This is a genomic window from Archangium lansingense (genome assembly GCF_026626635.1).
Taxonomy (GTDB): Bacteria; Myxococcota; Myxococcia; order Myxococcales; family Myxococcaceae; genus Archangium; species Archangium lansingense.
This window is the reverse complement of the sequence record NZ_JAPNKA010000001.1, coordinates 7878727-7936397: the sequence shown is the minus strand read 5'-3', so window position 1 is coordinate 7936397 and position 57671 is coordinate 7878727. Positions and strand designations below refer to the sequence as shown.

At 67.7% G+C, this 57671-nt stretch carries 30 protein-coding genes and 1 pseudogene (2 of these 31 only partly in view); 19 read left to right on the top strand and 12 right to left on the bottom strand.

Annotated elements, in window-relative coordinates:
* Window positions 1-80 carry the final stretch of an ELWxxDGT repeat protein gene (locus OV287_RS31580; RefSeq protein ID WP_267537767.1) on the top strand. 1876 nt of this gene lie to the left of the window's left edge, so the window shows 80 of its 1956 coding nt (coding positions 1877-1956); its start codon lies off the left edge, out of view; its stop codon occupies window positions 78-80.
* A gap of 323 nt (window positions 81-403) precedes the next feature.
* Here OV287_RS31580 and OV287_RS31575 read toward each other — a convergent pair whose 3' ends face one another.
* The 3 genes from OV287_RS31575 to OV287_RS31565 all read right to left on the bottom strand — a co-directional run bounded on the left by OV287_RS31575 (window position 404) and on the right by OV287_RS31565 (window position 4071).
* Window positions 404-1006: a head protein gene (locus tag OV287_RS31575; protein ID WP_267537766.1), complete on the bottom strand. Its 603-nt coding sequence runs from the start codon at window positions 1004-1006 to the stop codon at window positions 404-406.
* A complete protein-coding gene (locus OV287_RS31570; RefSeq protein WP_267537765.1) occupies window positions 1003-1566 on the bottom strand; it encodes a hypothetical protein in 564 nt (187 codons plus the stop codon). The genes OV287_RS31575 and OV287_RS31570 overlap by 4 nt, the downstream gene beginning before the upstream one ends.
* Window positions 1567-1920: 354 nt before the next feature.
* A complete protein-coding gene (locus OV287_RS31565) occupies window positions 1921-4071 on the bottom strand; it encodes a lytic transglycosylase domain-containing protein (RefSeq protein ID WP_267537764.1) in 2151 nt (716 codons plus the stop codon).
* 398 nt (window positions 4072-4469) lie between these two features.
* Here OV287_RS31565 and OV287_RS31560 point away from each other — a divergent pair, with 398 nt between their 5' ends.
* Window positions 4470-4703, top strand: a complete 234-nt coding sequence (locus tag OV287_RS31560; RefSeq protein WP_203412396.1) for a hypothetical protein — start codon at window positions 4470-4472, stop codon at window positions 4701-4703.
* 54 nt (window positions 4704-4757) lie between these two features.
* Here the strand turns inward: OV287_RS31560 and OV287_RS31555 are convergent, their stop codons facing one another.
* Together OV287_RS31555 and OV287_RS31550 are read right to left on the bottom strand one after the other, a co-directional pair.
* The gene (locus OV287_RS31555; RefSeq protein WP_267537763.1) at window positions 4758-6269 is read right to left on the bottom strand and encodes a CAP domain-containing protein; all 1512 of its coding nucleotides are present in this window, start codon (window positions 6267-6269) and stop codon (window positions 4758-4760) included.
* Window positions 6270-6271: 2 nt separating this feature from the next.
* Window positions 6272-6565 carry a DciA family protein gene (locus tag OV287_RS31550; protein ID WP_267537762.1) on the bottom strand — a complete coding sequence of 98 codons (294 nt, stop codon included), beginning with the start codon at window positions 6563-6565 and terminating at the stop codon, window positions 6272-6274.
* 200 nt (window positions 6566-6765) lie between these two features.
* Here OV287_RS31550 and OV287_RS31545 point away from each other — a divergent pair, with 200 nt between their 5' ends.
* Window positions 6766-9360: a dickkopf-related protein gene (locus tag OV287_RS31545; protein WP_267537761.1), complete on the top strand. Its 2595-nt coding sequence runs from the start codon at window positions 6766-6768 to the stop codon at window positions 9358-9360.
* Window positions 9361-9512: 152 nt separating this feature from the next.
* Window positions 9513-10391 (top strand): GGDEF domain-containing protein, encoded by an 879-nt coding sequence (locus tag OV287_RS31540; protein ID WP_267537760.1) that lies wholly within the window; start codon window positions 9513-9515, stop codon window positions 10389-10391.
* 5 nt (window positions 10392-10396) lie between these two features.
* Here the strand turns inward: OV287_RS31540 and OV287_RS31535 are convergent, their stop codons facing one another.
* The 3 genes from OV287_RS31535 to OV287_RS31525 all read right to left on the bottom strand — a co-directional run bounded on the left by OV287_RS31535 (window position 10397) and on the right by OV287_RS31525 (window position 14694).
* Window positions 10397-11629, bottom strand: a complete 1233-nt coding sequence (locus OV287_RS31535; RefSeq protein WP_267537759.1) for an ABC transporter permease — start codon at window positions 11627-11629, stop codon at window positions 10397-10399.
* A 6-nt stretch (window positions 11630-11635) separates the two neighbouring features.
* Entirely contained in the window at window positions 11636-12862 is a 1227-nt protein-coding gene (locus tag OV287_RS31530) for an ABC transporter permease (RefSeq protein WP_267537758.1), read from the bottom strand.
* A gap of 104 nt (window positions 12863-12966) precedes the next feature.
* Window positions 12967-14694: a DUF6798 domain-containing protein gene (locus tag OV287_RS31525; RefSeq protein ID WP_267537757.1), complete on the bottom strand. Its 1728-nt coding sequence runs from the start codon at window positions 14692-14694 to the stop codon at window positions 12967-12969.
* 176 nt (window positions 14695-14870) lie between these two features.
* Here OV287_RS31525 and OV287_RS31520 point away from each other — a divergent pair, with 176 nt between their 5' ends.
* On the top strand, window positions 14871-16214 hold the full coding sequence (locus tag OV287_RS31520; protein ID WP_267537756.1) for an MFS transporter: 1344 nt from the start codon (window positions 14871-14873) through the stop codon (window positions 16212-16214).
* 150 nt (window positions 16215-16364) lie between these two features.
* On the opposite strand, the gene OV287_RS31515 is transcribed toward OV287_RS31520, so the two are convergent.
* Window positions 16365-17231, bottom strand: coding sequence for a dolichyl-phosphate beta-glucosyltransferase (locus tag OV287_RS31515; protein WP_267537755.1), 867 nt, complete (start codon window positions 17229-17231; stop codon window positions 16365-16367).
* Window positions 17232-17373: 142 nt separating this feature from the next.
* On the opposite strand from OV287_RS31515, the gene OV287_RS31510 reads away from it, so the two are divergent.
* The 8 genes from OV287_RS31510 to OV287_RS31475 all read left to right on the top strand — a co-directional run bounded on the left by OV287_RS31510 (window position 17374) and on the right by OV287_RS31475 (window position 42582).
* A complete protein-coding gene (locus tag OV287_RS31510) occupies window positions 17374-18702 on the top strand; it encodes a Dol-P-Glc:Glc(2)Man(9)GlcNAc(2)-PP-Dol alpha-1,2-glucosyltransferase (RefSeq protein ID WP_267537754.1) in 1329 nt (442 codons plus the stop codon).
* Window positions 18703-19066: 364 nt separating this feature from the next.
* The gene (locus OV287_RS31505; protein WP_267537753.1) at window positions 19067-25516 is read left to right on the top strand and encodes a MupA/Atu3671 family FMN-dependent luciferase-like monooxygenase; all 6450 of its coding nucleotides are present in this window, start codon (window positions 19067-19069) and stop codon (window positions 25514-25516) included.
* An 8-nt stretch (window positions 25517-25524) separates the two neighbouring features.
* Entirely contained in the window at window positions 25525-30135 is a 4611-nt protein-coding gene (locus OV287_RS31500; RefSeq protein WP_267537752.1) for a type I polyketide synthase, read from the top strand.
* A 12-nt stretch (window positions 30136-30147) separates the two neighbouring features.
* A complete protein-coding gene (locus OV287_RS31495) occupies window positions 30148-34551 on the top strand; it encodes a beta-ketoacyl synthase N-terminal-like domain-containing protein (RefSeq protein ID WP_267537751.1) in 4404 nt (1467 codons plus the stop codon).
* 23 nt (window positions 34552-34574) lie between these two features.
* On the top strand, window positions 34575-35357 hold the full coding sequence (locus OV287_RS31490; RefSeq protein WP_267537750.1) for a thioesterase II family protein: 783 nt from the start codon (window positions 34575-34577) through the stop codon (window positions 35355-35357).
* A 42-nt stretch (window positions 35358-35399) separates the two neighbouring features.
* A complete protein-coding gene (locus tag OV287_RS31485) occupies window positions 35400-35717 on the top strand; it encodes a hypothetical protein (protein ID WP_267537749.1) in 318 nt (105 codons plus the stop codon).
* A gap of 16 nt (window positions 35718-35733) precedes the next feature.
* Window positions 35734-36609, top strand: a complete 876-nt coding sequence (locus OV287_RS31480; protein WP_267537748.1) for a cupin-like domain-containing protein — start codon at window positions 35734-35736, stop codon at window positions 36607-36609.
* A 201-nt stretch (window positions 36610-36810) separates the two neighbouring features.
* On the top strand, window positions 36811-42582 hold the full coding sequence (locus OV287_RS31475; RefSeq protein WP_267537747.1) for an FG-GAP-like repeat-containing protein: 5772 nt from the start codon (window positions 36811-36813) through the stop codon (window positions 42580-42582).
* A 918-nt stretch (window positions 42583-43500) separates the two neighbouring features.
* On the opposite strand, the pseudogene OV287_RS31470 reads toward OV287_RS31475, so the two are convergent.
* Window positions 43501-44565: pseudogene (locus OV287_RS31470) on the bottom strand (IS701 family transposase); the annotation flags it as partial.
* Between the two features lie 146 nt (window positions 44566-44711).
* On the bottom strand, window positions 44712-45539 hold the full coding sequence (istB, locus tag OV287_RS31465) for an IS21-like element helper ATPase IstB (protein ID WP_267533778.1): 828 nt from the start codon (window positions 45537-45539) through the stop codon (window positions 44712-44714).
* 385 nt (window positions 45540-45924) lie between these two features.
* Here istB (OV287_RS31465) and OV287_RS31460 point away from each other — a divergent pair, with 385 nt between their 5' ends.
* From OV287_RS31460 to OV287_RS31440, 5 genes are all read left to right on the top strand, one after another.
* Window positions 45925-46383 carry a hypothetical protein gene (locus OV287_RS31460; RefSeq protein WP_267537746.1) on the top strand — a complete coding sequence of 153 codons (459 nt, stop codon included), beginning with the start codon at window positions 45925-45927 and terminating at the stop codon, window positions 46381-46383.
* 9 nt (window positions 46384-46392) lie between these two features.
* Entirely contained in the window at window positions 46393-47907 is a 1515-nt protein-coding gene (gene istA / locus OV287_RS31455) for an IS21 family transposase (RefSeq protein WP_267537745.1), read from the top strand.
* Entirely contained in the window at window positions 47888-48655 is a 768-nt protein-coding gene (istB, locus tag OV287_RS31450; protein WP_267537744.1) for an IS21-like element helper ATPase IstB, read from the top strand. The genes istA and istB (OV287_RS31450) overlap by 20 nt, the downstream gene beginning before the upstream one ends.
* A gap of 92 nt (window positions 48656-48747) precedes the next feature.
* Entirely contained in the window at window positions 48748-53307 is a 4560-nt protein-coding gene (locus tag OV287_RS31445) for an RHS repeat-associated core domain-containing protein (RefSeq protein ID WP_267537743.1), read from the top strand.
* Window positions 53298-53627 (top strand): hypothetical protein, encoded by a 330-nt coding sequence (locus OV287_RS31440; protein WP_267537742.1) that lies wholly within the window; start codon window positions 53298-53300, stop codon window positions 53625-53627. The genes OV287_RS31445 and OV287_RS31440 overlap by 10 nt, the downstream gene beginning before the upstream one ends.
* Before the next feature lie 421 nt (window positions 53628-54048).
* Here OV287_RS31440 and OV287_RS31435 read toward each other — a convergent pair whose 3' ends face one another.
* Window positions 54049-54612, bottom strand: coding sequence for a 1-acyl-sn-glycerol-3-phosphate acyltransferase (locus OV287_RS31435; RefSeq protein ID WP_267537741.1), 564 nt, complete (start codon window positions 54610-54612; stop codon window positions 54049-54051).
* A 1332-nt stretch (window positions 54613-55944) separates the two neighbouring features.
* On the opposite strand from OV287_RS31435, the gene OV287_RS31430 reads away from it, so the two are divergent.
* Window positions 55945-57671: the 5' end (the start) of an RHS repeat-associated core domain-containing protein gene (locus tag OV287_RS31430; protein ID WP_267537740.1), read on the top strand. It continues 3550 nt past the right edge of the window; the window shows 1727 of its 5277 coding nt (coding positions 1-1727); the start codon lies at window positions 55945-55947; the stop codon falls past the right edge of the window.

Here is a 57671-nt window from a genome sequence, read left to right as displayed (position 1 = left end):
CGCAGGTCCGGGTGAAGGCGACCGATGCGGCGGGCAACTGCGCTACCTGTGACTTCGAGGTGAAGGTGAAGCGCCGGTAGTCGCCGGCGTCATTTCCAGGCAAGTGAGGGCCGCGGCGAGACGTCCTTCGCCGCGGCCCCGGCTGATCTTCCAGTTTGGCTTCCCGGGCGCCAGAAACACCAAGGCCCGTGTCCCTCTCGCGGGGAGACATGGGCCGTATCTTCAACGCCGCCGTTTCCTCGTAGTCGACGCCCTGGGCGACCGGGGGGCGGCGGATTCCTTTGAGGGGGTCGCCATCAGGCACGCTGTTCCGCCCAACCACCACCGCATCATCCGGCTCGGATAGCTCCGGCGGGTCACTAGCCGCCCGGTAACCGAGCGCCTGTTATGGGGTCCGCCGCCTCTATTCTCCCGCCCCTTCCTGCTCTCTCCTTTTCCTCCTCGCATGGAGTCTCTCGACAATCGAGAAGGGGAAAATGGCGCGGCGATTGATGTTTCGGTAATACACCGCGAGATGGTGCTCGCCGCCAATCTGTATGACGGTTTGTGCCAGCGGATCTGACTGCCCATTAAACCAAGCGTCTGCCTCCTCGCGAGTATTGAACGTAGCCACCGCCGGAGGGAGGCCGTTTTTCGTCATCTCCTCGATGTAGTATTCAAGTCCGGAATCTGGGGCGAGTGAGCGGCGGCTACGGTCTCGAGAAGACAGGACGACGTGGTATTCGTCAGCGATCAACACGCAGGCCAAATCAGGTGGCTCAGGTTGCGCACTGAGCCAGGCCTCCGCCTCGTCCCGCGTGTTGAATGAGGCGATGACTCGGGGGGGGGCCTTGGATTCGACGTCTTTGCGATAACTCTCGAACTCATAAGACTGGCCATTCCGCCAGACGAACCAGAGCGCGTCGATGGCGAGGAGAAACAATTCCTTCTCCTCGGGAGACTGAGCATGTTCTCGGTTCTTCCCGAGGAACTCTTGCACTTCGGTGATGCGGTCAAAAATCGTCACGGGGCCACCGCCGCGATGTGGGGCTCGCAGACAACTTCCGATGAAGCCAAAGCTGCCACTGGAATCAAGGCAATGAGCGCCCCGGGAGGGAATGCCACGATGAAGGCAACTCCTGCAACGACGACAATGCTTCCCGCCAGGACCTCGGTGCGATTTCGCTTCAACCAATCAACCGCCCCGTTTGTGGCCGAAAACTCTTGAGGGCGACGTCCCTGTAATTCTTCGCAATCGAGGTACGGTTGCCAGCACCCGCCCTTGCAGTGGTCGTGCTTGGCGCCAGGAGACATGTGCGCATAGTCCTCGGAAAGAGGCCGTTTCATGCACGTGTCAATGCAATCATTGAACTCCTCATGGCAATCTCGCTGGCGAGCAGCCGCAAGCACAATGCGCCCATATATCCTCTCGGCGCGTGGCTGGAACCTGAATTGCGAAAGGTCAACCTCCTCGACGGGGCGCCAACTGTGCGCGACGTGCCCACTGGGGGATTCTTGGATGACGAGCACGAAGCGGTGAAGTTCTTCGACCGCCGGGGACGAACTCCCAGTGGTATCGTCGGTCATGCCCACGGCCCTGCTCGAGCTCGATTCGGTCAAGTCCGGAGCATTGGACACCGATGCGCAGCCCGTTACGAGTGCCCCTAACAAGAGGACCATTGCCTCTAGGATTAGGTTGCAGTTCGTGCTTTTCATGCGAACAAAGCTAGACCTGTGAGGTGGGCAACACAAGTCGTATAGACGATACCGCGTCAAGCAGGTTCACCACCCTCTAAAACCTGGAATGGCCATGGCGACGATTCTCCAGAGCTCCCTGAGGGCGTCGGATGCCACCATGGCCCTCGCCCCAGCCCTCTCCCGGTGGGAGAGGGAGGGGATGCAAAGGAGGGGAGGGCGGAGTAGGAGCCGTGATCTACGGGCTCAGAAGCTCACGCCCTCGGTGGCGGGGGAGGGCACGGTGAGGGACAGCCGCTGGGGCCCGGTCTGCTTCCCGTAGAAGGACTGGTAGAGGTACAGGTCCGCCAGCACCTGCTTCACGTACCCGCGCGTCTCGCGGAACGGAATCTCCTCGACGAACAGGTCCAGGGGCAGCGCGCCCTTCTCCTTCACCCACTTCACCGCCGCCTCCGGGCCCGCGTTGTAGGCCGCCGCCGCGAGCGCCGGGTGCGAGAAGCGCTTCATCAGCTGCGCCAGGTACCACGCCCCGTACCGGATGCTCAGCGAGGGCGAGAACAGCTCCGCGGGCGCAGGCTCCGGCTCCGATAGCTTCTTGGCAATCGCCCGGGCCGTGGGCGGAATCACCTGCATCAGCCCGCGCGCGTCGGCGGCGCTGGCCACTTCGGGGCGGAAGGCGCTCTCACGGCGCATGATGGCCCACACCAGGAACGGGCTCACCTCGTAGCGCGTGGCCTCGCTCTCCACCGCGTTGGCGAAGGCGCGCGGGTAGAAGGCCGCGAGCGCCTCGGGCACCCTCGCTCCGAAGGCCCGGCCCCACAGGTGCCTGGCCGCCACCGCATGCGCGTGTCCGTACTCGCCCAGTCGCAGCAGCGCGTGCGCGAAGCTCAGCGCCTGCTCCTGGTTGCGGATGCGCGAGGTGCGCGACTGCACCTCCTCGGCCGCGTCGCTGAACAGGCCCGCCCCGGTGAGCGCCACCGCCAGCTTCAGCTCCGGTGGCACCTCGCCCGACTCCAGTTGCTTGGGGGCCTCGGGGAAGCCCGGGGGAGGCTGGCGGCCCAGTGCGTGCAGTCGCTCCGAGGCCAACAGCGCGTAGTACGAGTTGGGCGCGCTGGTGATGACGGCCTCGTACGCGGGCCCGGTGATGTCCACCTTGGCGCCCTCCAGCTCGTGGCTGCGGGCCGACCAGTAGCGCGCCTGCGGCACCAGGCTGCTGCGCGAGAAGGTGTCCACCAGCGAGCCCAGCACCTCGCGCGCCTTGCCGTACTGCTCCATCCGGATGTGCGCCAGCGAGCGGTACCACATCGCCTCGTCCCGACGCCGCGAGCGTGCGTGCCGCTGGTCAAAGGCCGTGAAGGACTTCACCGCCTCCTCGAAGCGCCCGGCCTGCAAGTCCAACCAGCCCACGTAGAAGCCGGCCTCGTCGGCCACGTTCTCCTTGGGCCACGTCTTCTCCACGGCGGCCATCAGCTCGCGGGCCTTGGTGTTGTCGTCGCTCTTGAGCGCCCGGCGTGCGGTGACATAGGCGGCCTCGGCGGCCACCGCCGGAGGCCCCTGGCGTGCCACGGCCAGCGCCTGCTCCGCCGCCTCCCGCTTCCCCGTGGCATACAGCGCCTGGGCCCGCACCAGCGCCACCTGCGCCTTGTCCTGCTTCGTGCGCGCCAGCTTCGCCGCCTCGGCCTTCTCCAGCTCCTCCAGCGTGCGCTTCGCCTCACCGGCGTCCAGCAGCCCGCGCGCTCGCTGCAGGTGCTCGGCCAGCGTCAGCTTCAGCGCCGGCTTCTGCGCCTCGAGCTTCGCCAGCGCCTCGTCCGCGTACGGGTGCGCGGGGTAGCGCAGCGCCACCGTCTTCAGGTCCGCCTTCTCTCCCGCGGTGTTGCCCGTCGCCCGCCGCGCCTGGGCCCGCTGATAGAGCAGCTCCGCCGAGGGCTCCTCGGTGGCGGCCGTCTCCAGCGACGGTGCGGCCTCCTTCGCCTTGCCCGCGGCCAGCAACGCCTCGCCCAGCCGGGCCCGCGCCCGAGACGTCAGCGCCGGAGAGCCCTTCTCCACTGCCCGCCCGAAGGCCTCCGCCGCCGCTGCCGCGTCTCCCGCGTAGAAGTGCGCCTGCCCCTGGTAGTAGGCGAGGTACGGCCGGAGTGGCTCGGCCACCGACGCTCCCGTCAGCAGCGTGCGCGCCTCCGCCACGTCCCCCTCCGAGAGGGCGAGCGTTCCGGCGAGCAGGGCGATGCGGCCCGCGTCCGGGCACTTGCTGGACATGCAACTTTGGAGGTCCTGTTGGGCCAGGCTCCGAGCCTCGGCGCGGTGCAGCCGGACGGCCTCCAGGGTCTCGGGGGATTGGGCCCACGCCCCTCCCGTACCCAGCACCACCGTGAGGAGCCCAACTCCAGTCCACCGCCGCATGTGCATCTCCTTGTCGCCTCCGCGCGCGAGCCAGCGCCGAGGAACAGCAGGCCCTGCGCACCTATTCCCACCCTACATTCACTCACCACGTCAAAAAGCGCTTGCTTAGGGTGCGGTTTGACAGCCGGGCCGACAAGTCCTAGATCGGCCCTCGCAACGACAGGACCAGCTGTTCGGCAGCTGTCAATTCATTCGCTGCCAGTATTCGAGAAATGAGCGGTATTTGGCGTAAACGGTCCTGACCCGTTGCGTCAAAAGGGGGCGCTTCTTAGGTTGTGCGGCCATTTCAGGCGCAGGACCTGGAAGGTTGCCGATGAGGTGACCGCGCGTTCCGGGCCGATCTTGGTCCCATGCGTTCGGGGGGGAAACAAGCTCTTGAGGGAGGGCTCCGTTCCATGCTGAAGCCGTGTCCGACTGATCTGCCGCAGACCATCAACCCCGAGGCCGGACCCAAGCGGGCCGGTGTCGAGACGCATCGCAACCTCAACTGCAGCTACTACGACAACTGCCTCGATGAGGCGGTGCGCCGGGGCTGGCAGTCCTTCACCTGCGTGAAGTGTCAGATGAATCAGCAGGTCGCCCCGCCGCAGATGGGGATCGAGGCCTACGCCACGCAGCGCCGCGCCATCTGAGGCGGCACACCGTCACATGCGGACGGGCTCCCGGCGGCTGGCCGGGAGCCACGCTCAGCGAGTGGCGGCGTAGATGATGACCATCCAGTACTGCCCCTGACCGTACGTGCGCGAGTCCCCGCGGACGGCGCCCACACCGACCACGGTGTTCTTACGGTCTCCCAGACTCTTGGAATCCGGGAGGAGGGAGGGGCTCTCCGCCACATAAAAGTCCACCGAGGCGCTCTTGGCCGAGTCCAGCGCGCTGAAGACGCGGTCGTGCACCTTGGAGCCGGGCAGCTGCACCTTGGGCTGGTCCTGCTCGAGCGCGCGCCGGGCATGGTCCAGGGCAATCTGCTCCAGCACGGGGTTGCGCTGCAGCGGCGGCAGGCCGCGTGAGGCGCGGTGGGTGGCCAGGGCCTGATAGGCCTCCTCGCGTGGATCTCTCGTGACGGCGGCGGACACCGGGGGAGCGGTGGAGGAGAAGACCTCGGTGAGGATGGCCTGCTCGCGCCCGTCCACCTTCTGGAAGGCCACTCCGATGCCGGCATGGGTGAACTGGGTGCCGAGCAGGTTGCTGCGGTGGCCAGGGCTGTGCTCGATGCCGAAGTGGGCGGAGAGCGGACCGGAGGCCATGCCGAGGTTCTCGCCGGCGGTGCGGTACTGGGAGCCAGCGGAGGCCAGGCGGCTGCGCAGGTCCGAGCCGTCCGGGGCCACGTGGGCGAAGAAGCCCTCGCGAGCCATGCGGTCGCTGTAGGCCTGGGCCACGCCGTTGAGGGTGTCGTCGAGCGCGAGCTGCTGCACGCCATGGGCGCGGCGCAGGGCGTTGATGCGCGAGAGCACCTCCAGGCGGGCGTCCTCCACAGTGGTGGGTTCAATCACGCGCTCGCGCTCGCCGCGCTGGCGCGAGGCGCCCACGTCCACGAGGAAGAGCGCGGCCACCTCGGGTCCGCGCCCGCCGCGGCCGATGATCTCCACGGTGTAGCGGCCCTCGGAGGGGAAGAGCAGCCGGGTGCAGAAGGAGGGGCCCGACTCGCGGGTGAGTGGGGGACGCTCCACGCGGCCATCGGGGAGGGTGACGTAGACCTCGGACCAGCGCAGTGGGTGCTCGAGCTGGCCGCACAGGCTCTGGCTGGAGCCGGACTTGTCGAAGGTGCGGGGGAAGCGCTGGAGGGTGGCCTTGCGCTCGGCGAGCAGCACGACGAGGGCGGCGCGCTCGCCATCCACCGCCACGCCCACGCCCATGTGGGAGGCGGGCTCGTGGTTGAGATCCTTGCGGTCCAGCAGGGTGCCCACGGCGTGCTCGCGCACGGAGGCGCGGATGACATAGGAGCGGGGGCTGGGGTCGGCGCCGCCCGCGTCGCTGATGGCCTCGGTGAGGGCGAGCAGCTCCACGGCGCCGGACGGGCTGTCGTCGAGGGCCTCGCGGGCGAGCCTGCGCGCGGCCTGGGTGAGGGCGGGGTCTGCCTGGGGCGAGCGCCGGCCCACGCGCTCGAACTCCTGGAAGACGTAGCGCGAGGACTGCTGCTCCATGGCAGCGGGCGAGGGGGTGGCGGCCAGCAGGAAGCTGAGGGCGAGGGCGAGCATCGCTATTCGAGCTGGAAGACGAGGGCGGACACGGCGCCGGCGCCAAGCCGGGTGTTGAGCTGCTCGAGCAGGGAGTTCTGCTGGCGCGACAGGGTGTGGGCCCACTCGGCACTGGCCACGGTGATCACCAGGGTGCCTCCTTCGAGGGTGTGGGGCCGGGTGTGCTTGGAGATATGGGGCCCCACCGTGGCGTTCCAAACCGGGACGAGGGCCTGACCCTTCCCGGACTGCTCGGCCAGGCGGGCCAGGACACGGGGGAGGAGCTGGTCGAGGGTCTGGGGATCGCGCCGGGCCATGGGAGTGGCAATCATCGGCCGGGGCGGAGGGAATGCCAACGGAGGAATGCAGGGCAGCGGTGTCGTGGGTTGGAGGGGATGCGGACGTGCAACCACGCGGAATCCGGGCCCGGCACGGAGCTGGCTAGGCGATGGAGGGCTACCCCCGCTTGACAGAGCCAGGGGGAGCCGCTTCCCTGCCCCCCTGACTGGAGCCGCCGATGAATCCCCCCCTTCGTCTGGCGCTATGCGCCGTCCTCTTGTCGAGTCTTTGGACTGCCTGCGGGCCTTCCGAGCCGAACGTGCCCGGAAAGCCGGTGGACACGCCCACGGGCTCGTGCCAGGTGGATCAGGACTGCCCGGATCCGGGCCTGTTTTTCTGTGACACGGTGACGTCACGCTGTCAGGCGGCCTGCCGGACGCAGGAGGACTGCACGGCGGAGAAGCGGGGCGAGTACCGGATTGCCGAGTGCGAGGGGAACCCGCTGGGGTGCCGGTGTGACAACAGCCGGTGCAGGGTGGCGCAGTGCTCGGCGGACGCGGAGTGCGCGGTGTCGGGGCAGGTGTGCCGCAACGGCCGGTGTGGGGCGGCGCCGGAGGCGAGCGCGGTGACGGCGTGCCGGGTGACGCCGGAATACGTGGTGGGGCGTGAGGGGACGTCGGCGCGCTTCTCGGTGCTGGCGATGGACGCGGCGGGCCGGGCGGTGGTGGTGCCCTCGGGGGCGGCGTGGACGGCGTTGGACGAGAGCGTGGACGGTGGAGGGACGGGGGTGGAGTCCACCTTCGTGCTGACGGAGGCGACGGTGGGGGCGCGGGAGTTGGTGCAGGCCAAGGTCGGCGGTGCCACGTGCACGGCGCGGGTGTCGGTGCTGGGGGCGGCGGTGGTGTCGGGGCAGCTGCGCGCGGTGGTGAGGGACGAGCTGACGGGCCGTCCCATCGACGGGGCGGCGGTGGTGGTGGCGGACGGGAAGGGGGCGGTGACGGCCACGGCCACGACGGACGCGAGCGGCGTGGTGACGCTGGCGGCACCGGCGGAGGCGGGGAGCGTCTCCGTGTTCCACCAGGCGTTCAGCTACCTCACGGTGGCGCACGAGGGGCCGGGAGGCCCCATGGATCTGGCGCTGCCGCTGCGGCGCAACCCGACGGACAGGTACGGCGGGTACAAGGGCACCTTCCGGAACATGCCGGCGAGCCAGGACATGCACACGGGGATTGTGGGGCTGTCGGCGCCGGACGCGGTGACGGACCTGTCGGCGTCGCTGGTGACGGGGCCGGTGCGTCGGGTGGCCTTCACGATGGGCGGACAGGCCCGCGAGGCGACGCTGCCGGCGGGCGCGTACGTGGTGCTGCCGGGGAGCACGCTGCAGGTGACGGACGTGTCGACGCAGGGGCTGGCGGGCGTGTGTGGCACGGAGGCTTCGGTGACGTCAGGGGCGTGTGGCACGCGCACGGCGTGGGCGCTGGGCGGAGACATCCCGCTGAACGCGCTGCCGCTGCTGTCGGGCGGGACGATGGACGTGGGGCAGCTGCTGGCGCAGACGATTCCGCTGCTGCGCACCTTCAGCTCCTCGGTGGTGCGGGACGTGGAGTTCGGGCTGGAGGTGACGCCGCGGAATGCGGACACGGACGCGCCGGACTACGGGGACCAGAAGCACTTCGCGACGGTGGACCACGACTTCCAGACGGACCAGCGCATGGAGCTGGGCTTCCAGTTCGCGGTGCGGGTGCCGGACCTGCCGCCCTACCGGGGAGCGTGGATGGACAGCGCGGCGGTGCTGGGGGCGGTGCGGGTGCCTGGGCGCGGCGTGGTGCCCCTGGGCCTGGGCATGGGGGTGAACACGAACCCGGTGGACCCGAAGACGGACACGCAGGTGGGCCTGCCGGGGCCGGGACTGGTGAGCATGCGGATGGCGCCCGCGCACCATGGGCTCGAGGGCAGCCCGTACGAGCTGATGATCACGGCCTCGTCCTCGGCCGCCACCGACGCGACGGCGGGAGCGGCCTCCAGCGCGCTCATCCACCGGACGCTGGAGAAGCTGCCGTTCGATCCCAAGGGAGGCACGCCGGTGGCGGTGAGCGGGCCCTTCCTGCCGACGCCCGAGGGGGCACGTTACAACTACAACCAGGTGGCGGCCCGGGGGCTGGAGGGCCGGCAGCTTCGCTTCATCGCGGCGCCGGTGCTTCCCGCCGCGACGGTGCTGCGCGCGATGTTCACGGACCGGAAGGAGCACCGCTGGGTGGTGCTGATGGACGTGGCGAGGGCCGCGACGGGTGTGCGGCTGCCGGTGCCCCCCACGGGCTTCGAGGATCGGACGTACTACGGGGACACGGTGGGCTCGCGCTCGCCCCTGGGGATGCAGGCGCTGGTGGTGCGCCGGACGGGGACGTCGTCTGGGACGGCGGTGAACCTACATGGGCTGGTGGATGCGGACGGGGTGGACCTGGAGCACCTGGGCGAGCTGACGGTCGCCTGGTCGGCCCTGGACTACGGGCGTCCGCTGGTGAGGTGGGTGGAGCCGGCGGAGGACGGGCAGCTCGTGGGGCGAGGCTCGAAGGTGAAGGTGCGCGTCTCGTTCTTCCGGGTGGGGAGCAACCCGGTGGAGGACGACGGCTACGTGCGGCTGACGTTCGCCGGAGGTACGGGCTGCGAGGGACAGGTGCCGGGCAACGTGGTGGACGCGCAGGGGCAGGTGGAGCTGCTGCTGCCGATGAATTGCACGGGGACGGGAGTGGAGCTCACCGCGACGCTGGTGGACACGGCGGGCGTGGAGCTGAGCCCGCCGGTGTGGAGCAAGCGCACCCTGACGATCAACTAAGCGCCCCTCTCAACGTAGGCCCCTCTCTCTCAACACCTGAGAGAAACCACCCCTCTCCCCCCGGGAGAGGGACAGGGTGAGGGTGCCACGCACCCCGGGTTGGTCCCTGCGCTGGCTTACGGTGTTTTACGGATGCTACCGTCCTATCTGGTATGGCGCAGAACGAGACGGTCGTCACAGTCATCTCGAAGATCTCGGAGCGGCCGGTCGATCAAGACGCGGCGCTCGTGGTGATCTACGGCCTGGAGCTGGGCCGGAAGTACGACCTGTGCAAGGAGGAGACGCTGATTGGGCGCTCCTCGAAGGCGGAGATCCAGGTGGACCAGGAGTCCATCAGCCGCAACCACGCGTGCATCGCGAACACGAAGCGCGGGGTATTCATCAAGGACCTCGAGTCGACGAACGGGACGTTCGTGAACGACGAGCCGGTGCAGGGCGAGAAGGCGCTGCGCAACGGGGACCTGGTGAAGATCGGGCGGACGATCTTCAAGTTCATCGCGGGCGGGAACATCGAGGCGGCGTACCACGATGAGATCTACCGGCTGACGACGATGGACGGGCTGACGCAGATCTACAACCGGCGCTACTTCGAGGAGGCGCTGGAGCGAGAGGTCTCGAGGTCTCGGAGGTACGAGCGGAGCCTGGCGCTGGTGATGTTCGACGTGGACCACTTCAAGCAGGTGAACGATCGGTACGGGCACCTGGCGGGGGACTACGTGCTGAAGCAGCTGGCGTCGGCGCTGCGGACGAAGATCCGGCGGGAGGACGTCTTCGCGAGGTACGGCGGGGAGGAGTTCGGGATGCTGCTGCCGGAGATAGACGAAGCGGGCTCGGTGCTGCTGGCGGACAAGGCGCGCAAGTTGGTGGAGAAGCAGCGCTTCGAGTTCGACAAGAACGTGATCCCCGTGACGATCTCCCTGGGGGTGGCGGTGCTAGCGCCGGAGCACCGGGACCTGGAGGACCTGAAGCGGGCGGCGGACGCGAAGCTGTACGAGGCGAAGGCCGCGGGCCGCAACCGCGTGTGCTCCTGAGCGGCTCACTCCGCGCGCATGGCCTCCACCGGATCCAACCGGGCCGCACGCGCCGCGGGGTAGATGCCGAACAGCAGGCCCACCCCCGAGCTCATCACCAGTGAGAGCACCACGGCCCAGGTGGGCACCACCACCGGGATGCCGATCACCCACTTCGCCAGCACGGCCAGACCGTAGCCCAGCCCCACGCCGAGCACGCCACCCACCAGCGCGAGCGCCATGGCCTCGGTGGCGAACTGGCCCAGGATGCGCCGCCGCTTGGCGCCCAGGGCCTTGCGCACGCCAATCTCGCGGGTCCGCTCCATGACGGACACCAGCATGATGTTGAGGATGCCAATTCCTCCCACCACCAGCGATAGCAGGCACACGCCGAAGCTGGCGGCGCGGATGACGGTGGACAGCTCGTTCACCATCCGCGTCATCGACTCGTTGGTGTGAATGTCGAAGTCGGCGGGCTGGCCCTCGGGCACGGCGCGCCGCCGCCGCATGAGCACCGTCACCTCGTCCTGCGCGCGGCTCATCAGCTCCGCGGACTGGGCCTGCACCTTCACGTCCAGCGAGCGCCCCTTGCCGTAGAGCGTCTGGAAGGTGCTCATGGGGATGTAGACGATGTTGTCCATGCTCATCAGGCCCAGGTAGCTGCCGCGCCGCTGCAGCAGGCCGATGACGGTGAAGGGACGGTTCTGGATGCGCACCGTGCGCCCGAGCGCGTCCGTCTTCTGGGGGAAGAGCGCCTCCGCCACGTCCACCCCCAGCACGGCCACGTAGCGCCCCTCCTTGTGGTCCACCTCGTTGAGGAAGCGCCCCTCGGACACGGTCAGCGAGCTCGTCTCCACCGCCTCGGGCGTAGCGCCCTTGATCTCCACCGTGGGCCGGGTCTGCGCCAGCGAGGAGGCCACCTTCTGGCCCCATTGGGGGAGGCTGGCAGAGACCTGCAACACCGAGGGACACGACTCGCGGATGGCGTCCACGTCGTCCATGGTGATGTTCTTGCGCCTAGCGTAGTAGTGCCAGTCGAAGCGCCCCAGCGCCAGGGGCCACTTGTTCACCTCGAAGGTGTTGGAGCCGAGCTGGGCCAGGTCGCTGTTGACCTTGACCTGCAGGCCTTCGATGAGGCCCATCATCACGATGACGGTGGTGACGCCGATGACGATGCCCAGCAGGGTGAGCAGCGAGCGCAGCGGGTTGCCCAGCAGCGTGGAGAGCGCGAGTCGCAGGTTGTCCAGCAGGGCGAACATGAGGGCCTACTCGTAACGGAGGGCTTCCACCGGATCCAGGTTTGCGGCGCGAGCGGCGGGCCAGACGCCGAACAGCAGCCCCACCACGGCGGAGAAGATGATGCTGCTGACCACCGTGAGCGGCTGGATCGCCGCGGCCAGCGGACTGAAGAGGGACACCACCTGCGCCGCGCCCAACCCCACGGCGGTGCCCAGCGTTCCTCCCAGCGCGGACACAGCCGAGGCCTCCATCAGGAACTGCAGGATGATGGTGCGCTTGTGGGCTCCCAGCGCCCGGCGGACGCCGATCTCCCGGGTGCGCTCGCGCACGGACACCAGCATGATGTTCATGATGCCGATGCCTCCCACCAGGAGGCAGATGAGGCCCACGCCCACTGCGACGCCAAAGAGCGCTCCGGTGAGCTGCGCGTACGTGTTCGCCAGCATCTCCGGGCGGTTGAGGGTGAAGTCATCCGGGCTCCCGGGCGGCGTGCCGCGCGCGCGGCGGAGGACGCCCACGAGCTGCTCCTCGGCCTGGTTGATGTGCTCGGGCTTCCCCACCTTCATGGAGATGGACATGCTTCGCGCCTGGCCAAAGCGGTCCACGAAGGTGCTGAAGGGCACGAGCACCCGCAGATCCTGGTTGCGATCCAGCATCCGGCCCTTGCGCGCCAGCGTCCCCACCACGAGGAACGAGCGCCCGGCGATCCGCACCTGGCGCCCCACCGCCTTGACCTTCGGGAAGAGGACCTCCTCCACCTCCGAGCCGAGCACCACCACCGCCTGCCCCGACGCATCATCCTCCGGGGTGAGGAAGCGCCCGCTCGTCAGCTCCAGGGCCGTCGTCTCCAGGTAGTCCTGGGTGACGCCCTCGATGTCCACCTTGGAGACCTGCTCGTTGTCCGCGGCCACGTCCGACATGCGCCTCACGTGGGGCGAGATGTGGCTGATATAGGTGGCGTGCAGCCGCACCTGCTCGATCTGCTCGCGGGTGAAGGGCTTGCGTTTGCGGTACTCCCACCAGTCGCCCGCCATCACCCAGGGGTAGCGCGAGGCCATCAGCGTGTGCGGGCCCAGCGAGGCGAGCTGACGCTCGAACGAGCTGTTGAGGCCTTGGATGATGCCCACGATGGCGAGCAGCGTGGCCACGCCAATCCCGATGCCCAGGGTGGTGAGCCCCGTGCGCAGGCGGTTGGCTCCCAGGGAGAAGAGCGCGATGCGCGCGCCCTCGTAGAGGTCCACCCTCAGGCGCATGAGGGCGCTCCCTGGTCTCGTCTCTTCTCGTAAACCATGTATTTCATGAGAATGTATCAGCGAGGGCGAGGCAGGACCAGCGTGGGGGGGTGGGCTTTTCCCACTCAGGGAGTGAGGCGGTAGAGCCTGAACTCGTCGTCGGCGTACAGCAGGGGGAACTCGGGGTGCTCCTTGTCCGTCGCCTCGAACACCACGTGGGTGGCGCCGTAGCGTGCCCCCAGCTCGCGCAGGCGTGTGGCGTCCGCGGACCGGTAGCCCTGCTTGAGCACCTCGTGCATCGCGAGCACCCGCGGATACCAGGGCTCGTCCGTCCTCGTGGCGAGCGACTCGAAGGGCTGGCACCCGCAGAGCGCTTCCATGCGCTGCTTCCAGTCCTGCATGAAGGCCAGGCTGAAGGAGCCCTCCGCCCCGTCCTTGAAGGTGGTGAAGGTGGCGCGCCGGGCGCCATAGCGGAAGGCCAGGTCCCATTCATGGAAGAAGGGAGGTAGCACCACCATCGCGTCCTTCGGCAGGTGCTGGTTCGACCACGCCATCAACCGCGCCCCCTTGTACATGTCCACGCGGGGCAGGAAGTTGGGCGGCACCTTGTAGCCGTAGACACGGATGGCGAAGACGAGCGGGGCCGCGATCACCCCCAGCCCCACGAGCCACCGCAGGCGCAGGGGCCGCGGCGGCTCGCGAGCGGCGGGCCGCACGAAGAGGAGCGCCGCCATGGCCACGAAGGCCAGCTCCACCTGGATGGAGGCGAAGCCGAGGTAGAGCAGCGCGGCCGCCAGTCCGGGCAGCTTGCGCTCGCCGGGGGCGGGCCAGGTCTCCAGCACCCACGCCGCGCCGCAGACGGCCGTGAAGTAGGGGACGAAGCGCAGCACTTCCTGCAGGTGCAGGTGCAGGGCCGTGGGAAAGTGCAGCACCTCCGTCCCGACGAACCCCAGGACACAGGCGAAGACCACGCCGCACAGGTAGGCCTCCACCGGGCGGTTGCGGCGCGCGCGCAGGGCCAGGGTCAGCACCACCGATGGCACCAGCAACTGCATCCACACCTGGGACGACCAGTCGCGCGGGTAGTGGTGCCAGCTCACCAGGATCCGCGTCAGCAGCACCCACTCCTCGGGAGGAGGGAAGGGCACCCCGGAGGCGGCTCCGTGACGCAGCATGGGCACCAGCAGCGGCGAGGCGGCGAGCATGCACAGCAGCGGCCCGGTCACCACTGCCCGGCGGCGCTCCCGGTCGAAGAGCGCGGCGAACCACAGCAGGATGGCCGCGTGGATGGCGGTGGTGGGGTGGATGAGGAAGACCACGCCTGTCAGCAGGAAGGCGGCGGCGTAGCGGCGCTTCACCCCCAGTACCAGCGCGAACAGCAGAGGCCCGAGCGACACGGTGCGGTTGAGCACCAGCTCGTCCATCATGGGGATGCCGGCGTAGTTCCGGGGAATCAGCACCGCCAGCATGGCGAGCGTCGCCACCCACTCCGAATGCCGACCCGGATAGAGGGTCCGGGCGAGGGTCGCGGTGCCCGCCAGCACCAGGACCACCGAGATGACGTGGACGACGAGGTACAGCACCTCCACGGACACCCAGCGCAGCAGCGGCACCTGCAGCGTCCAGAAGAGGCTCGGGTGGTTGGCGGCGGCCTCGATGAGTGGATCCCCCTTCAGCAGCGTGGGGTCCAACTCCCGCAGCAGAAAGCCCAGGTGGATGCTGTGGTCGATGATTCCGAAGCGGTAGCCGTTGATGACGAACCAGGTGCAGGTGAAGGTGGCCAGCACCGCCAGCCGGAACATCCAGTTCACCTGCTCGGGGGACGCTTCTGGCCTGGGGACTTCCACTGACATGACTCGCGTTGCTCTCCGGCGGCCAGGGGGAGCCATCTCTCTACCGCAGATTCTCGGGTATCTGCGAGTGTCTGGGGCTTCCGGGCCTTCCTTTTTTGTGAGATGAAGCGGGCTCGGTGTTGGAGACACGCGTCGACGCATTCGCCGCGGAGCGCCCCCACCCTGGAAGAACTCGCATGACCGGGCCCGCCGGCCATTCCCGCCGTTTCCTGCTGCTCTGGATCGCCCAGACGGTGTCGCTCGTTGGTTCGCAGCTCACCGCGTTCGGCCTGGGCGTCTGGGTGTATCAGCGCACCCAGTCGACGATGATGTACTCGCTGGTGGCGCTGGCCAACCTGGCCCCGCGTGTCATCTTCGCGCCGCTGATGGGCGGGTTCGTGGACCGCAGGGACCTGCGCTCCGTGCTCATCGCCGGCCATGTCGGTGCCGGCGTCTGCTCGCTGGCCATTGCGCTGCTCTTCGGCACCGGACTGCTGGAGGTCCTGGCCATTATCGGCCTGGTGGCGATTGGAGCGACCTTCAACGCCATCCACCTGCCGGCCTTCAGCAAGGTGACGGCCGTGCTGGTGCCGCCCGAGGAGCTGGGGAAGGCCAACGGGCTCGCGCAGCTCGGAGTCGCGCTGGGCTACCTCGTGGCGCCGCTGCTGGCCGGCTTCCTCATGCCGCACATCGAGGTCCTCGGCATCCTGGTCATCGACATCAGCAGCTTCCTGTTCGCCGTCGCCGTGCTCAGCGCCGTGCGGCTGCCCCTGGTCGGCGCGCCCACGGGACACCATTCGTCCGACCCGCTCCTCTTCCTTCGGGACGCCGCCGAGGGCTGGAGCTACATCCGCGCCCGCCGGGGGCTGCTGATCCTGCTGCTGCTCATCACCGCGATGAGCTTCAACCTGGGCATGGTCCAGGTGCTCATCACCCCGCTCATGCTGTCCTTCGCCAGCGTGCAGGTGCTGTCCATCGTCCTGTTCGTGGGAGGCATGGGCATGGTGGTGGGCAGCGTCGCCATGATGGCCTGGGGCGGCCCCCAGCGGCGCATCCACGGGGTGTTGGGCTTCCTGCTGCTCCAGGGCGTCTTCTTGCTCGTTGGCTCGCTTCAGGCTTCGGCGCCCCTGGTGGCGGCTGGGGCTTTCGGCGTGTTGCTCTCCGTGCCCCTCATCACCGCCTGCGATCAGTCCATCTGGCAGCGGCTCGTGCCCACGGACATCCATGGGCGCGTGATGGCGGTGCACTCGGCGGTGTCGGGAGCATCGGTGCCCGTGGCGTATCTGCTGGCGGGCCCTCTGGCGGATAGCCTCTTCGAGCCCTGGATGGCGCCTGGGGGAACGCTGGCCGCCAGTGCCGGGCAGCTCATCGGAGTGGGGCAGGGACGCGGCATCGCGCTGCTCTTCGCGGTGCTGGGGTTCGGCACGTTCCTGTTCGTCTCGCTCGGGGCCCTCTCCGCGAGCCTGCGCCGCGTTGAGGATGCGGCTCCCGAGCCCTCCGCGCCTGCCGAGCCCTCCGCTTCTCCGCTGGGCGCGGGGTAGGGATGCGCTGAGCACGATGCGAAGAGAAGAGCGGCTTCCGGGCTCGAACTCGCGCAACTGGTCCGATGGTCGGACCAGTTGGAACAGCTCGCGGTCGGAAGGTGCGGTGCGCCAACGCTGTCCTAAGAGGAGCGGAGGGCGCTGCTAACCCTACGAGGCCTGCTTCTGGCGAGGGGCCTCGGAGGACGGGGGGGCCTCCTCTCGCACTGGGAGCTGCACCGTTTCTCCGCCCACCTCTGGGGTGAGGGCCACATCCGGCAGGCGAGCCAGCCGGTGCTTCAGCTGCGTCAGACCCCAGAACATGCGCAGGGCGTCCATGCCGGGGACGATCTTGGAGCCTTCGACCTCCGCCCAGTCGATGGGGACCTCGAGGGCGCGAGCATTGTGCCGCTTCATCAACGCCAGCAGCTCCACGTCCAGCAGCCAGCGCTCCTCCTTCAATACCGGCAGCAGCGGGCGCAGCAGCGAGGCGCGGAAGAACTTCACCCCGCATTGGGTGTCGTAATAATGGAGCTGGAACTGCAGATCCGTGAAGGTGGCGAAGACCCGGCCCTGGAGGTGGCGGAAGAGGTTGCGCTTCACCTGGCGGCCCGCCATGAGGATGCGCGACCCGGCCAGCACGTCCACGTCCGAGGACGAAGCCGCCAGCGCGGCCAGCCGGAAGAAGTCCACCGCTCCCACGGAGCCATCGGCGTCCACGAACGCCAACCATGTTGTCTCGGGAGCTACATTCCGCCAGCCGCGCCGGATGGCCGAGCCCTTACCGCCATTGCGCTCGGCAGCCACGTAGGAGACGCGGTGCGGAGACCCGGCGCGTGACAGCATCGACTGGGCAGCCGCCACGCAGGCGCGATGCCGCTCCGCATGCTCCGGCTTGCTTCCATCGTCCGAGACGATGATTTCCACCGCCGGAGAGGGGTTCCTGATGCCTTCCTGCACGAGCTGCCCCAAATAAGGAGGAAGCCGCTCGCCTTCGTTGTAAGCAGGGATGACGACGCTGACGGTGATCGTACTCACGCGAATATTATAGTTAGCTAATTAGGCCGGTTTGTCACGTTTTATAAAATAAACCGGCTGGAATGGAAATCTGACTATTCAGCGGAGTTCCAAGCGTTCTTTAATAGCAAGTTTTCCTGTGTCTGTACTACAGTCGTAGCCCATGATGGACACCGATCGGGCCCCCGCTGGCGCCCTCCAGCCTGCACCGGAGGTGGCGCAACCGCCCCTGGTCACCTCGTGGCTCGGCTCTCGCGCCGAGACATACACCGCGGCAGCTGTCATCACCCTGACGTGTATCTGGGCCTTCCTGCGCCTGCACCAAGGGGAGGTGGCTGCGGACGAAGGGCTGCACGGCCTGCAGATCGTGACCGTGGCGGGAGGCAAGCTGGAGATCGCCAAGGGACTGACCATGTTCCCAGGCTATCACGCGGTGCTCGTGCTGCTTGCCGGGCTGACGGGCGCTCGGAGCTCCACGGCGATCCGCTCGCTGAGCTCGCTCATCAGCCTGCCAGTCATCCCCATCTTCTACTTGATCGTGCGTCAGCTCACCCCCCGGTTCGCCGCGGTGGCCACGCTCCAGTTCGCCTTCCTGCCCATCCTGTTCCCGTTCTTGTTCCTGCTGTACACGGACGGGTTCTCGCTGCTGCTCGTCCTGCTCTCCGTGCTGCTGGTGCTGCGCCAGCGCCGGAAGGCCGCGGCCGCCGTTGCCATCCTCTCCGTGCTGGTCCGGCAGACCAACATCATCTGCCTGGTGTTCGTGCTCGGGCTGGCCTACCTGGAAGATCATGGCCCCACGTTGTCCCGGGAGCGGGTGGTGTCGTTCCTGCGCCAGCACCTCCTCTTCGTGATCGGACTCGCGGCGTTCGCTGTCTTCGTCGTCGTCAACGGAGGGGTGGCCGTGGGGGATCGCTCGGCGCATCCGCTCAAGTTCACGTTGGGCAACGTCTACCTGTTCCTCTTCCTCTACTTCTTCCTGTCGCTTCCCACCCACCTGGCCTCCTTGCGCTCCGCCCTGGCGAGCCTGGGTGACAAGTGGGTGCTGGGGCTGTCGCTGCTGCTGTTCGGGGTGTTCATGCTCACGTTCGTGAACGACCACCCCTACAACCAGTTGAACGTAGAGGCTTTCCGCTACTCCGACGATGCGAAGTACGTGGGGCAGGCTCCCTTCTTGCGGAACCAGTTGCTGCACCTGGCAACGCAGAGCGCCCTCTCCAAGATTCTGTTCTTCATCCCGGTGTTGCTCTCCTGTCTACTCCTGCTGAAGACGAAGCTGGTGCAGCCGCGCTTCCTGCTCATCTTCCCGCTGACGCTCCTCATCCTCACGCCGTCCTGGCTCATCGAGCAGCGCTACTGCCTGGTTCCGCTGGCGCTGCTGCTGCTGGCTCGGGAGCGCACTTCCCCGGTGCTCGAGTACGCCACCGCGGGGCTCGCCTTCGCCGGCGCGGTGTACTTCACCTACGGTATCGATCAGTACCTGTTCTTCCTGTGAGGTCAGCGCGCGTCGAGACGCGCGTGACAAAGGGGGTGGCGTACTCTCGAGCCTTGAGTGACGCCACGCCGTCGCAGCCAGACGCGGTCCAGTGTTTCCAGTAAGTATTGACAGTTCCGCATTAGCTGGTTTATCAGGTTGAAGTGTTTGCCTTGATGTTCCGTTTCCGGGGAGGGGTCCACCTCCCGGTGTTCAACGACATCCTCACAACCTGGCCGGGGAGCAACGTGCTCGCCGGTGGCAACTGTGCACCGTTGCAGTTGTCTGGCGTTGACACCGACATCCACAGGTCTTCACCCCGTCACCGAGGAGCGGCGCTGCCGGCCGTCTCCCAGGGATTCGTCTACCCGTTCGAGCCGTCGTGATGCGCGCCTCCAGCCCCGAGCCCGATTCGTTCGCGACCCTCGTTGACGTGCTGCGGTTCCGTGCGGACCAGCAGAAGGACGCGCTGCTCTACCGGTTCCTCGAGACCGGGGACATAGAGGGCCCGAGTCAGGAGTGGACGTTCGGCCACGTGGACCAGCTGGCCCGAGGCATCGGCGGCCTGCTGCAGGAGGCGGGGGCAAAGGGGGAGCGGGCGTTGCTCCTGTTCCCGCCGGGGCTGGAGTTCGTGTCGGCGTTCATGGGCTGCCTCTACGCGGGCGTGGTGGCCGTGCCCGTGTACCCGCCGGATCCGGGTCGGCTGGATCGCACGCTGCCCCGGCTTCGCGCCATCGCGCAGGACTGCGGCGCTCGTTATGTGCTGACGACGTCCTTCCTGCGGGAGATGGCGGAGGTGATGCTGCCTCAGGCGCCGGAGCTGGGCGCGCTCACGTGGCTCGCCACCGACGTGCCCGACGACATGCGGGCGGATGCCTGGCGCCGGCCGGACCTGCGCGCCGACACGCTCGCCTTCCTTCAGTACACCTCTGGCTCGACGGGCACGCCCAAGGGCGTGATGCTCAGCCACGCCAACATCCTGCACAACGAGCGGCTCATCCGCCGTGGCTTTGGGCACGACCAGTACTCGGTGGGCATGGGCTGGCTGCCGGTGTTCCATGACATGGGGCTCATCGGCAACGTGATCCAGCCGCTGTACCTGGGCTTTCCGTGCACGCTGATGTCGCCCATTGCCTTCCTGCAGCGCCCCCTGCGCTGGCTGGAGGCGGTGTCTCACTACCGCGCCACGACGAGCGGCGGTCCCAACTTCGCGTATGACCTGTGCGTCCGGAAGGTCACGCCCGACGTCCTGGAGCGCCTGGACCTGAGCTGCTGGACGGTCGCCTTCAACGGCGCCGAGCCGACGCGCGTGGAGACGCTGCGTCGCTTCGCGGAGACGTTCGCGCCCCGTGGCTTCCGGCCGCAGGCGTTCTACCCCTGCTATGGACTGGCGGAGGCGACGCTCATCGTTACGGGCGGCACCGCCATGACGGGCGTCCGGGAGTTGCCCGTGGATGTCGAGGCGCTGGGGCGCGACCAGGCTCGGCAGGTGGCCCCAGGGGATGAGAACGCGCGTGTCCTCGTCTCCGTGGGCCGGAGCGCGGAGGATCAGCAGCTGCGCATCCTGCGCCCGGAGACGCGCACGGCCTGCGCCCCCGGCGAGGTGGGGGAGATCTGGGTGGCGGGCCCGAGCGTGGCCGGCGGCTACTGGAATCGCCCAGAGGAGAGCGAGCGCGCCTTCGGTACCCGTCTGGAGGACGGGAGCGGGCCCTGGCTGCGCACCGGAGACCTGGGCTTCCTCCTGGACGGCGAGCTCTACATCACTGGCCGCCTGAAGGACCTCATCATCCTGCGCGGGCGCAACCTCTACCCGCAGGACGTGGAGTTCACCTCCGAGCGCGCGCATTCGGCCGTGCGCGCGGGCTGCTCCGCCTCCTTCTCCGTGGATGTGGAGGGCGAGGAGCGCCTGGTGCTGGTGGCCGAGGTGGACACCCGCGGGAGCGCCACCGGGACGGAAGGCGTCGCCGAGGCCATCCGCCGCGCCATCGCCGATGAGCATTCAGCGCACGTGCACGCCGTCGTCCTGCTGCAGCCGCGCACGATTCCCAAGACGTCCAGCGGGAAGATCCAGCGCCGTGCCTGCCGCGAGGCGTTTCTCCAGGGCACGCTGGACGTGGTGGAGCAGACTGTCGTCGCTGGGGCGGAGCGCGCCGCGGAGGTCGGTGGCGAGTCGTTGGCCCCGCTGCGCGACGTGCTGCCCGCCCTGTCCGAAGGCGAGCGGCGGGGGAGGGTGGAGGACTTCGTTCGCGCCGAGGTGGCTCGTGCGAGCCGTACCACGCCAGCGAGCCTGTCGCGGACCCTGCCTCTGGCCGGGCTGGGACTGGACTCGCTGGCGATGATGGAGCTGCAGGCGCGCCTGGAGGCGTCGCTCGGTACTCCGGTGCCGGCCACGTTCCTCTGGGAGCACCCGACGCTGGAGGCGGTGTCCGATGCGCTGCTGGCCGCGTGGGAGCGGTCGCGGTTGGGTACCGTGCAGGAAGGCCCGGCGCTGCATGCGGCCTCGCTCGACGGGGACCTGCTTCTGTCTTCAGGCCAGTTCCGGCTGTGGTTCCTCGATCGGCTCATGCCGGGCGTTCCGCTCTACAACGTCCAGTTCGGGCTGCGGATGGAGGGCCCCCTGGACGCGGGCGCGCTGGAGCGGGCCCTGGATGCGCTGGTGCGTCGCCATGCCATCCTCCGCACCATCTTCCCCGAGGTGGATGGCGAGCCTCGTCAGCGCGTGCTTCCCGCCGCCTCGCTGCCGCTGGGCCGGCAGGACCTGGCGTCAGGGCCGTCCTCCGAGCGGGAGCAGGCGCTGCGGGAGTTCGCCCTGGCTCGCGGGCGGACGCCGTTCTCGCTCACCGAGGGCCCGCTCTTTCACGCGGACCTGGTGCGGCTCGGGGACTCGGAGCATGTGCTGCTGCTCACCCAGCACCACATCATCACGGATGGGTGGTCCATCGGCGTGCTGGCCCAGGAGCTTGCCGCGCTCTATGGCGCCTTCGCGCGTGGGGCAGGGGAGCCGCTGTCGCCCCCTGCGCTCCAGTACGTGGACTATGCACGTTGGCAGCGGGCGCTCGTTCCGACCCTCACCGCTCAGCGTGCCTTCTGGGCTCGTAGCCTCCAGGGGCTGCCCCGTCTGGAACTGCCGACGGACCACGCCCGGTCGCGGGAGCAGGGCTCGCGCGGTGCCACCGTCACGTTCCAGTTGCCACGCGCTCTGACGGACGCGCTCCGCGCCCTCGGCCGACGCGAGGGGTGCACGCTCTACGTCACCCTGCTGACCGCCTACGCGACGCTTCTGCACCGCTACTCGGGCCAGGCGGACTTCGGCGTAGGCACCGTCGCGGCCCACCGCGAGCGCACGGCGGTGAGGGAGCTCGTCGGGTTCCTGGCGAACACGCTCGTCATCCGCTGCGACCTGTCCGACGGGCCTACGTTCCTCGAGCTGCTGCGGCGGGTCCGAGAGCAGGTGCGTGAGGCGCTTACGCACGGGGAGCTGCCCTTCGAGGAGGTTGTCGCCGCGACGAATGCCTCCCGCTCCGGGGATGGAAGCCCGCTCGTCCAGACGAGCTTCATGCTGGAGAGCTTGCCGGTGGTGAACACCGACGTGCCGCACATGCGTTGGCGTCCGGAGCTCTCCACGCCCGACGGAGCCGTGGCGGGGACGTCCAAGTTCGACCTCTCACTGGTATTCGCCGAGGGCCCCGAGGGACTCGCTGGCGCGCTGGAGTTCCGGACGGACCTCTTCGAGGAGGCCACCATTCGCCGCCTGGCGGGGCACCTCGAGGTGCTGCTCCGTGGTGTGGTGGATGCGCCCGGGCTCCGCGTGGACGCACTCCCCCTGCTGACTGGCCCCGAGCGGCAGCAGGTGCTGGAGGGCTGGAACGACCTCACGGACAGCCAGGGCGCCGCGGCGTGCATCCACGAGCAGTTCTCCGCCCAAGCGGCGAAGACGCCCGACGCCATTGCCGTGGTCCACGAAGACGAGTCGCTCACGTACGCGCAGCTGCGCGACCGTGTCAGGGCGCTCGCCGTCCGGCTGCGCGCGCTGGGGGTGGGTCCAGAGACACGCGTGGGCATCAGCGTGGAGCGCTCCGTGGACACGGTGGTGTCGCTGCTCGGCGTCCTCGAGGCCGGGGGCGCCTATGTGCCGCTGGATCCGGACTACCCCCGCGAGCGCCTGCTGTACATGCTGCGGGACTGCGGAGCGCGGGTGCTCGTCACCCAGTCGCATCTGGCCGGCGCGCTCGCTGGACCGGACGTGACAGAGGTGCGGGTGGACGCCCTGGAGGCTGGGCCCACGCAGGAGGTTGCTGGTCGCGCCGCGTCGCCCTCCAGTGTCGCTTACGTCATCTACACCTCGGGCTCCACCGGTAGGCCCAAGGGCGTGATGGTGCCTCACGAGACCGTCACCCGGTTCTTCGCCGCCATGGACCAGCGGCTGGGTGATACGCCCGAGGGCTCGTGGCTGGCACTCACCAGCATCTCCTTCGACATCTCCGTGCTGGAGCTGCTGTGGACGCTCACGCGCGGCTTCAAGGTCGTTCTCCAGGGGGACGATGCCGCGGCCCTGCGCGCCCGGCGCCGCAAGACGAGCGCTGCCGCGAAGCCCCTGGACTTCAGCCTCTTCTATTTCGCGGATGACTCGGAGCAGCAGGGCCGTGATCGCTACCGCCTGCTGATGGAGGGCGCCCGGTTCGCGGACCGCAACGGCTTCTCGGCCATCTGGACGCCGGAGCGCCACTTCCATGCCTTCGGCGGCCTCTACCCCAATCCTTCCGTCACCGGCGCGGCCGTGGCTGCCATCACGGAGCGCGTGAGCATCCGCGCGGGCAGCGTCGTGCTGCCCCTGCACCACCCCGTGCGCGTGGCCGAGGAGTGGGCCGTGGTGGACAACCTCTCGCGCGGACGCGTGGGCCTGTCCATCGCCTCCGGCTGGCACGCGGACGACTTCGTCTTCGCCCCCGAGCGCTACGCCAGGCGCAAGGAGGTGATGATGGAGGGCCTGGACGTCATCCGCCGGCTCTGGCGCGGCGAGACGGTGAGCTACCCGGGCGGCGCCGGCACGCCGGTGGAGGTGCGGCTGCGGCCCCAGCCTGTTCAGCGCGAGCTGCCCGTGTGGCTCACGGCCGCCGGCAATCCGGAGACGTTCCGTTCCGCGGGCGCGGCCGGTGCCTACGTCCTCACCCACCTGTTGGGCCAGAGCCTGGAGGAGCTGGGCGGGAAGATTGCCCTCTACCGCGAGGCCTGGCGTGCCAGCGGCCGTCCTGGCCAGGGCCACGTCACCCTCATGCTGCACACGTACGTGGACCCCGACCTGGAGCGCGTGAAGGCCCGGGTCGAGGCCCCCTTCAAGGCGTACCTGCGCAGCTCGCTGGACCTGATGACGGGCATCGGGCGCAGCCTGGGGATGGACGTGGATGCCCGCTCGCTGCGGCCGGCGGACCTCGACCGGATCGTCGCGCACGCCTTCGAGCGCTACTTCGAGACGAGTGGTCTCTTCGGTACGCCGCGTGGCTGCCGCGAAATGGTGGAGCGGGTGCGCGAGCTGGGCGTGGACGAGCTCGGCTGTCTCATCGACTTCGGCATCGACTCCGACGCGGTGCTGGAGAGTCTGCCTGCCCTGGACCAACTCCGCCGGCTCACGGAGCGGGATGGCCGTCGCAGTGGTGATGTGCCCTCGCTGCCCGAGCAGCTCCGCCGGCACCGCATCACCCACCTGCAGTGCACGCCTTCTCATGCCCGGGCGCTCACGCTCGACGCGGAGACCGTGGAGGCAATGTCCGGCCTGCGCCGGCTGCTGGTGGGTGGCGAGGCCCTGCCCACCCCGCTGGCGGGTACTCTCCGTCAGGCTGTCCCGGGCGGGCTCCTGAACATGTACGGCCCCACCGAGACCACTGTCTGGTCCTCCACGCACGAGGTGCAGGAGACGACCGGTCCGGTGCCCATCGGCCGGCCCATCGCCCGCACGCGGATGTACGTGCTGAACCCGTCCCTCCAGCCCGTCCCCGTGGGCGTGCCCGGGGAGCTGTACCTCGCGGGCGGCGGTGTGACGCGTGGCTACCATGAGCGGCCGGAGCTCACTGCGGAGCGCTTCCTGCCGGACCCCTTCAGCCGTGAGTCCGGTGCGCGCATGTACCGCACGGGCGACCTGGCGCGGTGGCGCGCCGACGGGACGGTGGAGTTCCTGGGCCGTGTGGACCACCAGGTCAAGGTGCGCGGCTTCCGCATCGAGACGGGCGAGGTGGAGACGGCGCTGACTCGCCATCCCGGCGTGCGCGAGGCCGTGGTCGTGGCGCGCGAGGACACGCCCGGGGACACGACGCTCGTGGCCTACGTGGTGCCCTCGGCGGAGGCGGCTCCAGAGGCCGCCGCGCTGCGCGCCTTCCTCCAGAAGCACCTGCCCGAGCACATGGTGCCGTCGCTCTTCGTTGCGCTGGAGCGGCTGCCGCTGACGCCCAATGGGAAGGTGGACCGCAAGGCGCTGCCCGCTCCCTCCGAGGCGAGGCGCGACACGGCCACCACCTATGTGGCCCCTCGCGGGCAGTTGGAGGAGCACATCGCCGCCGTGTGGCGAGAGGTCCTCCGCCTGGAGCGCGTAGGCATTCACGACAGCTTTTTCGATCTGGGCGGCCACTCGTTGCAGATGGTGCAGGTGCACCACCGGCTGAAGGCGGACCACCCAGAGCTGCAGCTGGTGAAGCTGCTGGAACATCCCACCATTGCCTCGCTGGCCACCTGGCTGAGTGAGGCCCCCTCGGCGCGCGTCTCCATCGAGAGCGCCCAGGACCGGGCCCGGCGTCAGGTCGAGGTTCTTCGGCGTCAGCGCCAACGGGCCACCCGGAAGGAGTGAGCAGTCCCATGGACGAGCAGAATCCCCCGGAGGGAGTCGACGAGCTGGCCATTGCCATCGTCGGCATGGCGGGCCGCTTCCCCGGCGCCCCCGACGTGGAGGCGTTCTGGCGCAACCTGCGCGAGGGCGTGGAGGGCATTCGCTCCTTCACGGACGACGAGCTGCGGGCTCGGGGTGTCCCCGAAGCCGCGCTGCGGTCGTCGGACTTCGTCAAGGCTGGCGCCGTGCTGGAAGGCGTGGACCTGTTCGACGCGGGCTTCTTCGGGTACTCCCCGAGGGAGGCGGCGCTGATGGATCCGCAGCACCGCGCCTTCCTGGAGTGCGCGTGGGAGGCCCTGGAGCGCTCGGGCTTCGAGCCTGATGGCCCTCGCTCCGTCGGCGTGTTCGCCGGCACGAGCCTCAGCACCTACCTGCTCTTCAACCTCCTCACCCACCGCGAGCTCATCGAGGCCGGCGACACCTTCCAGGTGATGATCGGCAACGACAAGGACTTCCTCGCCACGCGGCTCGCGTACCACCTGGATCTGCGAGGCCCCAGCCTCGACGTGCAGACGGGCTGCTCCACCTCGCTGGTGGCGACCCACCTGGCGTGCCAGGCCCTACTGGGCTTCCAGTGTGACGTGGCCGTCGCGGGCGGCGTCTCCGTGGATGTGCCCCAGCGCACCGGCTACATGCACCAGCCGGGCGGTATCGCCTCCCCGGATGGGCACTGCCGGCCCTTCGATGCGAATGGCCAGGGCACTGTCTTCGGCAGTGGCGTGGGCGTCGTGGTGCTCAAGCGCCTGGAGGACGCGCTCCGGGATGGCAATCCCATTCACGCCATCATCCGCGGCTCGGCCATCAACAACGACGGCGCCTCGAAGCTGGGCTTCACCGCGCCCAGCGTGGAGGGCCAGGTCGAGGTCATCGCCCGCGCCCAGGCCATGGCCGGTGTCACGCCGGACCAGATTGAGTACGTGGAGACGCACGGTACGGGCACGCTGCTGGGAGATCCCATCGAGGTCTCCGCGCTGACGCAGGTGTTCCGCGAGTCCACGGACGCCAACCGCTTCTGCGCGCTGGGCTCGGTGAAGTCGAACATCGGGCACCTGGATGCCGCCGCGGGTGTGGCCGGCCTCATCAAGGCCACGCTCGCCGTTGAGCACGGCCTCATCCCCCCGACGCTCCACTTCGAGAAGCCCAACCCCAACATCGATTGGGAGCACAGCCCCTTCTTCGTCAACGCGAAGGCCCAGGAGTGGCGGCCGAAGAGTGGCCCGCGGCGCGCGGGTGTCAGCTCGTTCGGTATTGGGGGCACCAATGCCCACGCCATCCTGGAGCAGCCTCCCGCGCTGCCCGCCACTGGCGCGGGCCGGCCTTGGAAGCTGCTGGTGCTGTCCGCGAAGACGGAGACGGCACTGGAGGCGGCGACCCAGCGGCTGGCGGCGCACCTCGAGCATCACCCCGAGCTGGAACTGGCCGATGTGGCGTACACGCTCCAGCGGGGCCGCAAGACGTTCCCGCATCGCCGCTTCCTCGTGTGCGAGGACACGCAGGATGCCGCTGAGGCGCTTGCGTCGGGTGACCCGGAGCGCCTCGTCACGGAGAGCGGCCGGCTCGAGGACCGGCCGGTGGTCTTCATGTTCCCCGGTGGCGGTGCGCAGTACCTGCGCATGGGCGAGGAGCTGTACGCCCAGGAGCCCGTCTTCCGCGAGCACTTCGACAAGTGCGCTGCCCTGCTGCGGCGCAGCGCGGGCCTGGCGCTGCACGACATCGTCTACCCGGCCAAGACGGCCGAGGAGGCGGAGGCGAAGCTGACGCGGACCTCCACCGCGCTGCCCGCCCTCTTCGTCGTCGAGTACTGCCTGGCGCGCCTCTGGATGTCCTGGGGCATCGAGCCGCGGGCGATGATCGGCCACAGCGTGGGCGAGTACGTCGCGGCCTGCCTGGCGGGCGTCTTCTCGCTGGAAGATGCGCTGGCGCTGGTGTGCGAGCGCGGGCGCCTCTTCGAGAAGCTGCCTCGGGGCGAGATGGTGAGCGTGTCCCTGTCCGAGCAGGACATGCGGCCGCTGCTGGGCGATCACCTCTCGCTGGCGGCGCTCAACGGGCCGGAGCAGTGCGTGGTCGCGGGTGATAGCGCAGCGGTGGAGCGGCTCGTCGCGGAGCTGGGCACTCGGGGGATCGAGTTCCGCCGCCTCCACATCGACGTGGCGGCCCACTCGCACCTGGTGGAGCCCATCCTGCCGGCCTTCGGGGCCTTCGTTGCGAAGCTCAAGCTGAGCGCCCCCACGCGGCCCTTCGTCTCTGGCGTGAGCGGAACGTGGATCACTCCGGCCGAGGCGACGAGCCCGGACTACTGGGTGCGCCACCTGCGGCAGACAGTGCGGTTTGGCCAGGGCATCCAGACGTTGCTCTCCGAGCCGAAGCACGTGCTGCTGGAGGTGGGCCCCGGCCGCACGCTCAGCTCGCTGGCTCGGCTGCAGATCGATCGCGCGTCCACCGTCATCACGGCGGCCTCCATGCGCTCCCCGCGCGAGAACCAGTCCGATGGCGCCTTCCTGCTGACCACCCTCGGGAGGCTATGGCAGGCGGGTGTTCGCGTCCCTTGGGCGCGCGTCCACGAGGGCGAGCGGCGGCGGTACGTCGTGCTGCCCACCTATCCCTTCGAGCGGCGGCGGCACTGGATGGACCCGCGCCCCGTGCACACGTCCTCGCCGGCGGCCTCGCTCCAGAAGCGGCCGGAGGTCTCGGACTGGTTCTACCTGCCGTCGTGGAAGCGTGCTCTGCCGCCCGCTCCGCCCGCGAAGGCCGAGCCGCAGCGCTGGCTGCTCTTCGTGGACTCGCACGGGCTCGGACATCTGCTGGCCCGCCGGCTCCAGGACGCTGGTCACACCGTCATCACCGTTTCGGCTGGCGAGTCCTTCTGCAGAGCGGGGGAGGGGGCCTATGAGCTTCAGCCCCACCGCCGGGAGGACTACTCCACGCTGCTGGCCTCGCTCTCCGAGGAGGAGCGGCTGCCCGAGCGCATCGTCCACCTGTGGAGCGTGGGCGAGCCGGAGCCCGGAGAGGCGGGACGAGCGCGTGTGCAGCAGCTCGGCTTTGACAGCCTGCTCCTTCTGGCCCAGGCGCTGGGGGCCCTGCCTCCTGCCGCGCGGCACCTGGACGTCCTCTCCACCGGCGTGCAGGCCGTTACCGGCCACGAGTCGCTGTGCCCGGACAAGGCCACCGTCCTGGGTCCCTGCCGCGTGCTCCCCCGCGAGATGCCGCGGCTGACGTGCCGGAGCATCGACGTGGAGCTGGAGGGCTCGACGGAGCGCACGGACGCCCTGGTCACGCGGCTGCTCGCGGAGCTGTCCGTACCGGCGGCGGGCGCGACAGTGGCCCTGCGGGGACATCACCGCTGGGAGCAGAGCTTCGAGCCCGTGCGCCTGCCTCCCGCGGCCCCCCGGCTGCGGCAGCGTGGCACCTACCTCATTACTGGCGGCCTCGGTGGCATCGGTCTGGTGCTCGCCGAGCACCTTGCGCGCACGGTCCAGGCGCGGCTCGTGCTGGTCGGCCGCTCCTCGTTCCCCGCGCGCACGGAGTGGGATGGCTGGCTCGCCACGCATGGTGAGGCCGACGCGACGAGCCGGCGCATCCAGCAGCTCCGGACGCTGGAGTCCCTGGGCGCGGAGGTGCTTGTCCTGCGCGCGGACGTGGGGGACGCCTCGCGGATGGAGGCCGTGCTTCAGCAGGCTCGGGACACCTTCGGCGAGCTCCACGGCGTCATCCATGCCGCGGGTGTGCCAGCGGGCGGGCTGAGCCAGTTCAAGACGGCCGAGGCCGTGGCCTCCGTCTTCCAGCCGAAGATCCGGGGCACGTGGGTGCTGCACACGCTGCTGCGCGGCACGCCGCTCGACTTCTTCCTGCTGTGCTCGTCGCGGACAGCCATCGTCGGAGACTTCGGACAGGTGGAGCACTGCGCGGCCAATGCCTTCCTGGATGCCTTCGCCCAGCAGCGCGCGGCCGAGGGCGACGGGCCGGTGTTCGCGGTGGGCTGGGACACGTGGAAGGAAGTGGGCCAGGCCGTCACCACCGCCATGCCGGACTCGCTGAAGCACTTGCGTGACGCGTTGCTCGAGCACGCCCTGAGCTCGACCGAGGGCCTCCAGGTGTTCGACCGCGTCCTGAGTGCGGGGCTGCCCCAGGTGCTGGTGTCCACGCAGGACTTCTCCGCCGTGCTCGCGAACGGTCCCGCCCTCTTCCAGGACGTGACGGCCTCTCTCGGTGACGCCTTGTCCTCGGCGGTGGCCGACGGGGATGTGGACGCCGCTGCGGGCGCTCCGGCAGGTGGAGACCTGGGACAGAAGCTGGCGTCCATCTGGCAGCGGCTGCTGGGCGTCGAGCGGGTGAACCCTCACGACAACTTCTTCGATCTGGGCGGCAACTCGCTCATTGGCTTGAAGGTCATCGCAGAGGTGAAGCGCACGCTGGGCGTGGACCTGCCCACCGTCAGCCTCTTCGAGAACCCCACCCTGGGTGCGCTGACCCGGCTGCTGGGCGGCGGCCCGGAGCCTGAAGCGGCCCCCACCTTTACGGAGCGCCGCACCCGTGGCGCCCAGCGCAGGGATCGGCTCCTGCGCAAACTGGATACGAAGTAGGAGACACACTTCATGGAGGACACCCTAACGGGCGCGGAAGTCGCCATCGTTGGCATCGCGGGGCGCTTCCCGGGCGCGAAGGACCTCGACGAGTTCTGGCGCAACATCTGCGACGGCGTCGAGTCCATCGTCCGGTACACGGATGAGGAGCTGCTCGCGCTCGGCGCGGATCCTGCCCTGCTGCGCATGCCGAACTTCGTGAAGGCGGCGGCGCGGCTGGAGGACTGCACGCGCTTCGACGCGGGCTTCTTCGGTTACACCCCTCGCGAGGTGGAGCTGATGGACCCTCAGCAGCGCCTCTTCCTGGAGTGCGCCTGGGAGGCCCTGGAGGGCTCGGGTCACCGCGGCACCCCTGATGAAGAGATCCTCGTGGGTGTCTTCGGCGGGGCGGCTCTGAGCACCTACCTGCTGGTGAACCTGGCCTCCAACCCGGCCGTGCGGCACACGGTGGATCCGCTCCAGCTCAACCTGGGCAACGCCGGCAGCTTCCTCACCACCCGCGTCTCCTACAAGCTGGACCTGAAGGGCCCCAGCTTCAACATCGAGAGCGCCTGCTCCACGTCGCTCGTGGCCATTCACGTGGCCTGCCAGAGCCTGCTCAATGGCGAGTGCGACATGGCGCTCGCGGGCGGCGTCTCCATCAACCTCACCCAGCAGCACGGCTACCCGTACATCGAGGGAGGCATCCTCTCGCCCGATGGGTACTGCCGCCCCTTCGACGCGCAGGCGAAGGGCATCGTCTTTGGCAGCGGCGCGGGCGTGGTGGCGCTGCGCCGCCTGTCGGATGCGCTGGCGGATGGCGACTTCATCCATGCCGTCATCAAGGGCTCGGCCGTCAACAACGATGGCGCGCACAAGGTGGGCTACACCGCGCCCAGCGTGGACGGACAGGCGGAGGTCATCGCCGAGGCAATGGGCAGCGCCGACGTCTCCCCGGAGACCGTCTCGTACATCGAGGCGCATGGCACCGGCACCTCCCTGGGAGACCCCATCGAGGTCCAGGCACTCAACAAGGTCTTCGGAGGCAAGGCGGCGCCGAGGCGCTCCTGCGCCATTGGCTCGCTGAAGGCGAACATCGGCCACCTGGACGCGGCGGCCGGCGTGGCGGGACTCATCAAGGCCGTGCTGGCGCTGCGGCATCGGAAGCTGCCGCCCAATCTCAATTTCGAGCAGCCCAGCCCTCACATTCCCTGGGACAACGGCCCCTTCTACGTCAACACGGACCTGAAGGAGTGGCCGGCCGGCTCCATGCCGCGCCGCGCGGGGGTCAGCTCGTTCGGCATGGGAGGCACCAACGCCCACGTCGTGCTTGAAGAGGCCCCGGCGCGCAACAGTGCTCCGGCCTCTCGTGCGACGCAGCTCCTGGTGTTGTCCGCGAAGACGCCTACTGCACTGGACGCGATGACGGCGAACCTCGCTGCCCAGCTCCGTGCCCGGCCTACGACCTCGCTCGCCGACGTGGCTTACACGCTCCAGGCGGGACGGCGGCGCTTCCCGCACCGGCGGGCGGTTGTCTGCGACAGCGTGCCGGACGCACTGGATGCGCTGGTGGGCGAGTCTCGTGCTCGCCGCCTGCTCACCAGCACCGAGGAGCGGACGGGGCGGCCCGTGGTGTTCCTCTTCCCGGGCCAGGGCACCCAGTACGTGCAGATGGCGGCGGACGTGTACCGCGGCGAGCCCGTCTTCCGCGAGCAGGTGGACGCCTGCGCGTCGCTGCTGCGATCTCACCTGGGCTTCGATCTGCGGGACGTGCTCTACCCGAAGGGTGACGCTGCCGAGGCCGCGGCCAGGCTCGAGGGGACGCGGGTGGCACAGCCCGCGCTGTTCACCGTGGAGTACGCGCTGGCCCGGCTGTGGATGAGCTGGGGCGTGGAGCCACGGGCAATGCTCGGCCACAGCCTGGGCGAGTACGTCGCGGCATGCCTCGCCGGTGTCTTCTCCCTGGAGGACGCGCTCTCGCTGGTGGCGGCGCGGGGCCAGTTGATGCAGGAGCTCCCGGGCGGCTCGATGCTGTCCGTGGCGCTGCCGGAAGCGGAGCTGCTGCCGCTGCTGTCCGCGGACGTGTCCCTGGCGGCGGTCAACGCTCCGGCCTTCTGCGTCGTCTCCGGGCCCACGCCCGCCGTGGAGGCGCTCCGGGCTCAGCTCACCGACAGGCAGGTGGCCTGCCGGGTGCTGAAGACGTCGCACGCGTTCCACTCGGGGATGATGGACCCCATCCTCGAGACGTTCACCGCGCGAGTGCGGCGCCTCACCCTCAAGGCTCCGCGCCTTCCCTACGTGTCCAACGTCACCGGCACGTGGATTACCCCGGCGGAGGCCACCTCGCCCAAGTACTGGGCCACGCACCTGCGCCAGGCCGTGCGCTTCGCCGCGGGCCTGGAGACGCTGCTTCAGCAGCCGGAGCAGGTGCTCCTCGAGGTCGGGCCGGGCCGAGCGCTCACCACCTTCGCCAGCCAGCTCGGCACCGTGCGCGGTATCAACGTGGCGGGCATCACGAGTGTGCGTCACCCGGACGACACGCAGTCCGATCTGCACGTGCTGCACTCGGCGCTGGGGAAGCTCTGGATGGAGGGCGTGGAGCCCAACTGGAAGCGTTACCACCGCGGCGAGGCCCGAAAGCGCCTGCCGCTGCCGACGTACCCCTTCGAGCGGCGCCGCTACTGGATTGATCCGGCCCACGTCCCGGCGGTAGCGGTCGCCCAGAGCGCCACCGTGGAAGTGGCGAGCGGGGCCCCTCCAGCGAACGCGGCTCCGAGCGCCTCTCCGTCGCGGCACCCGCGTCCCGCGCTGCGCACCGCGTATGTCGCGCCCCGCACCGAGCAGGAAGAGGCCATCGCCCGCATCCTGCAGGAGGTGCTGGGCATCGACCCGGTGGGCATCCACGACAGCTTCTTCGACCTGGGAGGCCATTCGCTGCTCGCCACCGCCGTTGTCGGACGGCTGCGCGACACCTTTGGCGTGGCGGTTCCGCTCCAGTCTCTCTTCGAGGCACCCACCGTCAGCCAGCTCGCGGCGCTCCTCGGCAAGCTGGGAGTGGGCTCTGCGCCTCGGGAGGAAGATCCGACGAAGGAGGCCCTGGTGCGCGCACTGGCGGCTCTCCAGGAGCAGGAGACCCCGGTCCGAGCACCGGAGGGACCGGCGGCCGTGCCCGCTGCGGTGCCCACCACGGGCCGCCCGCTCAAGGTGCTCATCCTGGCCATGGAGTACACGCCCAACGTTGCGGGCGGGGTAGGGACGTACGTGTACGAGCTGGCCAACGGGCTGGCTCGCTCGGGCCACCGGGTGACGGTGCTGTCCTATACGCCCGGAGAGGCCCGCGTCGTGCGCCAGGACAACGGCGTGACGGTGCACATGGTGCCGCCCGGCAAGGCGAGCTTCGCCAAGGCGGCGCACCTGACCCTGGTGCAGGGCATCCGAGCCTTCAACGAGGACCTCTACCAGTACGGACGAGCGCGCATCGCGGAGGAGAAGCCTGATCTCCTCCACTTCCACCAGTGGCACACACACGAGGCCGCGCGCCGGCTGGGGCGGGAGTCCGGCGTGCCCGTCATCGGCACCAGCCACTACATCTCCGAGCCCGCGGAGCGGTGGTGGGGGCAGCAGCCTGATCCGGAGATCATCGAGCAGGAGCGCAGCTTCTACGACGGCAGCACCCACGTCGTGTCCGTGAGCGCGTCCATGAGCGCGCTCATTCGCGAGGTGTACGGCCTGCCCGCCGAGCGGCTCCACACCATCCACTGCGCCATGGAGCTCGAGCCCTTCATGAAGTCCCGGCACAGCGCCGAGGCCTTCGCGAAGCTGCGCTCCACGGTGGCGGGACCGGGGGACCGCATCGTCCTCTATACGGGCCGGCTCCACCCGATGAAGGGCATCCCCGCGCTCTTCGCCTCCGCCGAGCGCGTGCTCGCCGTGAGGCCGGACACCGTCTACCTGCTGGCGGGCGGCACGGACTCGCGCGAGTCCACCCAGATGGTCCACCGGCTGTGCGAGCAGTACGCGCCCTTGCTCGGCCGCATCAAGCTGCTGGGCAAGCTGCCGCGTCCCCAGCTCGGGCTGCTGCACCGCATCGCGGACGTGGCGCTGGTTCCCTCCATCTACGAGCCCTTCGGCTACACCGCCATCGAGACCATGGCGTCGGGTGTCCCCATCGTGGCCACCGACGTCGGAGGCTTGTCGGAGATCGTCCAGCACGGCGAGGCCGGACTGCACGTCCCCGTCCGCCCCGTCCCGGGGAGCGAGCTGCGCGAGGTGGATGTCGCGGAGCTCGCCTCCGCCACGCTCTCCCTGCTCAACGATCCGGCACGAGCCCGCCAGCTGGGAGAGGCCAGCCAACGCCGTGTGGCCGAGCTGTTCGGCCTGGAGCGGATGATCGCCGCCAACATCGCCCTCTATCGCCGCGTCCTGGGCGCTCCCTGAACCCTTCCTTTCCGAGACACGCCATGGAGTCCCCTCCGAACGCAGACGCCACCGAGTCCTGGATCTCCCACCACACCCCGCGGCCCGAGGCGCGCGTTCGCCTGTTCTGTCTGCCGCACGCGGGGGGAGGAGCCTCGCTGTTCCGCACATGGGCGCCGCTCGTGGCGCCCGAGGTGGAGGTGCTCCCCATCCAGTTACCGGGCCGGGAGAACCGGCTGCGCGAGGCGCCCTTCACGGAGCTGCCCCCGCTGGTGGAGCGGCTGGTGGACGTGGTCCGCGCGTGGCAGGACAAGCCCTTCGCCCTGTTCGGCCACAGCATGGGGGCGCTCCTGAGCTTCGAGCTGGCCCGGGCGCTGCGCCGCCATGGGCTCCCTGGGCCGACGCACTTGTTCCTCGCCAGCTACACCGCGCCGCAACTGCTGGCGCAAACCCCGCCCAAGCCCCGGACGCACGAGGCCGATCCGGAGGTGGTGCGTGCCATCCTCACCGCGCGGGGCATCCCCGAGACGATGGGCGAGGAGCTGAAGCAGCTCGTCCTGCCCTCGCTCATGGCGGACACGGCCATCTGCGAGAGCTACCAGTACGTCGAGGAGGTGCCCTTGGAGTGCCCCGTGTTCGCGTTCCGCGGCAGCGAGGACTACGTGCAGGAGCACCACCTGGACGCCTGGCGCGAGCTGACGCGTGGCCCCTTCACTGCCCGGGCCTTCCTGGGCGACCACTTCTTCCTGCGGGACACGCCTCGGGGGCTCCTCCAGGCGCTGCGCAAGACGCTCGCGAGCGCTGGAGGCTCCGCCAGAGCCGCATGAACTGACGTTTCACTGTTTTCCCAACCCAAGGAGTCGAGAGCGATGAAGTTCCTCATCTTCGCCAAGGATCGCCAGAGCGGCCCTCAACCCCCGGATCCGGTTGCCCTCAACCGGGCTGTGCGCGACTGGGTCGGCGCGCGGCTCGCGGACGGCACCATGGACTGTGCGTATTACGTGCTGCCCAAGATGGGCATGTGCATCCTCAACGCGGACTCGCACGAGGCGCTGCTGACTCGGCTGCGCGAGTGGCCCTCGTTCCCCTACCAGGAGTTCGAGGTGCACATGCTCGCGGACGTGCGGCACGGCATCGACAACAACTTCGAGCGGCTGAAGAAGGCCGCCGAGCCCCAGGACACCTAGAAAGGCCGGGAGCCCCATGAGCACCAGCGCCGCGACAAAGCGCGCCGAGCCGACGAAGACGCTCGAGCGCATTCCGATGATGTCCCGCCAGGAGTTCTACTCAACCATCGGCTCCCTGGAGAAACCCGTCATCTTCGTCGATGCGATGAAGGACTGGCCCTCCACGAAGAAGTGGACGGCCGACTGGTTCCGCACCGCGCACGGCGACGCCACCGTGACGGTGGAGTGGCTCAAGTACACCGAGGATGCCCAGAGCCAGACGGGCGTGAAGCGCGCCGGCACCGTCCGCAAGATGAAGCTGCGCGAGTACGTGGACTCGCTCCAGGAGAAGAACACTCCGGATGTGGGCTACCTCATTGGCAAGGACATGTACGCCGTCCTGCCCGAGCTGCTGAACGACCTTCGCTTCCCGGACTATGCCTCCGAGAAGCGCATGACGGAGCAGCTGTTCTTCATGGGGCCGCCCGGCACATTCACCCAACTCCACCTGGACCGAGCGCACAACCTGCACGCGCAGATCGTGGGCAGCAAGCGGTGGCAGCTCTACTCGCCGGCTCGGGATGCACAGCTGCGTCCCATGAAGCTGGACTTCGTCTGGTCCGTGGTGAGCCAGTACGACCTGGCGCCCTCGGGCGGCAATCCGGACGTGCTGCCCAACAACGTGGAGCCCGACTACGACTTCGTGCTGGAAGCCGGGGAGATCCTCTACATCCCCTACGGCTGGTGGCACCGCGTCCTAACGGTGGACACGTCCATCTCCACGAACCTGTGGTGGTGGACCTGGTCGATGCTGGGCCGCATCGGTCCCGTGCTCGTGCCCTCGCTGGCGCAGAGCTTCATCAAGGGGCTGAAGAAGAAGTCCATCCGCCGCGGCTACTACGGCGAGAGCTGACGTCCAGCACCGCAGCAGCTTGCTGAAACGACGAGGGCCCGTTCCGCCATGAGCCAGGTGGGACGGGCCTCGCCGTATGTAGCCGCTCCCCAGGGCCATGCGAACGATGCGAGGTACCGCCGTGGTACAATGCTTCGCTCAGCTGAGAGGAAAACCATGGGCTCTGCGGCGGCATCCAATTGGAATCTCCGGTCGGCTTCGTTGCTTCTCCTCGCAGTGCTCACGCTCGTCCCGGGCCCGGCTGCTGCTACTGAGCAGGCTGGCCGTAACGGCGACGGTGTGAACACCTTCTACGGAGGCTATCAGGAGCACATTCCTCTCGAGGCGCCACGCTTTCACGGCATCGAGCCGAAGCTGAGCCTGGCCTACAACTCATCGAGCGGGAATGGCTTCGTGGGAGTGGGCTGGCGTCTGCAAGGGTTCAGCGTGCTCGAGCGCACGAATCCGGGAAAGGGAGCCCCGGGCTACAACGGTTCCGACATCTACATCCTCGACGGCCAGGAGCTCTTCCCGTGCGCCTCGGGGAGCACGAGCCCGAGCTGCACCACGGGTGGCACGCATTCGGCGAAGATCGAGAACTATCTACGAATCAAGTACGACGGTGCGAGCAATCGCTGGGAGATCACCCAGAAGGATGGCACGAAGGCCACGTATGACGCGCTCTACACGACCTCGGGCGGCACGTTCCGCTGGGGTCTCGCACGCGTCGCCGATACGAACGGCAACATCGTCACGTATGGCTGGTGGTGCGACGGCAGTCCGCACCTCGACTGCTACCCGTCGAGTGTGGCGTACAACGGCACGACGGTGACGCTCCACCGCGAGGGCCGACCTGACGTCACTACGTTCGCGGATGGGAGGAGCCTGGGGCGGACGAGCTACCGGCTGAAGACGATCGATGTGCAGGTTTCCGGCTCGCGGGTGCGTGCGTACAAGCTGGCATACACGGCGAGCGGAGGGACGTCGCGCTCGTTGCTGGCGAGCGTTCAGCAGTTTGGGAAGGATGCGAGCCTCGATGCATCGGGGACGGTGACCGGCGGCACGGCTCTGCCGGCGATGAGCTACGGCTACACCGCCAGCGGCCTGGCATTCACGCAGTACCCGGACGCGATCGGGGCCACGGCGCTCAACGGCAACGATGCGCACGCGATGCACGCGGGGGACTTCAACGGCGACGGCAGGCACGACGTCTACGTCTACTGGCCCACCGCGGGCACCAACCGCCTCTTCCTGAGCAACGGCAACGGTACGTTCACCCAGTACCTGGACCCGATCGGGGCCGCGTCTCTCAACGGCACCGATGCGCACACGATGCACGTGGGGGACTACAACGGCGACGGCAAGAGCGACGTCTACGTCTACTGGCCCACCGCGGGTACCAACCGCCTCTTCGTCAGCAACGGCAACGGCACGTTCACCCAGTACTCGGACCCGATCGGGGTCGCGTCTCTCAATGGCACCGATGCACACGCGATGCATGTGGGGGACTACAACGGCGACGGCAGGAGCGACGTCTACGTCTACTGGCCCACCGCGGGCACCAACCGCCTCTTCCTGAGCAACGGCAACGGCACGTTCACCCAGTACTCGGACCCGATCGGTGCCGCGTCCCTCAACGGCACGGATGCGCACACGATGTACGTGGGGGACTACAACGGCGATGGCAGGAGCGACGTCTACGTCTACTGGCCCACTGCGGGTACCAACCGCCTCTTCGTCAGCAACGGCAACGGCACGTTCACGCAGTACTCGGACCCAATCGGTGCCGCGGCCCTCAACGGCACGGATGCGCACGCGATGCACGTGGGGGACTACAACGGCGACGGCAAGAGCGACGTCTACGTCTACTGGCCCACCGCGGGTACCAACCGCCTCTTCGTCAGCAACGGTAACGGTACGTTCACCCAGTACTCGGACCCAATCGGGGCCGCGGCCCTCAATGGCAACGATGCGCACGCGATGCACGTGGGGGACTACAACGGCGATGGCAGGAGCGACGTCTACGTCTACTGGCCCACTGCGGGTACCAACCGCCTCTTCCTGAGCAACGGCAACGGCACGTTCACGCAGTACTCGGACCCGATCGGGGCCGCGGCCCTCAACGGCAACGATGCGCATGCGATGCACGTGGGGGACTACAACGGCGACGGCAAGAGCGACGTCTACGTCTACTGGCCCACCGCGGGCACCAACCGCCTCTTCCTCGGCGCTGGCGCCACGCCGGACCTCCTCTCGTCCGTGTCCAATGGCCTGGGCGGGACGACGGCGGTGTCGTACGCACCGTCTTCGGCCTGGGCGAATACCTACCTGCCGGTGGGCATGCTCCTGCAGACGGTGACCGCGGTCACGACGTCCGATGGGAGGGGAAGCTCGTCGACGACGAGCTACAAGTACACGGGGGCGCTCTGGTCATCATTGGAGCGGCGGTTGCTGGGCTACCGGAAGGTGACGTCGGTGCTGGATGCGGCGGGCAACTACACGGAGACGTACTACCACCAGCACGTCGGCTGCATCAGTAAGCCCGAGGTGACGTACCACCGCGATGCCGCTGGCAACATCTACAAATACTCGACGTTTGGGTATTCGGAGAACGCCGCGCCTCCCTACACGTCACTGATGACGCAGCGATGGGAGTACGAGTGCAACCTGTCGGCCTCGTGCCGCAGGACGCTGCTGCAGATTGGCTATGACGAGTACGGAAACGGCTATCTGACGTACGAGCACGGGGACTACGACGCGGCGGGGGACGAGCGGACATCCCTGCGGGGCCTGTATCCGAACAAGACGGCATACATCGTGGGCCTGCCTGCGTACGAGAACATCTACGCGGGGGTGGGGACCACGGGGACGCTGCTGAAGCAGACGCTCAACGAGTATGACGGCAATGGGACGTACGCGGCGGCGCCGACGGTGGGCCGTCTGTCGCGGCAGCGGGCCTGGAACAACCAGACGGGGGGCTACATCACCCGCGGCTTCGGGTACGACGCGTGGGGCAACCGGACGTCGGAGACGGACGAGCGGGGCGCTACCACGACGCACGAGTTCGATGGCACCTACCACCTCCAGGAGACGCGGCGGTGCAACGCCCTCGGACAGTGCTCGACGAAGACGTGGGATGGGGTGCTGAGCCTGGTGAAGTCCGAGACGGACATCAATGGGAACACCACCACCTATACCCATGATGCGCTCGGCCGGCCGCTGCAGACGAGGCTGCCGGATGGCAGCACCGAGTCCTTCGCCTACCTGGATTGGGGCAACCCCAACCTGCAGCGCATCCGCCAGACCTTCTCCGACAGCACGGCGGACGGCCTGTGGACGGAGGTGTACGAGGACGGAATGGGGCGCCGCTACAAGACGGTGAAGGAGGGCGGCCTCGTCCAGGAGACGCACTACAACGACGGCTCCACGCGGGTGTGGAAGAAGTCCTCCTGGTATGGCCCTGGGGAGACGCCCCAATACCAGGTGTTCTCCTTCGACGGGCTGGGCCGGCTGCGCACGGTCACCAACCCGGATGGGACCCGAGGCCAGCGCGCCTACGGCAATGGCTCCGTCACCAGCTACAACGAGCTCGGCCAGGAGCAGGTGACCTGGTTCGACGCCTACGGCCAGATGACACAGGTGCGCGAGAAGAATGGCACCACCTACCAGTACACCGCCTACCGGTATGATCTGCTCGGCAACCTCATCCGGGTGACGGACGCGGCGGGCAACGCCACCACCGTCACGTGGGATTCACTCGGGCGCAAGCTCACGGGGTGCGACCCGGACACGGGCTGCAGCAGCTATACGTACGACGAGAGCGGGCACCTCCTCACGCGGCGCGACGCGAAGGGGCAGACCACGACGTACACGTACGATGTGGTGGGGCGCGCGCTGACGAAGACGCTGGCGGACGGGAGGAAGTCCCAGTGGACGCACGATGAAGCGGGCCATGGAGCGAGCCAGGGCGCGGTGACGTCTCTGGTATTCCCGTCGGGCAGCGAGTCGCGCAGCTACGACTTCGCGGGGCGGGTGACGTCCACCACGAAGTGCGTGAGCGGGTACTGCTACACGCTGCAGTACGGGTATGACGTGACGGGGCGGATGGCCTCGGTGACGTACCCGGATGGCGAGCGGGTGACGTACGGATACGACGCCCAGGGGCGGCTGGCGAGCGTGAGCGGCTACGTCAATGGCTTCAGCTACAACGGCCGGGGCCAGTTGGTGTCGGCCACGTATGCCAATGGAACGACGGCCCGTTTCAACTACTCGGACACGCGGCAGTGGCTGAAGGATGCGAGTGTGACAGGGCCAGCCGGTCTCCTCTACCAGGCCAGCTACGGCTACGACGCGGGCGGGCGCGTGACGTCGATGACCTCCGCCAGCAACTCCTTCTCCAACCTCTCGTATACCTATGACGAGCTGAACCGGCTCACGGGCACCTCGGGAGCCCAGGCCCAGTCCTTCTCCTACGACGCGTTGGGGAACATCACCTGGAGCTCGCAGCTTGGCGGCCATGCCTATTCGGATGGTCAGCACCGCCACGCCGTCACGTCCGCGGGAGGCACTTCGTATCTCTACGACGCCAATGGCAACCTGCTGTCCGGCGACGGCCGCACCCTCGAGTGGGACAGTGATGACCGGCTGGCGAAGGTCATCACCGCGCGTGGCACCACCTCCTTCGCCTACGACGCGGACGGCCAGCGGTTGGTGAAGTCGGACCCCTCCGGCATCACGCGCTACTTCGGGCCGTTGCTCGAGCTGGGGCCCAACGGGCTGACGCGCTCCTACTACGCGGGCACGCTCCTGGTGGCCAGGCGAGACGCCTCGGGGGTCTACTGGTACCACCAGGATCACCTGGGCTCCGTCCGCGCCATCACCAACCAGGCTGGCGTCAAGGTGGCCAGCTACGACTACGCCCCCTTCGGTGCCGTGGTGGCCGCCTCGTCTTCCGCCTCCAATACCCTCGGTTACGGCGGTCACGTCACCGACGAGACGGGCCTCATCTACATGAACGCCCGGTACTACGATCCGAAGCTGGGGCGCTTCATCTCTCCGGACAGCCTCGTCCCCTCCGCGGCCAACCCGCAGGCGTTCAACCGCTACGCCTACGTCTACAACAACCCCATTTCGAACATTGACCCCACGGGCCACGTCCCCGTGGTGGCCGCCATCGCCACCGCCGTCAGCGTGGGCGTGGCCACCGGCTTCGCTGGCACCGCCTTCGTCATCTCCGTCATCGGTGCGGCCACCATGACGGTTGGCTACATCCTCGAGGATCCGATGCTGATGAGCATTGGTGGCGTGTTGCTGGGCGCGGCCTCCGCGTACACCTTCGGGGCCGGCTTCCTGGGCAACGCCGGCACGGCGCAGGCCGCCTGGGTAGGAGGTACCACTTCGGCCCTTACCTCGCCCGTCAGCCCCTTGGATCCCAAGCTGAAGCAAGCCATTGGATGGGCCTACACCGCCCAGAGCTTGTTCCACGAGTTCAAACAGCTCGACGAGAACATCGAAAAGGGTGCCGACAAGCTGAGTAAACGCATCACCAGCGAAGATCAGGCGAGAATCGAGGCGTTGAAGGACGCCAAGCTCAAGGCACTGTCGCCCGAGAACAAGGCGTTGCTCGACGATTCGAGCTGGACGCCGTGGCAGAAGCAGTACGGGGAGGTGGTGAAGAAGATAACGAATAACGCGCTCACCGCGCAGGAGGCGGTTGCCCTCAACAGCACGGGAGGGCTGGTGGGTCCGAGCGGTGGGGTGGCGACGCGAATGCTGGACGCGGCGACGGGGTGGATCCCGGGAGTGAGGGTGCACTCTGTGCTGCACGATGCCGCGGGCTTCCTCCGGACCGAATTCGGTGTGGGCCCTGGCTACCTGTACCTGAGCGGGAACTACTTCAACATGACTGCGACGAACCCACTTGCCGGCCAGGTAGAGGGGTTGACTGGCACGGGTGGACACTCCGTGGCGGCTCTCTTCCCGCGCCTTTTCTGAAGAAACGGCGGATTCTCCCAGTGGGGCGTTGGCCCTCCACTGGGAGATGGGGCGCGCAACGGTCTCATGCAGGAAGATGCCACCCGGTCTTCGATGGGTCGCGCCTGAAGGTTTTGAGGGCTGTGTAACCACTCGTGTAGGGTTTGGGAACGCGAATGAAATGGCTCACGCCCGCGCTGGGAAGTTTGATGGTCGCCACGATGGTGGGGTGTTTTCTGATGTTGCGGCCCTATTGGCTGTACGTGTCGCGGAGCGATCTGGGAGTGCCGCAGGGCTTTTATCGATGCCGTCTCAGCAATGACGCTGCGGTGCGCGTTCGTCAATGCAGCGTCGGTGTGGACGGTGCCGTCTTTCGCGAGGAGACGCTCCCGGATGGCACAGTTCACCGCCGATGGTTCGCCAATGGACTGACTGAATGCATGAGCGAGACGATAGGCCCTACGGGCAGGAGGCTCGTTGTGGGGGATGACAACTGCCGCAAAATAAGTGGGGCGGCCCGATTTCGGGAGCGCTGTCATCAATGATGCCCCAAGGCCGCTAGTCGACCTGCTGAGGCGATATGCAAACAGATGAAAAGACTGCTTTCAAGGCAATGGCTATCTTTCTCGAGGATTATTGGAGCCGAGTAGGTAGGCCAGAGTCTTTGGGAGATTTGCTTTCGGGGCTTCAAATGGGTGAGGACGGCCAGCCCATGGACCCGGCCCATTGGGCCGACTGGGTGCGTGCTCTGGAAGAGGCACGTGCCAGAAATCGTTGAATTTGAGAGGAGTCCTGTGATGTTGCTGGATGCGTTGAGCCAGATGCGGCGTGATCTCGAATCTGGCCGGATCGCAATGCACCTGGGGACGGTGAATGCGAACGTGCTTGTTGGATTTGTTGCGGGGTACTTAGTTCGAGTTTCGCACTTTCTAGCGGCGTTCAAGCCGCTGCCTTCAGGGAGCCGGGCAGGAGCAGGAGGAGGTTTTGTCGACCCTGTTTGCCCTGTGGGGTCGACGAAATCGCAGCGCGCAGGCAGGCGTAGCGCAGGGTGGTGAGCATGTCGGCGAAAGAGGGGTGTGCTTTTCGTCGATACCAGGACCGGATGGGTGGCTCGTAGAGGCGGTGCCCTTCCTGGGCGAACCACAGCACCGTGAGACTGTAGAGGAGCATGGCCAGGGGGGCGGTACGCCGCACCGCCTGACGACTCCAGCCTTGCGGCTCCTCGAAGCCCAGGTGGCTCTTGCTACCCTGAAAGGCCTCTTCGATGGACCAGCGCCCCGCGTATCCACCCAGCACCTGCTCGGCGGGCTCGTCCGTCACGGTGGAATAGAAGGCTTGCACGGGGCGGCCTCCCGTCAGCGGCTCGACGGCCACCACCTTGAGAGGACGGTGAGGCACGGAGTACCAATGAGCCACGGCCTCCACCAGGCGCACCTTGTCCTGGCGGCCATAGAGTTTCAGGGTGAGGCGATGTGCCTGTTGCTGCTCGAGCATTTGTCGCGGCGAGGGCAGGCGCTCGCCGCGCTTGCGAGGCCGGCCACGAGTACCGGGTCGATGCTCGGGAGCAGGTGCGTACAGGCGCGCGTCCAGAGGCAGGCGGCTGGTGAGGTCGCAATTGGCCGGCAGGTGTGCCAGCACGCTCTGCCCACCGTAGGCGGAGTCGGCGTACGCGTGAAAGTGTCGCTCGGGGCAACTCTTGCACAGACACTCCAGCAGCTCGACGGCCAGCTCGGGCCTGGTGCGGTACGCCATGCGCCAGCGAGCCGCGGCCTTCTGATTGAGGTAGAGACGGAAGAGAATGGGCAGGCTGAAGAAGCGGCCCGGAATGCAGGGCAGTTGCACACGTACGGCCAGCACCACCCAGGAGTGGCCCCAACTGGTCACCGCGTAGTGGCGGCTGCTGGCCAGAGGGTCATGGTGCATTCCGGCGCCGAACACCTTCAGCCCGTGCTTGCGAGCCAGGGTGTCATCGAGAGTCAGTGGCACGGGGCCCGACTCCAGCAGGTGCCCAGCGTCAATTACTTTTTCCCCTTGGCGACAATTACACTTCCCCATCGGGTTGATGTTCTGACTGCGTTCACTTCATCGTCGCCATAGTCGTCGCTACGTCCGTCGGAGCCTCTGAGTCGGTCACCTCCTGTGCCGTGGTGTTACTCGTCCCCGGGCGCCCTACGCGGGGCCTTGTCGACCGTCTCCCGGCTCTTGGCCTTCTCGCTGCGGTAGCTGTCGCCGGTGAGCTCCAGAATCAGCGCGTGGTGCACCACCCGGTCAATCGCCGCCGCAGTCGTCATCGCGTCCTTGAAGATTCGGTCCCACTGCGAAAACACCAGGTTGCTCGTAATCAGGACACTCCTCCTCTCGTAGCGCTGGGCCAGGAAGGTAAACAGCACCTCCATCTCCTCCCGGTCCTGCTGGATGTAGCCGATGTCGTCGATGATGACCGCGTCGTAGCCGTCCAGCCGCCGCAGCTCCTTCTCCAGCAACAGGCTCTTCTTGGCCAGGAGCAGCCGCTGCACCAGCAGCACCGCCGGGATGAAGAGCACCTCGTAACCACGCTGCACCAGCTCGTGGCCTATGGCGCTCACCACGTGCGTCTTGCCGCGGCCCGGCAGCCCGAAGGCCAGCACGTTCTCCGCGCGCTCGATGAAGCCACCCTCGCACAGGGCCGGTAGCTGGCGGCGCACCTTGGCCGGCAGCTTCTCCTGCTCGAGCGTGGCGAGCGTCTTGTCCGTGGACAGCCCCGAGGCCTTGAGCAGCCGCTCTATCCGTCGGCCCCGGCGCTCGCTCAGCTCCAGTTCCACCAGCTGGCGCAGGTAGTGCGGGCATGTCCAGCCCTCCTGTCCGGCGCGCCTGGCCAGCTCCTCGTGGTGGGCTGCGAATGCCGGCAGCTTCAGCGCTCGCAGCAGCATGGCCAGCGTCTGCTGCTGCTCGCCCTCGGCGCTCGCCGCTGCTCGCAGGGAAGTGGAGGTGGTGCTCATGAGGCCACCTCCCGCTGCTCCACCAGCAGCGCGTCATAGCTGCTCAGGTCCACCTCGGGCTGTGCCAGCTGGGGCACCTCAGGCCTGGCTGGCGCCACCAGTGTTGATGGTCACCAGGAAGCGCAGGTTCCTGGTCATGGGTCGCCGGGGGTTGCCTGACTTCAAGACTACTCCCAGCGATGGGTGCGGCCGAGAAGTTGAGGGGGGTGAGTGCGCCGGTGAAGTCCACGGCCGCGCGCGCCCAGAAAGACGGAAGGCCCACCAGAGGCGACTGGAGGGCCGTCCTGGAGGAGCGCCCTGGTGTGCGAGGCGGGCGGGCCGATGAGCAAGAGGTAGCGCACTCCGGGGCGCGGCGCCAGAAGCAGGCGCGTGCGAGGAGCCCCCGTTGGAGGCGCTGCGCTTCGTGGTGTGCGGCCGGCCCGAGTGCCGGCAGGTGTTCTTCCTCTGCTCCGCGTGCGACCGTGGCCACCGCTACTGCGGGCCACCGTGCAGTCGAAGGGCGCGAGCGGAGTCAATGCGCGCGGCGGGTGCGCGCTACCAGCGCACCCGAGACGGACGGCACGCGCATGCCGCGCGGCAGGCGGCCTGGCGGGAGCGGCGGCGACAGAAAGTGACGCATCAGTCTCCCGCCGCTGCGGCACAGACGGCGAGTGTGCCTGTCGCGCCGGCCCCGGCCGCCACGCAGGTGGCCGCGGAGCCGAGCGCAGCGAGGCCACTGCCGCATGCACCGCCGCCATCCATCCCCGCCTGCACCTGGTGCGGGCGTCAGAGTCCCTTCCTGCGCCACACCACCCTTGCGCGCACCCACGTGGGCCGGCGCTTCAGGGCTGCCCGTCCGCCGTGAGGTGGGCCCATGATTTCCCCCGAGCTCGCCGCCCGCATCCGCCGGCTGCACTTCGCCGAGCACTGGAAGGTGGGCACCATCTGCTCCGAGCTGGGCGTGCACCACGACACCGTGCGGCGCGCCCTGGCGCTCGAGCGCGTCAGCGGCACGGGGGTGAAGTCCGTCAGGCCCACGCTGCTGGATGCCTACAAGGACTTCATCCAAGCCACCCTGGAGGCTCATCCACGCCTCACCGCCATGCGCCTCTTCCACATGGTGAAGGCGCGCGGCTATGTGGGTGGCCCGCTCCAGGTGCGCCGCTACGTGCGCACGGTGCGTCCCACCTCTCGCGCCGAGGCCTTCCTGCGCCGCAGCACGCTTCTGGGCGAGGAGGCCCAGGTGGATTGGGGACACTTCGGCACGCTGTCCGTGGGCAACACGCGCCGCCCTCTGTGCTGCTTCGTCATGGTGCTGGGCCACAGCCGCGCCCTCTACGCGCGCTTCTTCCTCGACATGACGCTGGAGAGCTTCCTCAGGGGCCACGTGCTGGCCTTCCAGGCGCTGGGGGGCGTGCCGCGCGCGCTGCTGTACGACAACTTGAAGTCCGTGGTGCTCGAGCGCGCCGGAGACGCCATCCGCTTCCACCCGCGCCTGCTGGAATTGGCTGGCCACTACCACTTCGCACCCAAGCCCTGCGCCCCCTACCGCGGCAACGAGAAGGGCAAGGTGGAGCGCACCATCCGCTACCTGCGCGACTCCTTCTTCGCCGCGCGCACCTTTAGCGGCGTGGATGACCTCAACGCGCAAGCGGCGCGGTGGGCGGCCGAGGTGGCCCACGCGCGCCAATTGCCCGGCGACGTCACCGGGCGCACCGTCGCCACGGCCCTCGAGGAGGAACGCCCGCGGCTGCTGCCCCTGCCCGCACACCCGTTTCCCACGGACGTGGTGCGCCCCGTCGCCTCCGGCAAGACGCCCTACGTGCGCTTTGACTCCAACGACTACTCCATTCCACACACCCTGGTGAAGAAGCCCCTCACCCTCGTGGCCTCCGAGACACGCGTGCGCGTGCTGGACGGCTCCCAGGAGGTGGCCTCCCACCCGCGCTGCTTCGAGAAGGGCCGCACCCTGGAGCAGCCCGGCCACCTCGCCGCTCTCGCCGACGCCAAGGCCCGCGCGCACGAGCTGCGCGGCCGGGACTTGCTGCGCGCCTCCTGCCAGCAGGCGGAGGGCTTCCTCGCTGCCCTCGCTCAGCGCGATGTCTCGCTGTCACACCACACGGCGCAGTTGCTGAAGTTACTTACGCTCCACGGCGCACGTGCCCTGGATGAGGCCCTCGCCGAGGCCCTGCGCAAGGGGGCGGTGAGCGCCCCCGCCGTGGCCCACCTCCTGGAGCAGCGCGCTCGCCGCCAGCGTCAGCCTCCACCACTCACCGTGGTGCTGCCGGATGACCCGCGCATCGCCGCCTCCCGCACCCGCCCCCACTCCCTCGCCGACTATGACCGCCTCCTTAACAAGGACTCCGCCGATGACGACTCCACTCGCTGACCGCCTGGCCTCCCTCGGGCTGCACGCCACCTCCCAGGGCCTCGCGGACCTCATCGCCCGCGCCACCAAGGCCAGGTGGGGCGCTACCGAGATGCTGGAGCACCTGGCCGACGAGGAGCAGAAGGAACGCGGCCGCAGAAGTCTCGAGCGGCGCCTGTCTCGCAGCCGCCTTGGCCGCTTCAAGCCCATGGCGGACTACGACTGGGGATGGCCCAAGAAGATTGACCGCGAGGCCGTCGAGTCCGCCTTGCGCCTGGATTTCCTGGAGCGCGCGCGCAACGTCGTAATAGTGGCCCCTCAGGGACTGGGCAAGACGATGATCGCGCAGAACATCGCCCACCAGGCCGTCCTCAAGGGGCACTCCGCTCTCTTCGTCACCGCCTCCCAGTTGCTGCTCGACCTGGGTGCCCAGGACACCAGCCGCGCATTGGACCGCCGCCTGCGCCACTACACCAGCCGCACCAGCCTGCTCGTCATCGACGAGATGGGCTACCTCGCCTACGACGCGCGCAACGCGGACCTCCTCTTTCAAGTCGTGGCGCGCAGGTATGAACAACGCTCATTGGTGATGACCACGAATCTGGCGTTTTCGGACTGGCCGACCATTTTTCCCAACGCCGCGTGCGCCACCGCGCTGATTGACCGCGTCATCCACCACGCGGACGTCCTCGCTATCGAAGGCGAGAGCTACCGCCGCCGCGAGGCCGAGGAGGCCGCGACGACCAGGAAGGCGAAGTCCAAGCGCTGAGCCTCTCCTCGGACCGGGATGCCGGACCCCCGGCACACCTCCGGCTTCCCGGTCCAAATTTCCGCGCTTCCTCGTGAACGCCAACAGTCGCCATGGGAACCAAGGACCAGGCGGGGAGTGGCACGCTGTATGACGCCGTCACCTACAGCTACATCTCGTGGAACGGCGTGGAGCGGCCCGGACGGGTCGAGCAGGCCCGCTACCGCTCGCGTCTGGAGCGCTACCTCTACCCCTTTGGGGAGTTCCAGCGCTCGCAGTTGGGCTCAGTGCAGATGGTCCGGCACACGTATGGCTCGGATGGGCGCGTGTCGACCGCGGTGGGTGGCGGGTATGGGATGTCCATCTCCTGGGAGCCCATGGTGGGCAGTTGCCAGCCGGGTTCCAATTGCTGCGGACGGGTACCGCAGGTGCGCCAGGTGACGGACGCCTACGCCGGACGAGGGGATGGAAACGAGGGCTCGGCCAGCCTGTCGACTTTCTACGAAACGCTCTCCAACCATGGCCAGGAGCTCCAGCCCCGCCTGTATCAGACGACGGACACGTGTAGCTCGAGCTGGGCGTGCAGCCCGGGTTCCGTGCGCTCGGAGTGGACGTGCTCGTCGCCCGGCAACCCGGGCCGTGAGGTGGCGCGCAAGGACAAGCGGGACAATTGGGAGGTGTATTTCTATTCGTCTCCAGGGGCCACGCCGCAGCTCGAGCGGACCCAGGTGCTGCGCGGGGCCTCGGACATGACGGGCACGGGGGCGCTGGAGCAGGAGTCCTTCAGCTACACCTATTCCAACGGCCAGCAACTGGTGCAATCGAGGGAAGAGGCGAGCGTGCTGGGCGGCGCGGCGGACCGTCAGCGCACGTTCTACGTGTACGAGTCCGGCAGCAACCGGACAAAGGCCGTCTTCGAGTCCGGCATGACGCGGGAGCGTGCCAGCGATGGCACCTGGACGACGGTGCGGCGCATCGTGGGCACCTTCTACTTTACCTCGTCTGGTACCTCCGCCGATCCCATGGGCCGCCCGCTGGAGGTTCACGGACCCTGCCTCGTTTCGAGCGAGGCCGCCACGGATTGTACGACCATCGATTATCCGGTGACGAAATACGAATATTACACCAATGCCGAGGCCATGGTCCTCCTGCGCAACCGTTTGAAGGCGGTCTATGTCTATCCTTCGCGCACATCCTCCGTCGCGCTGGACACGAGGTATACCGCCTACGATGAATGGGGGAATGCCAAGGAGATCGTGGACGCCAATGGTGTGAAGACCACGAACACCTATGAAGAAGACAGACTGCTGACGAGTGTACATGGCTGGTCGCCCGTGACCACCCGGTACTATTACGCGGATAAGCGGAACCTGTCGGCCGTCCTGTATCCGGAGGGGAACTACGAGGTGTTCTGCTACCGGGTGGGCACGCTGACGGATGCGTGCTCGGGTGGGACCTTGACGGAGAAGTTGCAGTGGAAGGCGCGGGCCTCGCTGCCGGACGGCTCGAAGTGGACGGAGAAGGTGGTGTATGCCTACTGGCCGGACGGAACACTGAAGGAGGAGCGCTACCTGTCGTGGACGGGCACCAGTGCGCAGACGCGGCGGGTGATGAAGTACGCGGCGGACGCCCACCGGCGGCCTACGTGGCAGAAGCAGGGCGAGGGGACGGGAAGCTTCCACTCGGCGAGGTCCTTCGACGGTGCGGACAACCTCACGGGCGTGGGCCATCCCTTCAACGAGCCGCCCGCCTGGTGCGGCGGGGTGAAGGCGGGAATGGGCCCGCAGGAGGACGGGACGCCTCTGTCCCAGTTGTGCTCCTCGATGGCCTATGACAGGGCCAACCGCCTGGTGCAGGTGGACGAGTTCCCGGCGGACGGCGTGGCCCAGCGGACGCTCTTCAAGTACGACGCCCAGGGCAACGTGTCCGGGGTGAAGACGGGCTGCCTGGAGACGGACACCTTCGACACGTGCGGCCAACCGGCGGCGACGTACACGTACGATGACTTCGGCCAGGTGGTGGAGGTGTCGCTGCCACACGCCGATGGCCCGGTGCGCTATGCTTACGATGCGCGGGGCAACAGGGTCCTGAAGGAGACGGAGGCCATGCGTCAGGCAAACGAGTATGTCTCCTATACCTATGACATGCTCTCGCGGCAGGAGACGGCCGTGCGCGTGTCCCCAACGCAACAAGAGACCCTCTACCGGTTCGGTTACGATTCCCAGGGCTCGTACCCCGCGAGTTGCACGGCCCTGGCCTATACGAAGGGACGGCTGCGCTACCGGGAGGACTCCTTTGGAAAGACCTGGTACAACTATGATCAGAAGGGGCGGGTTCTGGGGGAGATTCGCGTGCGGGCAGGGCAGACGACATGCGGCACCGTGGCCAACGCCAATCCCCACACCCTCTACACCTACACGAACAACGGAAACCTTGCCTCGGTGACGTACCCGAACGGGCGCAAGGTGACGTTCGTGTATGGAACGGGTGCTGGCAAGGACAGGGTGGCGTCGGTCAAGGCGTCGCTCCACGACGGCACGGCATGGACTGACAAGACGCTGTTGAGCAATGTCACCTGGGAGCCCTATGGCGGGTTGCGTGGCTACACGCTGACCCACCCCACCACGAGTACGACGAGTACGTCGAGCACGGTGGAGTATGGCCTGGGGGATGATGGTTCGGTGGCGCCGGTGGGCTGCTCGGCGACTTTCCCGTCCGCGACGGGCTCGGATCTGACGGGCCGGCTGCGCAGCCTGCGCGTTTCCTCGGGGACGGTGGCGATGGGCGCGGGGACGGGGGACCTCTACCGGCGGACGTACACGTGGAAGGCGGACCAGGTGGTGCGCACGGACACGTGTTTGTTGACGGAGACGACGCCAAGGACGGAGACGTACGGCTATGACAGGACCCTGAGGTTGACGGGGGCGAGCAGGCCTACGGGCAACTTCGCCGCTACGGGCGGGGCTTTCGATTCGCGGAGCTACGGGTACGATGGTCGAGGCAACCGCACCACCATGAGCCGCGATGGGTCCGCCTACAGCCTGAACTACGCGGCCTCGTCTCGAGGTGACAGGCTGATGGGCTGGGGCTCGTCCAGCACGGGTAGCCTCCTGGGGTATTCCCTGGGGTACGACGCGGATGGGCGGGTCTCCTCGAAGGAAGGGGCACGGACGTTGGACGGAACTCCGACGTACGTGGTGGACTTCGCCTATGGCCAGTCGGTGGGAGTGGCCACGGATACCGTCTTCCGGGCGGTGGAAGTGAACGGGGTCTTCTACAACTACTACTACGACTCCCTGGGACGCCGTCGGCTGAAGAGCTACCCGGGCGGTACTTCGGACGAGTTCTTCCACGACCTGAAGAACCAGCTGCTGGTGGACCGGGGGAGCAACAGCGCTGTCACGCCGGTGGCGTACTACACGCAGGATGACTACGTGTGGCTGGGTGGACGGCCGGTGGCGATGGTTCGCGGCAAGCTGAGCACCACGTGGAGCCGGCTGTCGGACTGGTCGACGGACTGCGTGCGCAACGGTGAGGACGCGGCCTGTGGAGTGTACTTCCCGGTGACGGATCACATCGGCAAGCCGGTGCTGATGTTGGATGGCAGTGGGAAGGTGGCGGGAGCCGCGGATTACGATCCATTCGGCCAGGTCAATCGTGTGGCTCTGCACGGAGAGACGGCGCACCCGCTCGACATCAACAACCAGGCTCCCGTGCTGGCTGAAATGGCGCAGCCCATGGACGCGTCCATGAAGGTGAGGATGCGAGTCCTCTTCCATCTGGTGGACCTGAATGGCGAGGGCTCAGTAAGTCTGTTCGACGGAGCGACCTCAACCCAAATCACCACGGGCATCGGAGGTCCAGGCAATGGCAATGTCTGGTCTAGCTGGGGGCAGCCCTCGACTGGATACGCCCAGGTGAAGTTTGTTCCGGGGGGGTCCTATTCCGGCACGTCGTCGGGAGTGGTGCTGGAATCGTATGAGTACCAGCGCTACCAGACGGGGGCGCAGCCCTTCTGGACGCCCCTGCGCTTCCCCGGCCAGTACCATGACGCGGAGACGGACCTCTTCGAGAACTGGAACCGGTACTACGACCCGAGTATTGGCAGGTATCTGCAGCCGGAGCCGCTGCACCAAGAGCCGAACTGGGTTCGCAGAGTTGCAAGGATGGGCTTCTCGCCGCCGGTCTACTCGTATGCTGGAAACAATCCTCTAGCGCGGATTGATTCGGATGGTCGCGACGCGTTCATCATTCGACAGCTGTGGGCGGGTATCGTCGAGCATTGGGGCGTGGCTGTTGAAGTCTATTGCCATTCCGAGAACACATGCGATCCCGAACGGCGTGTTATGCGCTATGACTACTCGTGCAAAAAGGTAAATACGTCGCAGACTTGGCAATGCGTCTTCGGATTTCCTGATGGCAAGTTTGATAATAAGAGCCCATCATTGAAGGCGCTCAAGGACTCGTTGTTAGGGGGTCGCAATTACGTGGAGGTGGTTCCTCTTGATTGTGAGGACTCGGCTGCGGCAGTGGAGCGAGTGTGTGGCTATCTTGCTGATGTGCCTCAGTACAGCATTCTGTTTAGCAACTGCCAACAGTTCGTTTGGGATGTGGTCTATGGTTGGCCTGGTCCTGCGGCCGCCTATTCGCCTGGTTACTCTGTATGGCCATGATGAAGAGATTTGCATTGATTGCGCTGGGGTTCGTGCTCGGGCTGTTCGGTGCTCAGCTTGCCTCGGAATTGATGAGCGCAAAGTACGACGAGCAGTATGGGGTGCTTCGGAAGGACATTTCTATTTGCGAACTTCAGCAGTCTGGATGCTCCACTGGTGAGAGCTTTGGCGGCTTGATGGCGGGGACGCCCTTCCTCTTCCGTGGAGATCATGTGTTGGAGGTGCGGGTTCGCGTGGCGCCTTCACGCGTGAATGAGTTCTTTGACCTCCGCGGCAAAGAGTGGGGAGAGAAGACCGAGCACCGACTACTCTTTGAGTGAGGTGTGAGAAGCATTTAGGCCCCGGTGGAATGCCGCCGGGGTCTTGTGTTCCCTTGTATGCCGGCACACCTGCCGTTTGCTGTGAACAGGCTCCGTCCGCCAGCGGGTTCCTGCATTACCGAGCACGCAGGATGATGCTGGAGCGTGTCTGGGTGAGCGCGCTGATTGATGGGCAATCCCCTGGCGGGCAGGAGGCGCCATCCGCGAGACCGAAAAGGCAAGGCGAGTTGGTTGATGGAATGGCCAGGAGCCAGCGATTGCGCCTCGCTGGCGCGTTGGGTATCGCAAGTGTTTGAGGGAGATCTGTTCCCGGTGCTGGGTGTGTCCGCAGAGGGGTCGCCTCGTGGTAGCCGTTCACCGCATCAGCTAACGGCCTCAGCCTGGATGCGGTGAGCGTGATTGGAACGCTGGGGTGGAACGCTCACCCCGAGAAGACGGAGCGGCGCTCCTTGAGGAGGGCCTGGAGCATGCCCTGGATGGACTCGCGGGTGCGCTCGGTGAGCCGTTGCACCTGGGACATGTCCTCGGCGGCCTCGGGAGGCAGGTCCCCCATGCCGATCGGATCGCCGAAGCGGATGGTCCACCGAGCCGGCAGCGGAGGCGGCGTCAGCGGCAGGTAGGGCAGCCCCAGGAAGCCGGCCGGGAGCTTGGCGAACAGCGGCGCCGTCTCCTCGGCGCCCACGATGGCCACCGGGACGATGGGCGCGCCCGTGCGCAGCGCCAGCTTGACGAAGCCGCCTCGGCCGAAGCGCTTGAGCTGGTAGCGCTGTGCGAAGGGCTTGCTCAACCCCTGAATGCCCTCGGGGAAGACGATGACCGGGCGCAATTCGTCCAGCAGCCGCAGCGCGTTCTCCGGGTAGGCCCGCACCGCGCCCAGCCGGTTCATCAGAGTGCCGAGCATCGGCGCGTGGAAGACCTGGTCCTCCGCCAGCCAGCGCGCCTCCAGGAGGTCGGGTCGTTCGCGCGACAGCGCCTGCTGCAGCACCGGCTCGTCGATGGGCAGCGCCCCCGGCGTCTCTCGTCGTGGACTGCAGTCCGCCCTGTGAGACCCACGAGGTTTGCACACGAGTTGGATTGAGACGGGTCGAAGAGTCTAGGGCGTGGTGGCCTTCTTCCCTGGGCCGTGGCCTTCGTCGCACGCGCGCCGTGCTCAGTTCCGAGCAACTGCGTCATCCGCATCCGCGCATTGACGAGGTTGGTCACCTGCCGGGACGGTGGTGTGGCCGAGTCTGGGATTTCGAACGCTTGAGGCTTTCGTGGGCTGGCATGTCTTGTGCTGAGCGGCTGCCGAGGTGTGCGCCAAGCACCTGCCGGAGAACGGAAAGAAGGATTCATGAGGCGAATTGTATTGATGCTGGGCCTCGCCACGGGAGTCTGGGCGGGTTGTTCGAAAAGCCAGACGGAGCCCGAATCGTCGATGCCGAGGGATGTACTCACGGAGCGCCGCCCGCTGAAGGCGGAGAAGGCGACGAAACAGGTGGGCGAGGACTGCACGGAGAATGGCGCCAGCGCGTGTCTCTCTGGCGTCTGTCTTCATGTGAAGCCCGGCCGCAAGGAAGGCTACGTCTGCAGCCGAGCGTGCCAGAGCGAGCAGGAGTGCCCGCCGAACTGGCAGTGCTCCCAGGTGTACCCGACGTCCCAGGGGAGACTATGCGCCCCTTCACCTGCTGGGCGGGAGTCTGCTCCCAAGGGACAGTGAGCCCTTTCTTCGAAACCACCCAATTTCTTATCAATGAGTGACGACATGCGTCGGATGCATATCTTGGTGTGTAGCTGGGGTTCGCTGGGGCTCCAGTGGTTGAATTGGCTTGGTGCAAGGGCAGCCGTGATCCTGGGGATCCTATGTTTCTGGCTGCCCCTAAGTGCCAGCAGTTATGAGATGTGGAAGTCTCCCGAAAGCGGAGGAACCTGGTACACGAGTTTCACGTGCGCCTGTCCGGGCCAGGCCCCGCTGACCTGCTACACAGGGGCTTGTGGCTCCAGTAACTTCTATTGTCCCGGTGCTTCCCGCCAGGGTGAATGCAAGGAGGTGGCGACGCATTGTCTGGCGAATGGTGGTGGTAGTTGGCCGGACGGGAATCCCAGGCAGCCTCGACCCCCGGATTGTCAGAAGGAGGGGAATTGGCGCTGTCGGACAAACGCGGACTGTACTGCTTATAGCGGAGGCACGTGCGTCATCAATGATTCGATGAAGATAGAGATAGTCGGGCTAACGACGTTCGTGGAGGGTGAAGGGACGCATTGTGAGTACCCGCCCGATTCGCAAGGAAGGGGCGATGAATGCAACGACGGTTTCGACAACGACAGGGATGGGCGAGTGGATGAGGACGATTGTCCGGACCGTGAGCCGAATGGTGGGCCGCCGCCCTCCTTCTGCAGTGAGACGAACGAGTTCGACCCCGTCAACATCGTCACGGGGACGTCGTTCGAGCGGGTCCAGGATGTCGTAGTGGCCGACAGTGTGACGACGCTGAGCTTCGAGCGCACCTTCAGCTCACGCGGAGACGAGTGGACGCATGATGGTCCGCTGATGGATGCGCCGAAGCCCTTTGGCGCCAGCACCAGCAGCAAGGATTCCGTGGAGTGGTGGCACAACTGGCTGGGCGTGGTGGTGGAGCACAGGGACTACTGGAGCGTGCGGGACAGGGAGGGGCGGCTGCTGCGCTTTACGCCGTGCGCGGGAGTGCCGTGCCAGGCTGCCTTGTCGCAGGGCAACGCCAGCCAGCGCGAGCGGCTGTGGAGGACGGCCACGGGGTATGAGCTGGTGCAGGCGGACGGGAGCCGACTCGCCTTCGAGGCGCGCTTCGTACCGGTCTCGGGTGGGCGCAACCGCTACTTCCTCTCGCGAGTCGTGTCTCCGGTGGGGGTGGCGCTGGCGACGCTCAGCTATGCGGTGCCAGCGGTAGCGGGTTGCCCCCAGGGCGGAGCTTCGAGCGGGGCGGGAGTGCCCTACCTGTCGACGGTGCAGACGGCGGCTGGGAGCTCGTTGAGCTTCGCGTACCGTGCGCTGACGCGGGCGGATGGAGCAGTCGAATGCGTCATGTCCTCGGTAAGCCTGGGCAGCGCCGTGGTGCCGGAGGTGGCGTACACCTACGCCTCGGTGGGAGGCGTGGAGCGGCCCGGGCGCGTGGCCAGGGCGCAGTACGGCACGCGCCAGGAGGAGTACCTGTATACGGAGGGAGACTTCCGGCGCACGCAGCAGGGGGTGGAGCTCGTCCGCCACACCTATGGGGCCACCTATGGAGCGGAGGGGCGCGTGGTGTCGGTGGTGGGGGAGGGGGAAGAGGTATCCATCGAGTGGGCGTGGATGACGGCGACGTGCCAGCCAGGCTCCAACTGCTGCGGCAAGGTGCCCCAGAAGCGCAAGGCGACGGACACCCAGGTGGGGAGGGGAGATGGGACGGAGACGGCGGCCTCGCTGACGTACACGTACGAGACGCTCTCCAACTATGGCCAGGAGATGGCGCCGCGGATGTACCGGAAGGAGGAGTCGTGTACCCCGAGCCAGGCGTGCAGTGCGGGCACGGAGCGTACGGAGTGGGCGTGCTCATCCGCGGGGATGCCCGGCCATGAGGCGGCGCGCCAGGACAAGCGGGGCAACTGGGAGGTGTATGGCTACTCCCTGTCCGCGGGGACGCAGCCGCGCCTGGAGCGCACCAGTGTGAAGCATGGGGCCTCGGACATGTTTGGCGCCGGGGCACTGGAGGAGCAGACCTTCAGCTACACCTATGGCGCCAACGGGGAACAGCTGCCGCAGGCCACCGAGGAGCCGAGTGTGTTGGGCGGGGCAAACGACCGCAAGCGCACGCTGAATGTGTACGAGTCGGGAAGACGCAAGGCCGTCATCGAGTCCGGCTGGACACTGGTGCGTAACAGCCAGGGGGTGTGGGCCCCGGAGCGGCGGTTCGTGGGCACCTTCTATTTCACTTCCCATGTGTCCCTGGGTGGGACGGCTCCCGATGCGCTGGGCCGGACGATGGAGGTGCACGGCCCGTGCGTCGTGTCGGGTGAGTCCGCCACGGATTGCAGTGCTGCCGACGACTA

Excerpts from the sequence above, each read along its gene's own strand:
- OV287_RS31570 (WP_267537765.1), bottom strand. The coding sequence starts at position 1,566 with ATGACCGACGATACCACTGGGAGTTCGTCCCCGGCGGTCGAAGAACTT.
- OV287_RS31565 (WP_267537764.1), bottom strand. The coding sequence starts at position 4,071 with ATGCGGCGGTGGACTGGAGTTGGGCTCCTCACGGTGGTGCTGGGTACG.
- OV287_RS31555 (WP_267537763.1), bottom strand. The coding sequence starts at position 6,269 with ATGCTCGCCCTCGCCCTCAGCTTCCTGCTGGCCGCCACCCCCTCGCCC.
- OV287_RS31550 (WP_267537762.1), bottom strand. The coding sequence starts at position 6,565 with ATGGCCCGGCGCGATCCCCAGACCCTCGACCAGCTCCTCCCCCGTGTC.
- OV287_RS31545 (WP_267537761.1), top strand. The coding sequence starts at position 6,766 with ATGAATCCCCCCCTTCGTCTGGCGCTATGCGCCGTCCTCTTGTCGAGT.
- OV287_RS31540 (WP_267537760.1), top strand. The coding sequence starts at position 9,513 with ATGGCGCAGAACGAGACGGTCGTCACAGTCATCTCGAAGATCTCGGAG.
- OV287_RS31535 (WP_267537759.1), bottom strand. The coding sequence starts at position 11,629 with ATGTTCGCCCTGCTGGACAACCTGCGACTCGCGCTCTCCACGCTGCTG.
- OV287_RS31530 (WP_267537758.1), bottom strand. The coding sequence starts at position 12,862 with ATGCGCCTGAGGGTGGACCTCTACGAGGGCGCGCGCATCGCGCTCTTC.
- OV287_RS31525 (WP_267537757.1), bottom strand. The coding sequence starts at position 14,694 with ATGTCAGTGGAAGTCCCCAGGCCAGAAGCGTCCCCCGAGCAGGTGAAC.
- OV287_RS31520 (WP_267537756.1), top strand. The coding sequence starts at position 14,871 with ATGACCGGGCCCGCCGGCCATTCCCGCCGTTTCCTGCTGCTCTGGATC.
- OV287_RS31510 (WP_267537754.1), top strand. The coding sequence starts at position 17,374 with ATGATGGACACCGATCGGGCCCCCGCTGGCGCCCTCCAGCCTGCACCG.
- OV287_RS31505 (WP_267537753.1), top strand. The coding sequence starts at position 19,067 with ATGCGCGCCTCCAGCCCCGAGCCCGATTCGTTCGCGACCCTCGTTGAC.
- OV287_RS31500 (WP_267537752.1), top strand. The coding sequence starts at position 25,525 with ATGGACGAGCAGAATCCCCCGGAGGGAGTCGACGAGCTGGCCATTGCC.
- OV287_RS31495 (WP_267537751.1), top strand. The coding sequence starts at position 30,148 with ATGGAGGACACCCTAACGGGCGCGGAAGTCGCCATCGTTGGCATCGCG.
- OV287_RS31490 (WP_267537750.1), top strand. The coding sequence starts at position 34,575 with ATGGAGTCCCCTCCGAACGCAGACGCCACCGAGTCCTGGATCTCCCAC.
- OV287_RS31485 (WP_267537749.1), top strand. The coding sequence starts at position 35,400 with ATGAAGTTCCTCATCTTCGCCAAGGATCGCCAGAGCGGCCCTCAACCC.
- OV287_RS31480 (WP_267537748.1), top strand. The coding sequence starts at position 35,734 with ATGAGCACCAGCGCCGCGACAAAGCGCGCCGAGCCGACGAAGACGCTC.
- istB (WP_267533778.1), bottom strand. The coding sequence starts at position 45,539 with ATGAGCACCACCTCCACTTCCCTGCGAGCAGCGGCGAGCGCCGAGGGC.
- istA (WP_267537745.1), top strand. The coding sequence starts at position 46,393 with ATGATTTCCCCCGAGCTCGCCGCCCGCATCCGCCGGCTGCACTTCGCC.
- istB (WP_267537744.1), top strand. The coding sequence starts at position 47,888 with ATGACGACTCCACTCGCTGACCGCCTGGCCTCCCTCGGGCTGCACGCC.
- OV287_RS31445 (WP_267537743.1), top strand. The coding sequence starts at position 48,748 with ATGGGAACCAAGGACCAGGCGGGGAGTGGCACGCTGTATGACGCCGTC.
- OV287_RS31440 (WP_267537742.1), top strand. The coding sequence starts at position 53,298 with ATGGCCATGATGAAGAGATTTGCATTGATTGCGCTGGGGTTCGTGCTC.